The following is a 48,842-nucleotide window of genomic DNA, read 5'->3' as shown; positions in this document are numbered from 1 at the left end:
CCGGGCCGCCCGCGCGCTTCTCACCCGTGCTGGAGCGGCCCGGGGTCAAGGGTCGGCCGCAGGCCGATCGGCGCAGCCGACGCGGAGCGACAGCGCAGCGCCCTTGAGGCCGGGACGCGGAAGCACGACCCTGGCAAAGAAGCGGGCGGCCCCCACGGTGACCTGTAGGCCGGGGTCACTGTGCCAACCGGGCCCGTACCGTCGTCTTGCCGACGTCCTGGCGTAGGAACCAGTGCAGTTCCGTGGCGATGGAGGAGACGGCCAGGAGTCCTCTGCCGCCCTCCGCGTCCTCCGCCGGGTCCTTGTCCAACGTCGGGAACTGTCGGAGCGGGTCCGAGACGTCGACGATCAGGTCCCCGCCTCCGCCCTCCGTGCACAGACCAAGGCGCAGTTCGTGGCCGGGGAGGCGGCCGTGCCGTACGGCGTTGGCGACCAGTTCGGACGTGACCAGGACGGCGTCGTCGATGTCGCCGGTCCAACCCCCTCCATAGCCATCCGCGACTCCAAGTCCCCCACCAGTCCCGTCCTCCACCTCCCCTTCCCCACCTGGTCCGCGTTCCTCGCGCACATCAGGCAGGGTGAGGTGAGGTAGGGCGGAGGGCGCAGCTAACGCGACCCCCCGCAGAACTCCGCCTCCAGGATCGCCCCCGTCCCCCCGGTCCAGTCACCGTTGAGATTGAAGCTGACCGTGTGGCGGCCGTCCGCTGTCGTCGCCGACTCCGTGAGGGAGCCGTAGATGCCGCCGCCGTGGCCCCAGACGCGGAGGCCGCAGGTCAGGTCGCGGGACGCGAGGCCGAGGCCGTAGCCCTCGTTCCTGGCCGCGACCGTCGTCTTCATCTCCTTCAGTTGCTCGGGTGGGAGCAGTTCGCCGCGCAGGAGGGCCGTGTAGAAGCGGCTCAGGTCGGTCGAGTTGGAGATCATCTCGCCCGCCGCCCCGGCGATGGAGGGGTTGAAGCGGGTGACGTCGTACGTCCGGCCCGTCGGCGAGGTGGCCGCCAGTCTGCTGTACGCGCGGCTGCTCGGCTCCGGGACGTCCGGGCGGGTGCCCGGCACCGAGGTGGCCGTCAGGTGGAGGGGGCGGATGACGCGGGCGCGGATCTCGTCGCCGTAGGGGCGTCCCGTCACCGCCTCGATCACCTCACCGGCGAGGAGGTAGTTCGTGTTGCTGTAGCTCCAGCCGTCGCCCGGGGTGAAGTGCGGGGCGTGGCGGAGGGCGACCGCGATCAGGTCGGCCGGGGTGTGGGTGTCGTAGCGGTGTCCGAGGAAGCCGTCGGCGGTGAAGTGGGCGCGGGCGAAGTCGGGATCGCTGGTGTAGTCGTAGAGGCCGCTGGTGTGGTTGAGGAGCTGGCGGACGGTGATGCGGCTGCCGTCGTTGCCGTTGCCGTGGACGACGCCGGGGAGCCAGCTGTCCACGGTGTCGTCCAGGGACAGGCGGCCCTCCGCCTCCAGTTGGAGCAGGACCGTGGCGACGAAGGTCTTGGTGATGCTGCCGACGCGGTAGCGATCCGCGGGGGTGCGGGGCTGGCCGGTGCGGAGGTCGCCGACGCCGGCCGTGGTGGTCCAGCGGCCGTGGTGGTCGCGGGCCGTGAGGGTGATGCCGGGGACGCCGTCCTCGACGGCCGCCTCGACCGCTTCCCGGGTCGCCTGGTGGGTGCCGTGGCCGGCGAGGGCCGTGCCGGCGAGGGTGACGGCCAGAGCGGTGATCGTCGCCGCCACCGTCACGGTCGTCCGCCTCGGGGCGCGGCGCTGTGTCTGAGGGGTTCGGGTCATGTGGTGCGAGACCCGGAGCACGGGGTGAGGGTTGCCATGAGGTACGCCAGTTGAGTGAGGATCAGCCCTTTTTGAGGTGCGGGGCGGGGTTTCCTGTCCCGCCCCGCCAGAGTCCCAGACCCACGTCCACCAGACCAACCCGCCGCAGCGCCGGTACGGCGGTCAGGTCGTGCCAGGCGGCGAGGTCGGTGGAGCCGTCGGTCTCCGGGCGGAGTTCGCCGCCGGTGACGTGGGCCTCGTAGAGGAGGCGGACGCCGTGGTGGTCCAGGGCGGAGCGGAGGCGGCGCCGGGGGAGGGTGCGGCGCAGGGAGTGGACGCCGAGCAGGCCGGTCACCTCGATGGCGTAGCCGGTCTCCTCGGCGACCTCGCGGCGGACGGTGTCGTAGGGGTCCTCGCCGTGTTCCATGCCGCCACCCGGCAGGACCCACTCGTGGCCACCGCCGTCGGCCGGTGAGCGGGCGAGGAGGAGCCGGCCCTGGCGGACGCATATGGCGTAGGCCGCCACCCGCAACTTCTTGCGCACGACCTGGACGTTAGCGTCTGTCCGGCGGCTCGGCACCGCTCCGCACCGCACCGCGCCCGTGCCGGGTGGGGTGGCGGCGGTGACGTATGCGGGTGATTCCCGCCATTCCCCCTCTCTCCTGTCGAAGCGCACCGGGGGTTTTCCCCATAGATCTGTTTCGGTTCGGTCAACTCCTCCCATAATCCGATCCCTTGCGTAAGGGTGAGCGGTCATCCGGGGTCGCATTCCGGACGACCACACTCGCTCCTTTACCTCGAGGGATGCCGATGACCTCCACCCCCCAGCGGGAACCCATACCGGGCGCCAGACGCGTGGCCCGCGTCGCCGTCGCCGCAGGTCTGGTCGCCGCGCTCAGCGCGGCCGGGCCGATACCGATGGCCCTGGCCGCCGGAGCCGACGACGCGCCGCCCGCCGCCGCCGACCCGGCGCTCAAGTCGGCCCACGACAAGCTCGGCTCCGACGACGCCGACCTGCTTGCCCAGGCCAAGTCGGACGGCGACAAGACGGTCACGATGATGATCGCGACCGCGCCCGGCGAGACCGAGCAGGTCGCCGAGCAGCTCGACGCGGTCAAGGGCGGCCTGGTGGGCCGTACCTACGACAAGCTCGGCTACGTCCGGGTGACCGTCCCCACCGGCGGGGCGGACGCGGCCATCGCGGCGGCGGCCAAGCTGCGCTCGGTGCACGGCATCGACCTGCGGCAGGAGATCCCGCTCGACGACCCGACCCCGGCCGGTGACCGGGGCAAGGGCGCGCCGAAGGCGCCGACCGCGGGCAACTACCCCGGGCCGGGCGAGAAGACCCCGGCGAAGAACCCGTACAACCCGTCCTTCGAGACCGGCGCCGTCGACTTCGTCGAGGACCACCCGAAGGCGGACGGCCGCGGCGTCACCATCGGCATCCTCGACTCCGGCGTCGACCTGGGCCACCCCGCGCTCCAGAAGACGACGACCGGTGAGCGGAAGATCGTCGACTGGGTGACCGCCACCGACCCGGTCGCCGACGGTGACGGCACCTGGCGCCGGATGACCACCTCGGTCGCCGGGCCGACGTTCTCCATCACCACCTCCGCGTTCGGCACGGAGACGTTCAAGGCCCCCGAGGGCGCCTACAAGTTCCAGTACTTCGCGGAGTCCGCGACCGCCGGTGGCGACATGGCGGGCGACCTCAACCGCGACGGCGACACCAACGACGTCTGGGGCGTGCTCTACGACGCCGCCGCGGGCACCGTCCGCGTCGACCTCGACGACGACCTCGACTTCACCGACGACGAGGCGATGAAGCCGTACAAGGACGGCTTCCAGGTCGGGTACTTCGGGACCGACGACCCGGCCACGGCCGTCGCCGAGCGGATTCCGTTCGTCGTCGAGATCCGCAAGGACGTGGTCTACAACGCCGCGGGGGCCAAGGCCGACTACGTCAGCATCGGTGTCATCGAGTCCGAGCACGGCACCCACGTCGCCGGTATCACCGCCGCCAACGGGCTGTTCGGCGGCGAGATGAACGGTGCGGCGCCCGGCGCCAAGCTGGTCTCCTCGCGCGCCTGCACCTGGAGCGGCGGCTGCACCAACGTCGCGCTCACCGAGGGCATGATCGACCTCGTCGTCCACCGTGGCGTCGACATCGTCAACATGTCGATCGGCGGCCTGCCCGCGCTGAACGACGGCAACAACGCGCGCGCCGAGCTGTACACGCGGCTCATCGACGAGTACGGCGTCCAGCTCGTCATCTCCGCCGGCAACTCCGGTCCGGGTGCCAACACCATCGGCGACCCCGGTCTCGCGGACAAGGTGATCTCCGTCGGCGCCACCGTGTCCAGGGAGACCTGGGCCGCCAACTACGGCTCCGCGGTGAAGAAGAAGTACGCCATGATGCCGTTCTCCTCGCGCGGTCCGCGTGAGGACGGCGGCTTCACGCCGACGCTCTCCGCGCCCGGCGCCGCGATCAACACCACCCAGACCTGGCTGCCCGGCGGCCCGGTCGCGGAGGCGGGCTACAGCCTGCCGCCCGGCTACTCCATGCTCCAGGGCACGTCGATGGCCTCGCCCCAGGCGACCGGCGCCTCCGCGCTGCTGCTGTCGGCGGCCAAGCGCAAGGGCATCGAACTGACCCCGGCCGACCTGCGCACCGCCCTGACGTCGACCGCCGACCACATCCGCGGTGTGCAGGCGTACGAGGAGGGCGCGGGCCTCATCGACATCGAGGACGCCTGGCACGCCATCCGCCACGGCGCCACCGCCCACGAGTACACGGTCAAGGCGCCGGTGGACACCGCCATCGACGAGTTCCTGAAGACCCCGGGCCACGGCACGGGCGTCTACGACCGCGAGGGCGGCCTGAAGGCCGGGCAGAAGAAGACGTACGACGTCACGATCACCCGTACCACCGGCGCCGACCGCGCGGTCCGGCACGAGCTGAGCCTGGCGAACAACGCGGGCGGCACGTTCCGGATCGTCGGCTCCGACGAGGTGCGGCTGCCGCTGAACCAGCCGGTGACCGTCAAGGTGCAGGCCGCGCCGAGGTCGGCGGGCGTCAAGAGCGCGATCCTGGAGGTCGACGACCCCCGGACCGAGGGCGTCGACAAGCAGGTGCTCAACACCGTCGTGGTGTCCGAGCCGCTCGACTTCACGTACGCGACGTCCGGCTCGGTGCAGCGCAACAGCACCACGTCGTACTTCGTGACCGTCCCCGAGGGCGCCAAGACCCTCGAGGTCGCGATCGGCGGGCTGAGGGACAAGAGCCAGACCCGGTTCATCGCCATCCACCCGTACGGCGTCCCGGTCGACACCACCTCCACGCCGTACTGCTACAACAACTACCTCGACGGCAACGGCTGCAAGCCCGACGTGCGCTCGTACGCCGACCCGCAGCCCGGCGTCTGGGAGATCGAGGTCGAGGCACGCCGTACGTCGCCGCTGCTCGACAACCCGTACACCCTCGACGTCACCGTCCTCGGCGCGGTCTTCGACCCGGCGACGGTGACGGTGCCCGAGGTCGAGGTCGGCACCCCGGCCACCGCCACCTGGACGGTGACCAACCAGGCCGCCCCGATCGACGGCAGGCTGGCGGGCGGTCCGCTGGGCTCCGCCAAGTCCGAGCGGCCGGCCATCGCGCAGGGCGAGACCGTGACCACCACGGTCGAGGTGCCCGAGGGCGCCACCTCGCTGGACGTGGTCATCGGCAACGTCTCCGACGCCGCCGCCGACCTGGACCTGACGGTCTACGACGGCAACGGCGACACGGTCGGCCAGAGCGCCGACGGCGACTCCGAGGAGTCGGTGTCCATCGCCAACCCGGCCGCCGGTACCTACACCGTCGAGGTGTACGGCTACGGGGTGCCGTCCGGCTCCACCGACTACGACTACCGTGACGTCTTCTACTCCACCGCCCTCGGCGACGTCAGCGTCGACGCGTCGACGCCGGTGGAGCTGGCGACGGGCGCCACGGCGACGGTCACCGGCACGGTCACGGCCGCCGCGGAGGCCCCCGCCGGGCGGGAGTTCTTCGGGCAGGTCCAGCTGCTCACCGCGCGCGGCACGGTCGCGGGCGTGGGCAACGTGAGGATCGAGAAGGTCACGCCGTAGCACGTGGTGTACGGCCTTGGGGCGGGCGTCCGGTTCGGGCGCCCGCCCTTTTCCGTGCGCGTGCTCGTCAGCCGCAGTCGATCGTGCGGGACTCCGGGAGGGCGTCGCTGATCCAGGCGCGCTCGTGGGCGATCTCGTTCTCCTCCGCCGTCCAGATGTCGGGGTCGGCGGCGCCCTTCGGGATGCCGATGAGCGCGTGCTGCCCCTCCCGTAGGCGGGGGTCCACGGACTCGTCCATGGTGAAGACGGTCTCGGCCGGGCCCGCGTCCGGGACGTAGTACCTGGTCACGCGCAGGGTGACGCGTTCCTTGCCGGTGCCGGGGACCGGGGCCACGTCGGTGACCGTGCCCTCGGCGACCAGCCGGGCGCAGGCCAGGTAACCGGCGGCGGACTGGGAGGCGTCGGCCGCCGCCCCCTTGTCGGCGGCTTCGGCGCCGCTGTCGTCCGCGCCGCCCGGCGACGCCTGCGTCACCAGCCACGCCAGACCGGAGACGACGGTCGCGGCGCAGAGCACGGCGGCGGCGCGCAGGGCGAGGGTGAGGGGACGGCGGGGGCGGGGGCGGGGGCGTGCCACCGGTCGCGGCCGCTTCGCGGGCTCCGGTTCGGGCTCCGGTCCCGCCTCGCCGAGCGCCGTGCCGATGAGCCGCAGTTGCTCCCGCAGCGCCGTCACGTCGGCCGCCGCCGCCCGGTACTCGGCGCGTGCCGTGGTGTCGGCGTCGGCGGGCAGGGGCTCGTCGGTGAGGAGGGCGAGCAGCGGGTCCGGGGCCGCGTGGTCCGGGTGGTCCGCGTGGTCCGCGTGCGCCGCGTGCGCCGCGTGGCCGTCCTGACCTCGGTCGCCACGGTCGCCGCCGTCGCCGCCGTCGTAGCCGTCGTGTTCGACGGACACGTCACACCACCTCGTCCTCGTGCAGCCGGACGCGCAGGGCCCGGACCGCCGTGTGCAGCCTGCTCTTGACCGTGCCCTCCGGGATGCCGAGTTCCTCGGCGATGGAGCGCACCGGCAGGTCGGCGTAGAAGCGCAGGACCACGACCTGCCGCTGGGCGTCGGGCAGTTCGTCCAGGCCCTGCGCCACGGCGACGGAGAGCACGCTGGTGTCCTCGCCCGAGGGGTGCGCCGACTGGCGCAGGGAGGCGAGCCGTTCGCCGATCCGCTCCTGTCGCCGTTTGGCACGGTGCCAGTCGACGGCGAGGTTGGAGGCGACCACGGCCGCCCACGCGGAGACGTCGCGCGGCGCCTCCCTGCCGCTCGCGGCCCGCTCCAGCAGCCGCAGGCGGACCTGCTGCACCCCGTCCGGCAGGTCCGCCTGCGGCACCCCGCCCAGTGCGAGCACCGCCCGCACCCGGCGCTCCTGAGCCGCGTCCAGCGGGTCGTCCGCGGTACGGTCCGTCCCGTGCCCGCGCTGCGCCCCCTGGCCGCGTCGCGCCTTTCCGCGCAGCACCGCCACCCCTCTCCTCGCCGCGTTTCCCCTATGACGCCGGGGCGGGCGGGAACGTTCGGTCCGGGGGCGGGGAATCTCCGGCCGTGGGTCGGGCTTCGCCGCCGTCCCGCTGGTCCGGAGTCATGATCTCCACTTCTTCCGACCGTCGACTTCACGCGAGCTTCACTGACACCATGTGCCCCATGACGCACATCACCAAAGGCGCCAACGCCCCAGTCCCCACCGCTCCGTTGCGGGTCGTGGTCGGTCGGCGCGGTGTGCCGGGGGCTCCGGTCGTGGACGCCTCGGCGCTGCTGCTCGACGCCATGGGGAAGGTACGCGGCGACGCCGACCTGGTCTTCTACAACCAGCCCGCGCATCCGTCCGGCGCGGTACGGCACTCCGGCACCGGCGAGGACGGCGGTCAGCTCCTGGAGTGGCTGGAGGTCGACCTGCCGGGCGTCGAACCCGCCGTCCAGCGGGTGCTGATCGCCGGTTCGTGCGACGGCGGGGTGTTCGGGCAGGTGCCGGGGCTGTACGTGCGGGCGCTGGACGCCGCCGACGGCGCGGTGGTGGCGCACTACGACGTGACCGACGCGACGACCGAGACGGCGTTCGTGCTCGGGGAGTTCTACCGGCGCGACGGGCGGTGGAAGTTCCGCGCGGTGGGGCAGGGATACGCCTCCGGGCTCGCGGGTCTGGCGACGGACTACGGGATCGTGGTGGCGGAGCCCGCGGACACGCCGGTGCCGGTGCCCGCGCCGGTCCACGCGGTGGGGAAGGTGGACTCCGCGCCGCCGCCTCCCGCGCCTCCCGTCGCGCCCGCGCCCTCCATCACGGCCGCTCCCCCCGTCGCGCCCGCGGCCCCGGGGTTCACCGCGCCGCCCCCGCCGCCCCCCTCGCCGACCGCGCCGACCGCGCCCGTGGCCGCCGCCTTCGGTCCCGACTTCCAGCCGTACACCCAGCGCGGCCGGGGCAACGGCGTCGTCTCCGTCGCCGTACCGCTGCCGCCCGGGCCGGTGATCGTGGAGGCGTGGCACCAGGGCTCCGGCTACTTCGCCGCGCACACCCTCAACCGCCGCAACAAGGACGACGAGCTGCTGTTCAACAGCACCCTGCGCGACTTCCGCGGCCGTGCCCTCGCCTGGCCGCCGCAGGACCGCCCGCTGCGGCTGCGGGTCGAGGCCGACAACGACTGGACGGTGCTGGTGCAGCCGCTGTCGGTGGCGCGGCGGCTGGAGGCGGGAGGGCCGCTCCAGGGGTACGGCCCCGAGATCGTCGCCTACCACGGCACCGCGGCCGACCTGGACGTCGACGTCGCGGGCGACGAGGACGGCGGCGGCTACTTCGCCGTCCGCTCCCGGGAGGCGGCGCACCTGCACGACATGGACGAGTACGACCTGCTGGTCAACGACACCGACCGGTTCCGGCAGACGGTGCCGCTGCCGGACGGCCCGCTGCTCCTCGACATCGAGGCCGACGGCCACTGGCAGCTCGCGGCCCGCCCGCTGCCGGTCCTCGACCAGGCCGCCGCCCAGGCGTCCGGCGCGTACACCGGCCGGGGCGCGAAGACCGTCACCCTGGTCAACCCGGCGCCGGGCCGCCCCGCGCTCCTGGAGTACGCCATCCAGGACGACGGCGCGCTCTTCGGCCACCGGGTGAGCGTGCTGGACGAGTACGACGACGAGGAGGAGTTCCTCAAGGGCTCCCGGCACGGCGGCCACGGCCGCACCCTGGTCTTCCGCAAGGGCGAGGCCCAGGTGCGGCTGAGGCTGGCCGACGTCGGCGACTGGAGCCTGCGCCTGCTGCCCGTCGAGCAGGTGCCGCCGCTCACCGGACCGGCGGAGGGCCAGGGCAGCGCGGTGTTCCGCTACGACGGCCCGCCCGCGCTGCTCGGACTGGCCCGGACCAGCACCGACGAGGACGAGCTGGCCACCCACACCGTCCAGGCCGACGGCCGGGGGCGGATCTCCGCCGACACCTCGGGACGGCGGCGCCCGGTGACCGGCCCGCTGTGGGTGTCGCACGCCGGGTACTGCTACGTCCAGGTCACCGCCGGTGACCACACGGGCTGGCGGATCGAACCGGCGCACCTGTCCGGGGTGCCGGTGCTGGGGGCGCGGGCCGAGGGGCAGGGCTATGGAGTCGTACGTCACACCGGGCCGGAAACCGAGGTGATGCTCACCCACGAACCGCGCGGCACGATCGACCTGCCGGTGCTCTGGGAACTGGACGAACGCCTGGAACCGGTACGGCGGATCAGCACGGCTTCCGGTCTCCAGCGCGTTCCGAGCGGATATCTCCAGATCAGGACGGCGGGCCGGTGGTCGATATCCCCCCGCGCCTGAGGCGCGTAGCGTCTCGGATCCTGGGCAGGTCCGCCTGTGAGGTGCCTTAACGATTGGACACATCGGCCGGGGTCCCCCGCATGATGGAACGGTCTCGGCCACCCGGCCAGCGCGTCAGCGCGTCAGCGCGCCGGGGCTGGCCAGCGGGCACACGCACGTCACGAAGTCAGAAGTCGAAGGAGTCGCCGTGAGGGTCGGAATCGTCGGAGCCACCGGTCAGGTCGGCACGGTCATGCGCAGGATCCTGGCCGAGCGGGACTTCCCGGTCGACGAGCTGCGGCTGTTCGCCTCGGCCCGCTCGGCGGGCACGGTCCTGGACGGCGTGACGGTGGAGGACGCGTCGACGGCCGACTACACCGGCCTGGACATCGTGCTGTTCTCGGCGGGCGGCGCCACCTCCAGGGCGCTGGCCGAGAAGGTCGCCGCGCAGGGCCCCGTCGTGATCGACAACTCCTCGGCGTGGCGCCGGGACCCCGAGGTGCCGCTGGTGGTGGCCGAGGTCAACCCGCACGCGATCGCGAGCCGCCCCAAGGGCGTCATCGCCAACCCGAACTGCACCACGATGGCCGCGATGCCGGTGCTGAAGCCGCTGCACGCGGAGGCCGGCCTCGAAGCGCTCGTCGTCGCCACCTACCAGGCGGTGTCCGGGTCCGGGCTGGCCGGTGTGGACGAGCTGTTCGAGCAGGTGCGGAAGGTCGGCGAGGACGCGCCGAAGCTGACCCACGACGGGTCGGCGGCGGACTTCCCCGAGCCGCACAAGTACGTGGCACCGATCGCGTACAACGTGCTGCCGATGGCGGGCTCGATCGTCGACGACGGGCTGAACGAGACCGACGAGGAGCAGAAGCTCCGCCACGAATCCCGCAAGATCCTGGAGATCGACGGTCTGAAGGTCTCCGGCACCTGCGTCCGGGTACCGGTCTTCACCGGCCACTCCCTCCAGGTCAACGCCCGTTTCGCGCGTCCGCTGAGCGTGGAGCGCGCCAAGGAGCTGCTCGCGGGCGCGCCCGGCGTCGCGCTGACCGACGTGCCGACGCCGCTCCAGGCGGCTGGTCAGGACCCGTCCTACGTGGGCCGCATCCGCGTCGACGAGACGGTGGAGAACGGGCTCGCCCTGTTCGTCTCCAGCGACAACCTGCGCAAGGGCGCGGCCCTGAACGCGGTGCAGATCGCGGAGCTGGTCGCGGCCGAGCTGACGACGAAGGCGGCCGGGACGGCTGCCGCCGCCGAGTAAGGCGAGCAGGCCGAGCGGGCCGAGCGGGCCCGGCAAGCGGTCACTGGGGGGCGGTCACCGGAGGTCGGTGGCCGCCTCCCGCGCGTCCCACGAGCGGTGCCGCGCGGCCCGCCAGCGCGGCGCCCAGCCACAGCACCGCCGTCAGCCCCGGGCCGTCCGCGACCCGGCCGCCGAGGAAGGGAGGCCATGCCTCTCATTCTTCGAAGGGCGCGCCGCCCCGGGACACGCGCCCCCGCTCCTCCGGCCCCACGCCCGCGGCTCCTCGGCCCCACGGTCGCGGCTCCCTTTCCCCACGCCCGCGGCTTCTTGGCCCCACGGTCGCGACGCCATGGCCCCACGGTCGCGACGCCATGGCCCTACGGTCGCCGCACCTCGTACAGGAAGCACCCGTACTCCACCGCCCGGACGTGCACCAGCGCCACCTCCGGGTCGGTGAACGCCTCGTCGAGCGCGCCGGTGAACCCGTCCGTGACGAGTGTGCCGCCCAGGATGCGGCCGTCGGCGGAGTAGCGGCGCAGGACGCGGTGCGCGTGGGTGAAGGGCAGCGCGCCGTCGCCCGGCCCGGGACCCGGGCAGTCGTCGGCGTGGATGAAGACGGGACCCTGTTCGTCGTAGGCCCCGGGGGCGGCGCCCGTCTCGGCGGCCCAGCGGCGCAGCGGGGCGTAGGAGACGAGGGCGATCCGGTCGCCGGGCGCGCTGCGGCGCAGGCAGCAGCGCAGGGGGGCGCCGCCGCCGTCGTCGGTGACCGGGACGGCCCGGTGCCCGGCGTCGTCGGTGGCGCGGAGTTCCCTGAGGGTGACGGGGTCGACGGGACGTGCGGAGTAGGTGCTCATGCGCCCCAGCGTCGCGCGCCCGCGCCGCGTTCACCGGCGGGAATAGGACATCGCGTTCCGTGTGGGTGCCGTGGAAGGATGGCGCGACCGACACATGACGAGGAGATGACCGCGTGCCTGGCACAAACCTGACTCGCGAAGAGGCGCGGCAGCGGGCGAAGCTGCTCACCGTTGACTCGTACGAGATCGATCTCGACCTCTCCGGCGCGCAGGAGGGCGACACCTTCCGCTCCGTGACCACGGTCCGCTTCGACGTGGCCGAGAACGGCGGGGAGTCCTTCATCGACCTGGTGGCGCCGACGCTCCACGAGGTGACCCTCAACGGCGACACGCTCGACCCGGCCGAGCTGTTCGAGGACTCGCGGATCGCGCTGCCGGGCCTGCTGGAGGGCCGCAACATCCTGCGCGTGGTGGCCGACTGCGCGTACACGAACACCGGCGAGGGCCTGCACAAGTTCGTCGACCCGGTCGACCAGCAGGCGTACCTCTACACCCAGTTCGAGGTGCCGGACGCGCGCCGGGTCTTCGCCTCCTTCGAGCAGCCGGACCTGAAGGCGACGTTCCAGTTCACCGTGCGGGCGCCGGAGGGCTGGACGGTCATCTCCAACTCGCCGACGCCGGAGCCGGAGGACAACGTCTGGGAGTTCGAGCCGACGCCGCGGATCTCGTCGTACATCACGGCGCTGATCGTGGGCCCGTACCACAGTGTGCACAGCGTCTACGAGAAGGACGGCCGGACCGTCCCGCTGGGCATCTACTGCCGTCCGTCGCTGGCGGAGTACCTGGACTCGGACGCCGTCTTCGAGGTGACCCGGCAGGGCTTCGACTGGTTCGAGGCGAAGTTCGACTACGCGTACCCGTTCAAGAAGTACGACCAGCTGTTCGTGCCGGAGTTCAACGCGGGCGCGATGGAGAACGCGGGCGCGGTGACCATCCGCGACCAGTACGTCTTCCGGTCCAAGGTGACCGACGCGGCGTACGAGATGCGCGCGGAGACGATCCTGCACGAGCTGGCCCACATGTGGTTCGGCGACCTGGTCACCATGGAGTGGTGGAACGACCTGTGGCTGAACGAGTCGTTCGCCACCTACACCTCCATCGCCTGCCAGGCCGCCGCCCCGGGCTCCCGCTGGCCGCACGCGTGGACGACGTTCGCGAACTCCATGAAGACCTGGGCGTACCGGCAGGACCAGCTGCCGTCGACGCACCCGATCATGGCCGAGATCCGCGACCTCGACGACGTCCTCGTCAACTTCGACGGCATCACGTACGCCAAGGGCGCCTCCGTCCTCAAGCAGCTGGTGGCGTACGTCGGTGAGGACGAGTTCTTCCGGGGCGTGCAGGCGTACTTCAAGCGCCACGCGTACGCCAACACGCGCCTCGGCGACCTGCTCTCCGCACTGGAGGAGACCTCCGGCCGCGATCTGAAGACGTGGTCGCGCAAGTGGCTGGAGACGGCGGGCATCAACGTCCTGCGCCCGGAGATCGAGACGGACGACGACGGGGTCGTCACCTCCTTCGGCGTCCGCCAGGAGGCCCCGGCCCTGCCCGTCGGCGCCAAGGGCGAGCCGACGCTGCGGCCGCACCGCATCGCGGTCGGCTTCTACGACCGTGACGAGGCGACCGGCAAGCTGGTCCGCGTGGAGCGGGCCGAGCTGGACGTCGACGGCGAGCTGACGGCCGTACCGGCCCTGGTGGGCAAGCGCCGCCCGGCGGTCGTCCTCCTCAACGACGACGACCTGTCCTACGCGAAGGTCCGCCTGGACGCGGGCTCACTGGCGTACGTCACCGAGCACCTGGGGGACTTCGAGTCCTCGCTGCCGCGCGCCCTGTGCTGGGCGTCGGCGTGGGACATGACGCGGGACGCCGAGCTGGCCACCCGCGACTACCTCTCGCTGGTGCTGTCCGGCATCGGCAAGGAGTCCGACATCGGCGTCGTGCAGTCGCTCCAGCGGCAGGTGAAGCTGGCGATCGACCTGTACGCCGCGCCCGCCGCCCGCGAGGCGCTGCTCACCCGCTGGACCGACGCCACGCTGGCCCACCTGCGCGCCGCCGAGCCGGGCGGGGACCACCAGCTGGCGTGGGCGCGCGCGTTCGCGGCGACGGCCCGGACGCCGGAGCAGTTGGACCTCCTGGAGGCCCTGCTCGACGGCTCCCAGACGGTGGACGGCCTGGCGGTCGACACCGAGTTGCGGTGGGCGTTCGTGCAGCGGCTCGCGGCGGTCGGCCGGTTCGACGAGGCGGAGATCGCGGGCGAGTACGAGCGGGACAGGACGGCCGCCGGTGAGCGGCACGCCGCGACCGCCCGCGCCGCGCGTCCGACGCCGGGCGCGAAGGCGGAGGCGTGGGCGTCGGTCGTGGAGTCCGACAAGCTGCCGAACGCCCTGCAGGAGGCCGTGATCTCCGGCTTCGTCCAGACCGACCAGCGGGAGCTGCTGGCGCCGTACACGGAGAAGTTCTTCGACGCGGTGAAGGACGTGTGGGACTCCCGCTCCCACGAGATGGCCCAGCAGATCGCCGTGGGGCTGTACCCGTCGGTCCAGGTCTCCCAGGAGACGCTGGACCACACGGACGCCTGGCTGACCGCCGCGGAGCCGACCCCGGCGCTGCGGCGCCTGGTCTCGGAGTCCCGGGCGGGCGTGGAGCGCGCGCTGCGGGCGCAGGCGGCGGACACGGCGGCCGAGTAGCCGACCGGAGGGCGCCCGGGGTCCCGTCAGGGGGACACCGGGCGCCTTTCGCGTGCTTGGCGGGGGGCGGTCCCGGCCACCGGGGCCGCGGGTCCGGTCGTCCCGGTGGGCAGTTGTCCCACGACCGTCGCCCCGAACGCCACCGCCATCCCCGCCACCTGCACCGGCGTGAGCGCCTCGCCGAGGGCCGCCCAGCCGACGACGGTCGCGGTCAGCGGGGAGAGGGGGCCGAGGAAGGTGACCTGGGTGGCGGTGAGGCGGCCGATGCCGCGGAACCAGAGCCAGTAGGCGACGGCGGTGTTGGCCAGCGCGAGGTAGAGGTAGCCGCCGACCGCCCGCCCGTCGAGCGCAGGCGGCGCTCCCTCGGCGAGGAAGGCGACGGGGGCGATCAGCAGTCCGCCCGCCGTGAGCTGCCAGGAGGTGAGGGCGAGCGGACCGACGCCGTCGGGGCGGCCCCACCGCTTGGTCAGGACCGTCCCGGCCGACATCGACGCGGTGGAGGCGAACGCCGCGAGCACCCCGAGCGCGTCCAGCGCCCCGGCCGCCTTCAGGACGACCAGACTGACGCCGCACGCGGCCACGACCCCGGTGAGCAGGGCGCGGGCGGTGGGCCGCTGGCCGAGCAGTACGGCGGACAGGCCGACCACGAGCAGCGGACCGACCGAGCCGACGACCGCCGCCATGCCGCCGGGCAGCCGGTACGCCGCCAGGAACAGCAGTGGGAAGAACGCGCCGATGTTCAGCGCCCCGAGCACCGCCGACCGCCACCACCACGCCCCGCGCGGCAGCACCCGGGCGAGCGCGAGCAGCAGCAGCCCGGCGGGCAGGGCGCGCAGCAGCCCGGTGAACAGGGGGCGGTCGGGTGGGAGGAACTCGGTGGTGACGGCGTAGGTGGTGCCCCAGGAGACGGGGGCAAGGGCGGTGAGGAGGGTGGTGGCGAGGCGGTTGGCGGCCATGGGGTGTACACCCTTCAAAGTAGGTCAGCGATGATTAGCTTAGCTCTAAGCTAATCAAAGACAAGCCACTTTGCGCCTAGCTACTTACTTGCAAGGGACCGCCCGCCGTCGGGATACTCCGCCCATGAGCGAACAGGACCGGGACCCCGTCGACGCGATCATCGACCAGTGGGCCGTCGTGCGCCCCGACCTCGACACCCGCGGGATGGAGGTCTTCGGCCGCGTCTACCGGCTGGCGCGCGCGATGGGCGACCGGATGGAGAAGGCGTACGCCCGGTTCGGGATCTCCCGGGGCGAGTTCGACGTCCTGGCGACCCTGCGCCGCTCCGGGGAGCCGTACGCCCTCTCCCCGCGCCAGCTCTCCGCCACCCTGATGCTCACCACCGGCGGCATGACCGGCCGCCTCGACAAACTCGAACGCGCGGGCCTGCTGCGCCGCTCCCCCGACCCCCACGACCGCCGCGGCCTGCGGGTCACCCTGACCGGGCAGGGCCTCTCCGTCGTCGACGAGGCGGTGGGCGCGGGCCTCGCCCTCCAGACGGCCGCGCTGTCCGCCCTCCCACCCGAGAAGGCCGACCAACTGGCCGACCTGCTGCGGGAGCTGCTGGCCGCGACCGCCGCTGACTGAGGGGCCTCGGCGGCGGCCGGGCGTGCAGCCGACGTGGGTCGCCGGCAGCCCCTGATCACCCCGGAGACCCCTCGCACCCGGACACACCCCGATCTCACCCCGGACACACCCCGGACACGCGAAGGGCGCCGCCCCCACCGTCGTACGACGGCGAAGCGGCGCCCTCAGCGCAGAACGAGTACCCGGCGCGCCCGGATCAGGCCTTGGCCGCGCTCTTCGTCTTGATGTTCCTGGAGGTCACCCGGTGCTTCTCCTGGGACTTGTCCAGGACCATCACCAGACCCGCGATGACCGCGAAGATCGCGATCGGCAGGGCGACGTAGAGGCCCAGCGTCTCGATGACGCTCAGGCCCGTTCCGGGGTCGTCGCCGTCGTCGCGGGTGAGCGCGAGCGCGGGGGACGACATGAGCAGCATCATCAGCGTCGTACCGGCAGCCAGGGCGCCGGCGCGCAGGGCGTTCTTCTTGTCCACGGTGCAAAAGTAGCGAACGCCGGAACGGGCCGCGCGCCCGGGGTGCCGTACGGGGCCCGGCGACGCTAACGCCCCCGCTCCGCAGCCGAGGACTCCACGGCCCCCGACCCCCGCTCCACACCCGCGGACTCCGGGGACTCCGGGGACTCCGGGGACTCCGGGGACTCCGGGGACTCCGCGGCCCCCGCCACCCACTCCCCACCCCGCAGGTCCTCCATCAACGCCCGCAGCCGAGCCGACGCCACCAGTTCCTCCAGCGTCACCGGCCGCCCCGCCGCGTCGGCGATCGGCAGCCGCCAGTTCGGGTACTCGTCCCGGGTCCCCGGCAGGTTCTGCGGCCGACGGTCGCCCACCCCGTCGGGCAGCCAGACGCCGACGAGCCGGGCGGGCGTGCGCAGCAGGTACCGGTGGACGGCCCGCACCTCCGCCTCCTCCGACGAGGCGCCCACGCCCCCGCCGGTGCCCCGCAGCAGCCCGAGCCGGGCGAGGAGGGCGAGCCACTCCCCCGTGTCGGCGGCTGCCTCGGCGCGCTCGGCCTCCAGGGGGCGGCCGAGGAGGCCGAGCCGGTCGCGGAGTCCGACGTGCTCGCCGGTGAGGCGGGCGGCGGTGGGCGGCAGGTCGTGGGTGGTCGCGGTGGCGAGGCAGTCGGCGCGCCACCGGTCGGGCGGCAGTGGTCGGCCGTCGCCCTCCCAGTCCCGCTCGAACCACAGCACCGACGTCCCGAACACCCCGCGCTCCCGCAGCGCCTCCCGCACCCCGGACTCCACGGTGCCCAGGTCCTCACCGATGACCGTCGCACCCGCGCGGGAGGCTTCCAGCACCAGGACGGCGAGCATGGCCTCGGCGTCGTAACGGACGTAGGTGCCCTCGGTGGGCGGCAGCCCCTCGGGGATCCACCAGAGCCGGAACAGGCCCATGACGTGATCGATGCGCAGGGCGCCCGCGTACCGGAACAGGGCGCGCAGCAGGGCGCGGAAGGGGGCGTACCCGCTGGCGGCGAGCCGGTCGGGGCGCCAGGGCGGCAGGCCCCAGTCCTGACCGTGGGAGTTGAAGGCGTCCGGTGGGGCGCCGACGGACATCCCGGCGGCGAAGTGGTCCTGCTGCGCCCAGGCGTCGGCGCCCTCGGGATGGACGCCCACGGCGAGGTCGTGCACGATCCCGACCGGCATGTCCGCCTCGCGGGCGGTGCGCTGGGCGGCGGTGAGCTGGCTGTCGGTGAGCCAGGTGAGACGGCAGTGGAAGTCGACGCGGTCCATCAGCTCGGCGCGGGCCCGGGCCGTCTCGGGCGAGCGCGGGTCCCGCAGGCCGACCGGCCAGGTCCGCCACGCGGGGCCGTGCACCTCGGCGAGGGCGTACCAGGTGGCGTGGTCCTCCAGGGCCCGGCCCTCGCGGGCGAGGAAGTCGCAGTAGGCGGCGCGGCGGCCGGGCCCGAGGGGTACGGCCCGCAGCAGTTCCAGCGTTTCCCGCTTCAGCGCCCACACGGCGTCCCGGTCGATGAGGGCGCCCTTGTCGAGGACGGCGTCCCGCAGCCGCCCGGCCCGTTCGGCGAGGGCGCGCACGCGGTCCCGGTCGGCGTCGGTGAGGTAGGCGTACTCGGGCACGTCCTCGATCCGCAGGTGCACCGGGTCGGGGAAGCGGCGGGAGGAGGGCCGGTACGGGGAGGGGTCGGTGGGCGGGCCGGGGACGGCCGCGTGCAGGGGGTTGACCTGCACGAACCCGGCGCCGAGCGCCCGCCCCGCCCAACTCGCCAGCTCCCCGAGGTCGCCGAGGTCGCCCATGCCCCAGGAGCGCCGGGAGAGCAGGGAGTACAGCTGGACGAGCAGTCCGTACGCCCGTCCCGTGGGCGTGGGCAGCCGGGCCGGGGCGGCGATGAGGTGGGCCTCGGCGGTGCGTCCGTCGGGTGCCTGGGCGGTCAGCCGGTGGACGCCGGGCGGGAGCTGCCCGGCGTCGGCGCGGGTCTCGCCCTGCTCGGTCTCGATCAGCAGCCGGGTCCCGTCCGGCAGCCCGGCGAGGACGGCGCACTCGCCCTCGCCCTCCCAGCGGACGACCGTCGGCGGCAGCAGTCGCGCCGTGTCCTCCCGGTGCCGGGCGGCTAGGGCGGCGCGTACGGCGCGGGGGGTGTCGGCGTCGACGCCGAGGGCGCGCAGGGCGCGGGTGACGGCGGTGACGGAGGCGGCGACGGTGCGGTCCGGGGCGGGCCGGTAGGAGGTGGCCACGCCGTGCAGCTCGGCGAGCCGGGCCAGGTCGCCGTCGAGTGCCTCGTCGAGGGGTTCGACCGGGCGGGGCGCTGTCATCTACGGCCTCGTGGAGTCGGCGTCCGGGGCGGCGAGCGGCGGCTCGCTGGTGAGGGGCTCGGCGTCGGGCAGCGGGGGCTCGCTGGTCAGCGGGGCCTGGGAGCAGGGGCCCTCGGCGCTGAAGACACACACGTGTGGGGCTTCGGGCTGGGCGGGCAGGGCGGCGGACGGGTCCGCCGGGCGTTTGGAGAGGGCGTCCAGAAGCAGGTGTGCGGATGCGGCCACGGGTTCTCCTCGTCGAGCGAATGGGGTATTCGCAGCCCTACCCAGCGGACGCGCCCCCAGACGCCCCGATCCGGGAGAACACACTTCTCGTCACATTCCACCCCGCCCTCGGCGCTGATCGCGGACAGCGCAGCGGCACGCACAGGTGAAGCGGCACGCCACCCACCCCACCACTATTCGCTCAGTGCACACACTCAGCGCGTACTGATCGGCAGGAGCACCCGCCACCTCCTGCTCGGCCTGCTCGCCACCGGTCACCGTCACGGCTGCGACCTCAGGCGAGGGCACGCCGAACGCTTCCCGCAGGCCCGCCCGCCGGCCTACGGGCAGGTCCATACGACCCCGCAGGCCTACGGGCAGGTCCACACGACCCCGCGGCGCCTGGTCCGCGGCCACCTGGCCGAGGTCGACGACACCGACTCCGGCGGCGGCCCCGAACGGCTCACCACCCTGACCGCGGAGGTCGACCCGGCGTGACCGACGAAGTGCCGCTGCCCGCGGCCCGCGACCTCAGCGAGGCGCACGGCAGGACCCCGGCCCTGCGCGGCGTCTCCGCCGCCACCACGGCCCTGCCCCTCGTCCGCCGCTCGGTGCGCCCGGGAGAGCTGAGGTAGGCGCAGCCGGGGGCCGGGACGGAGGGGGGACGTCCCGGCCCCGCGCGGGGCATGTGAAAGCCCGGATCCTCAGGCGGAGATGCCGTCGATCCGGGCCAAGGCGTCGTCCGCGCCGTACGGCTGGAGGTAGGGCAGCCAGCGCGGGTCCCTGTGGCCGGTCCCGATGATGCGCCAGGCCAGGCCGGTGGGCGGAGCGGGTTTGTGACGGAGCCGCCAGCCGATCTCACCGAGGTGCCGGTCGGCCTTGACGTGGTTGCAGCGGCGGCACGAGGCCACCACGTTGTCCCAGACGTGCTTGCCCCCGCGTGAGCGCGGGATGACGTGGTCGACGCTGGTTGCGACGCCACCGCAGTACATGCACCGGCCCCCGTCCCGCGCGAACAGCGCCCGACGGGTGAGTGGAACGGGCCCCCGGTAGGGAACCCGCACGAATCGCTTGAGCCGGACCACGCTGGGTGCGGGGACTGTGACGGTCGCGCTGTGCAGGAAGGCGCCGGACTCCTCAAGGCAGACGGCCTTGTTCTCCAGGACGAGGACGAGCGCGCGGCGGAGCGGTACGACGCCGAGTGGCTCGTACGACGCGTTGAGGACCAGGACATGCGGCACGGATGCCTCCTTGTACGCCGGCGGCGCGTGGCTCGCGCCGGGACGATCTGACGTCAGTCTCCCCTCATGCCTGGTCGAAGCGCCACCATGTCCCGGTAACGGGCTGGGAGTGTTTTCGACCACACGGAAATGCATCCCCCGGACGGGTAACGGTTCATCCCCCTGAACATCCCCGGATGAGCACGCCTTCTCCCTCGAACAACGCGCCGATCCCCCCACGACACCCCGCTAATGTGGTGGACCCGCCCTCCGGTGACCTTCTCGTGACCTTGACCGCCGTACCGGTGGCGCGGACCCGCACCTGGAGGTACCCCCGTGTCGTCGCCCCTGTCCGGCCTACCGGCCGCCGCCACGCCGTCGCCGTCCCCCTCGGAGACGACGACCCCGGCGGTCCCCTCGATCGGGGACGCCCAGGAGCACGCCACCCAGGCGGCGAGCTGGGTCGAGGAGAACTGGTCGACATGGCTGGCGATCAGCCTGCGGGTGCTGCTGATCCTCGTCATAGCGGTGGTCCTGCGCGTGGTGGTCCGGCGCGCGATCACCAAGCTCATAGACCGCATGAGCCGCACCGCGGACGCCGTCGACGGCACGGGGATAGGCGGCCTGCTGGTCAACGTGGAGCGCCGCCGCCAGCGCTCCCAGGCGATCGGCTCGGTCCTCCGCTCGGTGGCCAGCTTCCTGATCATGGGCACCGCCGCCCTGATGATCCTCGCCACCTTCCAGATCAACCTGGCCCCGCTGCTGGCGTCCGCCGGTGTCGCCGGCGTGGCCATCGGCTTCGGCGCGCGCAACCTCGTCACCGACTTCCTGTCCGGCGTGTTCATGATCCTTGAGGACCAGTACGGCGTCGGCGACTCCATCGACGTGGGCGTGGCCTCCGGCGAGGTCATCGAGGTCGGCCTGCGGGTGACCAAGCTGCGCGGCGACAACGGCGCCATCTGGTACGTCCGCAACGGCGAGGTCAAGCGGGTCGGCAACCTCTCCCAGGGCTGGGCCACGGCGGGCGTCGACGTCACCGTCCGCCCGTCGGAGGACCTCGACCGGGTGAAGGCCGTCCTCACCGAGGTCGGCGCGAAGCTCAGCAAGGAAGAGCCCTGGAACGAGATGCTGTGGGGACCGGTCGAGGTCCTGGGCCTGGACAGCGTGCTGCTCGACTCGATGGTCGTGCGGGTCTCGGCCAAGACGATGCCGGGCAAGTCCCTGACCGTCGAACGCGAACTGCGCTGGCGCATCAAGCGGACCCTGGACGCGGAGGGCATCCGCATCGTCGGAGGCCTCCCCGCCCAGCCGACGGAGGACACCCCTACCGACCCCACGGCGGGCATGGCGGCCCCCTCGGCCTACGCGAGCGCGTCGTCTCCCCAGTCCATCGCGGCGTCCCCCTTGGCCCCACCGACGACGAAGTAGCCACCGGTCGCTGGTGGGGCGCCCGGCGTGGCTGCTCGCGCGAGGGCGGGTCCCACGCCCGGCGCCACGGGGTGCCTCCCCCGAGGTCTTCGAGCAGGGGGCACCCCCAGCGCCCACCCTCCCCCACCGCCCCAGCGGCACGACTGCCCGCAGCTGGGGCGGCAGGCGACGACCCGCAGCCGGGCCGGCAGGCGACTGCCCACGGTCGGGGCGTCAGCCGACGACGGCCCGCGGTCGCCGTACGACGGAAGGGGACGGGTCCGGGGGGTCCGCCCGCAGTGGTTCGCGCGCACAACCCCGCACACCCCGCACCCCACAGCCCGCGCGGTTCCGAGGACGGACACCCCCCGGCGCGGCCCCGCACCACCCCCCGGCAGACAGCGCTACCCCAGCCACCCACCAAACAGCCACAGGCCGCCGCAGGCACCCCCAACCCCCGGGAACCGAACCGATTCCACCGACGTATTCATGGGCAGGGGTGGTCCAGCGCAAGCACCCCGCTGCGATCCGATCAAGATCCAGTCAAGCCCGGTGCCATTGTCAGTCCCGGCGGAGATACTTGCGGCAACGGGGGATGACCACGGGGGAGGTCAGCAGTGACACACACGCCGACAGGCAGCGCGGCACCACCAAGCCAGACGCAGTCCACACCTGCCCCCGACCCCACCCGCCGCCGCACCGCCTTCGCCGAGGGCGCCGACCGCCTCCGCGCAGCCGCCACCACCGAACCCGGCCGCCTCCGCATCATCGGCGCGGTCCTCGCCCTCCTCGTCGTCACCTTCGGCACCGTCACCGCCTGGCAGACCACCCTCCGGTCGTCCGCCGCCGACGACGTCCTGCACAAGAGCCAGCCCCTCAGCTCCGCCGCCGCCGACATCTACCGCTCCCTCGCCGACGCCAACACGGCCGCCTCCAGCGGCTTCCTGGCCGGCGGCCAGGAGACCAAGGCGTCCAGGGACCGCTACGAGGAAGACATCCGCACGGCCGCCGCCAAACTCATCACGGCCGCCAACAACAGCGACCCGGCCTCCCCCGCCGCCAAGACGATCGCGAAGCTCAACCGCCTCCTCCCGGAGTACAAGGGCCTGATCGAACGCGCCCGCGCCAACAACCGCCAGGGCTACCCCCTGGGCGGCGCCTACCTGCGCTACGCGAACGACAAGATGCAGAACGACATGCTCCCGGCCGCGGAGGACCTCTACACCTCCGAGAACGAACGCCTGCGCGGGGACTACGACAACGCCACCCCCTACCCCTGGGCGGCGATCGCCCTCGGCGTCCTCGCCCTCGCCGCCCTCGCCTGGGCCCAGCACCGCAACTACCAGCGGACGAACCGCGTCCTGAACCACGGCCTGGTCGCCGCGACGGCCACCACCACGGTCGTCCTGCTCTGGCTGGTGATCGGCCACACGGTCGCCCGCCAGGGCCTGAACGCGTCCTACGACCACGGCGTGCGCTCCCTCAACGTCCTGCACGACGCCCGCATCGCCTCCCTCAAGGCCCGGGGCAACGAGAACCTGACCCTGGTCAGCCGCGGCGCCGAGACGGTCGAGGTCAAGACGGGCCAGTTCGAGGACAAGTTCGACGTCGCCTTCAGAGCCTCGATGGACGACCTCGCCGACCGCCTCGACGACGCGCGGGAACTCGCCGACGACGCGACGGGCGAGGAGCCCGTCCAGGCCGCCACGGGCAACATGGAGGAGTGGCGGTCCCGCCACGCGGAGGCCCGCGGCGCCGACGACGCGGGCGACTACCAGGCGGCTCTGGACAAGATCATCGGCTCGAAGGACGACAAGCCGACGCGCGAGTGCTTCGACAGCGTCGACAGCAACCTGCGCGCGGCCCTCGCCCACGAGGAGAACGAGTTCAAGGAGTCCGCGGGCGACGGCCTGGACGCGATGACGGGCCTGTCCGTCGGCGCGGCCGTCCTCGCGGTACTCGGCGCGGCGGGCGCGGTCCTCGGCATCGGCCGCAGGCTTTCGGAGTACCGGTGAAAGGGGGCGTGAGGATGCACGCACGACGCTGGCGGACCAGCCTCCGGGGCTGGGGCGGGGTGGGCGCGATGGCGGTCGTCTGCGCCCTGGCGACCGCCATGATCCTGCTGCTGCCGCTCACCCAGCCCGCCGTGGACGGCAGTACGGGCATCGGCGGCCAGGGCGTGGCCGAGGGCAGGCAGACCAGGGCCGAGGCGTGCGAGGACAACCCGCAGGACCTCAGCCTCCCCCCGTCGGCGGCGGAGGGCCCGGCGATCGAGGCCATCAAGAAGCGCGGCCACCTCTCGGTCGGCGTGGACCAGAACAGCTACCGCTGGGGCTACCGCGACCCGAACAACACCGACACGGACGTCCGGTTGGAGGGCTTCGACATCGACCTGGCCCGCCGTATCGCGCGGGAGCTGCTGGGCGACCCGGACAAGATCAGGTTCAAGGCGATCCCGACCAACCAGCGCGTCCCGGCGATCCAGAGCGGCCAGGTCGACATGGTGGTCCGCACCATGACGATCACCTGCTCACGCCTGGAGCAGGTGGACTTCTCCGCGCCGTACTTCGTGACGGGTCAGCAGGTCCTCGCCCCCAAGTCCTCCCCGGTCAAGGGCTACGACGAGTCGCTCGCCAACCAGCGGATCTGCTCGGCGGACGGCTCGACGGCATACGAGAAGCTCGACGCGGACAGGAAGTCCGGTGAGCTGCCCGCCTCCGCGGACATCTCCCTCACCGTCCCGAACCAGCTCGACTGCCTGGTCCGGCTCCAACTGGGCGAGGCGGACGCGGTGGTGACGGACGGCGCGCTGGCGGCGAGCCAGGCGGCGCAGGACCCGGCCGTGATGCTGAAGGGGGACACGTTCACGACGGAGTACTACGGCGTGGCGATGAAGAAGGGCGCCGACGATCTGGTACGCCGGGTCAACCGAATACTGGAGGACTACCGCCAGGACGGCGGCTGGAAGAGGTCGTACGACAACTGGCTGTCGGCGACGCTGGGTTCGGACTCGGACTCGGCGACGCCACCGGTACCGAAGTACACATAGAGCAACCCGGCACACACCGGCACACACACCGGCACCACAACAGCGACGAGAGGTGATCGATGGGCGCGGGACCCACCGGGCCGGTACTGGACCGGGACGAGGTGGACCGTGCGCTGGCGCGGCTCGGCGCGGAGCACGAGGCGATCGAGACCTCACTCCTCGCCCTCCAGGACCACGCGGGCCGCAGACTCCTGGAAGGCGCCGACCTGACCGGCACCACCAAGGAGCGCTGGGCCGCCACGGAGGCGGCGATCACGCTGCTGTGGACGTACTTCGACGCGTACACGGACGCGCTGCGCACGGCCCGCGACATCCGTTCCCGCCGCCGCTGGTCGAGCCGCGAGGACCTGTCGGAGCTGACGGAACTGCTGCGCGGCGAGTCGGTCACGGTGGCGGGCAGCGCCACGGCGACCGTGACGGCGAACGCGCCCACTCCGCACGGCGGCACGGGAAAGCTCAGCCACAGCTACTCCCTCACCACCCTCGTCGACCGGATGAACGAGCTGTACGCGACATCGCTGGACATGGTCGTCGCGGCCGACGCGGTCTGGTCGGCGCTGCCCGCCAGGATCGATTTACTGGCCGCGGAGCTCCAGCGCACCCGGCAACTGGCGCACTCGGTGGGCGTACGCCCGGGCGAGCACCCGGCGGGCGACGACCTGGAGCGCATCACGCGCACGCTCACCTCGCTGCGTGAGCAGGTGGTGTCGGACCCGCTGGCGTACTGGGTGCCCGCGCAGGGCAGTTCGGCGCCGGGCGGGGGCAGGCCGGACACCACGGTGTACGACAGGGAGGCACGGGCGCTGGAGGAGGTCCGCCGGGAGATCGACGCGGTACTGGAGGTCCGTAAGGACGCGGAACAGCGGCTGATCAAACTGCGGGACGTGCTCTCGCGGGCGGACCGCACGCTCGCGGAGGCCCGTACCGCGCGCGGCGAGGTGCTGGCGAAGATCGCGGCGACGGAGGTCCCGGTGGTCAGCGGCCCGCCCACGGCGCTCCAGGAACAGCTGGCGACGGCGGCGGAGTACCGCCGCCAGGGCCAGTGGCACCGCCTGTCGCCGCTCCTGGAGTCGCTGGAGCAGAAGGCGGAGGACGAACTGCTGCGCGCCCGCGAGTCGTTGACCGAGGTCACCGCGCCGCTGGCGGTCCGCGCCGAGCTGCGCGGGCGGCTGGACGCGTACAAGGCGAAGGTGGCCCGGCACGGCCTGGCGGAGGACCCGCTGCTGATGGAGCGGTACGAGAAGGCGCGTCGCATGTTGTGGAGCGCGCCCTGCGACCTGCGGGTGGCCGAGCAGGCGGTGCTGCGCTTCCAGCAGGCGGCGGCGGACCTGCTCAGCGGCCCGCGGGACCGCCGGGGACCGGGCGCGTGAGCGAGAAGGGGGACACAGCGTCATGAGTCAGGCACCCACGGGCGGCCCCCACACGGGCCAGCCCCTCCCGGACCAGCCCCGGCAACCCTGCCAGCGCCCCGGCTGCGACGGCGCGTACGAGGACATGGGCGGCGGCGAGCTGTACTGCGACACCTGCGGTCTGGCCCCGGTGGTCTCCCCGACCGGCGCGGTCGGCTCACCCCCCACGGGCATCACCGCTGGCGGCGGAAGCTCCGGTTCCCGAAGCTCCACGAGTTCCCGCCCGTCGTCGCGCCCGTCGTCCCGTACGTCGTCACAGTCGTCGAAGTCCCGCCGCTCGGTGTCGGGCAGACTGTCGCGCTCGCTGTCGGGCAGGTCGACCGGCCGCTCGGTCTCGGTCCGCAGTTCCGGCTCGACGGCCGCCTCGTCGGCGCGGGGCCGACTGGGCGCGGGCCTGGTGCAGGTCCCGCAGGTGCCGCGCCCCGACCCGCGGGCGATGGTGCTGGAGAACCCGGAGGTGCCGGAGCGCAAACGGTACTGCTCACGCTCGGACTGCGGGGCGCCGGTGGGTCGCGCCCGCGGCGACCGGCCCGGCCGTACGGAGGGCTTCTGCACGAAGTGCGGCCACCCGTACTCCTTCATCCCGAAGCTGAGGGCGGGCGACATCGTCCGCGGCCAGTACGAGGTCGCGGGCTGTCTGGCGCACGGCGGCCTCGGCTGGATCTACCTCGCCGTGGACCGCGCGGTGTCCGACCGCTGGGTGGTCCTCAAGGGCCTGCTGGACACCGGCGACCAGGACGCGATGGCCGCGGCGATCTCCGAGCGGCGGTTCCTCGCGGAGATCGAGCACGCGAACATCGTACGGATCTACAACTTCGTCGAGCACCTCGACCAGCGCACGGGCTCCCTGGACGGCTACATCGTCATGGAGTACGTGGGCGGCAAGTCGCTCAAGGAGATCGCCAACGCCCGCCGCGGTCCCGACGGCCGCCGCGATCCGCTGCCGGTGGAGCAGGCGTGCGCGTACGGCATCGAGGCGCTGGAGGCGCTGGACCACCTGCACAGCCGCAACCTCCTGTACTGCGACTTCAAGGTCGACAACGCCATCCAGACGGAGGACCAGCTCAAGCTGATCGACATGGGCGCGGTGCGCCGCATGGACGACGACGAGTCGGCGATCTACGGCACGGTCGGCTACCAGGCGCCGGAGGTCGCCGAGGTGGGCCCGTCGGTGGCGTCGGACCTGTACACGGTGGCGCGCACGCTGGCCGTCCTGGCCTTCGACTTCCAGGGCTACACCACGGTCTTCGCGGACTCCCTGCCCGACCCGGACAGCATCGAGGTCTTCCGCCGGTACGAGTCGTTCTACCGCCTCCTGGTCCGCGCGACGGACCCGGATCCGGCGCGCAGGTTCGCCTCGGCGCAGGAGATGGCGGAGCAGCTGACGGGCGTACTGCGGGAGGTGGTGTCCCTGCAGACGGGCCGGGCGCGCCCGGCGCTGTCGACGCTGTTCGGCCCGGAACTTCGCGTGCCGGACACGGAGTTGTTCCCGCCTCTGGAGGGCGAGGTCTCACGCCTGGGGGCTCGCGCCCCGCGTGCCCGCCGCACGCCCCGCGCGCTTCCCCAGGGGGCCGCGGTCACCACCACCCCGCCGCCGCCCACCGCCGCGCTCTCCCCCCTGGTCAGACCCGTCCACACCCCCACCGCCGCCCTGGCCCTCCCGGTCCCCCGGGTCGATCCCACCGACCCCAACGCGGGGTTCCTCGCGGGCCTGCTGGCAACGGCCCCCTCGGAGTTGCTGAGCGCACTCGCCGCGGCCCCGGCGGCGTCGGTGGAGACCCGGCTCCGGCAGGTCCGCGCCTGGCTGGAGAACGGCGACTCGGCGCCCGCGCTGACCGTCCTGGGACAGCTGGAGACCGAACACCCGGACGACTGGCGGGTGGTCTGGTACCGGGGCGTGGCCGCGTTGGTGACCGGCGACCGGGAGAGCGCCGCGCTCGCCTTCGACGCGATCTACGACGCCTTCCCCGGCGAGATCGCGCCCAAGCTGGCGCTCGGCGTGTGCGCGGAGGTGCTGGGCCAACTGGACAACGCCGCCGAGTACTACCGTCTGGCGTGGACGACCGACCCGAGCCAGGTGAGCGCCGCCTTCGGGCTGGCGCGGGTGCAGTTGGCGAGCGGCGACCGGCGTGGGGCCGTCACCACCCTGGAGTCCGTGCCGGAGAGCTCCATCCACTACATCCCCGCTAGAGTCGCGGCAGTGCGGGCCCGGCTGCGGCAGCGCACGGAGGTGACCGGTGCCGTACCTTTCCTGGACGATCTGACCGCGGCAGCGCGGCAGGTCGAGGCGCTGGAGGGGTACGGTCTGGACGCGACGCGGCGGGAGCGGTTGGCCACGGAGGTGCTCGGTTGCGCGCTGGACTGGATACTCTCCGGTAGCCAGGGTTCCGTCCCGCCCCAGGCCGCCGGGGGACGGACGCTGCTCGGCAGCGGCCTGGACGAACGGGGCCTCAGGTTGGGCCTGGAGCGTTCGTACCGCACGCTGGCCCGGCTGGCCCGGGGCGGCGAGGAGAGGATCGACCTGGTGGAACGTGCCAATCGTTACCGCCCCCGGACATGGGTGTAGTTGATGTCGCAGATGCCCCAGCAGGCCGCCCTGTCGAGGTGTCCGAGCTGCGCCGAGCCGCTTGAGTCGGGTGACCGTTTCTGCGGTGCGTGCGGATACGACCTGTCCGCCGTACCGCCGCCGCCGGACGACAACCCGACGCTCACCATGACCAACGGCTCGGCGCCCCCGGCCCCCGGGCACCTGCCGACGGCCGCCGTCGTGGCCGTACCCCCGGCAGCGGGCACCGAGATGCGCTTCGACCACCGCCACCAGCCCTCCCCGCAGCCGGAACCGGCACCGGCACCGGCACCGGGAGCAGCGCCGGGAGCGGTGCCGGAACCAGCACCGGGAGCAGCGCCGGGAGCAGCGTCAGGACCGGCGCCGGAACCGTCGCCGGAACCGGAGGAGTACCCCCTCCAGGCCCCGGACCCCCGGATCGCCGCGGACATGGCCGCGCCGCCGGGGCCCACCGCCAAGGTGTGCGTCGCCTGCCGCGCGGGCCGGGTCGACGACGACGGCTACTGCGAGACCTGCGGCCACGCCCAGCCGCGCGAACGCGACCACATGGAGCAGGAGTCGGGCCCGATCGCCGCGGTGAGCGACCGCGGCCTGCGGCACCACCGCAACGAGGACGCGTTCGCCATCGGCCGCACCACGCTGCCCGACGGCGCCCCCGCGACGCTGGCGATCGTCTGCGACGGCGTCTCCTCGGCGACCCGCCCGGACGACGCCTCGCTGGCCGCGTCGAAGGCGGCGAGCGAGTCCCTGCTCGCCGCGCTGCCGCTGGGCACGCATCCGCAGCAGGCGATGCACGAGGCGATCGTCGCGGCCTCGCACGCGGTCAACTCCCTGGCGCGGGAGCCGCAGACGGCCCGCGAGCACGCCCCGCACCAGAACGCCCCGGCGTGCACGCTCGTCGGCGCGGTAGTGACGGCGGGCCTGCTGGTGGTCGGCTGGGTCGGCGACAGCCGCGCCTACTGGGTGCCGGTGGACCGCGGCGCGCCCCCCGCCCGGCTCACCGAGGACGACTCGTGGGCCGCGCAGATGGTCGCCGCGGGCCTGATGAACGAGGCGGAGGCGTACGCCGACGAGCGCGCCCACGCCATCACCGGCTGGCTCGGCGCGGACGCCTACGAACTGGAGCCGCACACCGCTTCCTTCAAACCGGACCGGCCGGGTGTGGTGGTGGTGTGCACGGACGGCCTGTGGAACTACGCCGAGGCGGCCGAGGAGATGGCGCGGGTGGTGCCCGCCGACGCCGCCGTCCGGCCGCTGCACGGCGCCCGGGTCCTCGTCGGCCACGCCCTGGACGGCGGGGGCCACGACAACGTAACAGTGGCCCTCGTGCCGTTCCCGACCCCGCCGCAGGGGGCAGGATCGGCCTGAGGCCACGGGTCATACGTGGGCAACACGGACTGCGACGGACCGCGATCGACCACGACGGACCACAGAGAACCACGCACGACGGACCACAGAGAACCACGACGGACCATGACGGGCCGCAGAGAACCACTGCGACCCACAACGACCCACAACGAGCCACAACGGACCGCAGCTGACCGCAAGGGACCACGACGGACCGGAGGGGACCGGTCCGCACACCGTCGTCGCCTTGGTGCGCGCCCGGCGGCGTCGACCAGGGCAACAAGGGGGATTTGAGTAGGCATGGCCATTTTCTCGAAGTCGAACGTGCCGCAGTTCTCGGTGGACGTGTACCAGAACGAGTACCTCCCCGAGGGTGGCCGCGAGGTCAACGCGATCGTCACGGTGACCGCCACCGGCGGGGGCACGGTCGGGAGCGCCGTGGCGGCGCCCCACCTCTACTCGCCGGGGCAGGGCCCGTCCGCAGCCGTGGCGATCATGGTCGACTGCTCCGGCTCGATGGACTACCCGCCGACCAAGATGCGCAACGCCCGGGACGCGACCGCCGCGGCCGTCGACACCCTGCGCGACGGGGTGCACTTCGCGGTGGTCGGCGGCACCCACGTGGCGAAGGAGGTCTACCCGGGCGGCGGCCGGCTCGCGGTCGCCGACGCCACCACCCGGAACCAGGCCAAGCAGGCGCTGCGCAAGCTCAGCGCGGGCGGCGGCACGGCGATCGGGACCTGGCTGCGGCTGGCGGACCGGCTGCTGTCGTCGGCGGACGTCGCGATCCGGCACGGCATCCTGCTCACCGACGGCCGCAACGAGCACGAGTCGCCGGAGGACCTGAAGGCGGCACTGGACGCCTGCGCCGGACGGTTCACCTGCGACGCGCGGGGCGTGGGCACCGACTGGGAAGTGAAAGAAGTCACAGGGATCGCCTCGGCCCTGCTCGGCACCGCCGACATCGTCGCCGACCCGTCCGGACTCGCCGCCGACTTCACGCGGATGATGGAGACGGCGATGGGCAAGGAGGTCGCGGACGTCGCCCTGCGGCTGTGGACCCCTGTCGGTACGACGATCAGGTTCGTCAAACAAGTGGCGCCCACGGTCGAGGAACTGACCGACCGGCGCACGGAAGCGGGCCCCCGGGCCGGGGACTACCCCACCGGTTCCTGGGGCGACGAGTCCCGTGACTACCACGTCTGCGTGGAGGTCCCGGTGGCCGGGATCGGCCAGGAGATGCTGGCGGCGCGGGTCTCGCTGGTCATTCCACAACCGGACGGCACGGTGCAGAACCTGGGCGCCCAGGGCCTCGTACGGGCCGTGTGGACGGACGACATGGCCGCCTCCACCTCGATCAACCCCCAGGTCGCCCACTACACCGGGCAGGCCGAACTGGCACAGGCCATCCAACAAGGGCTCGATCTACGCAAAGCGGGAGACTTCGACGGAGCAACGGCCAAACTGGGCCGCGCCGTTCAGCTCGCCAGCGTCTCCGGCAACGCCGATACCGCGAAACTGCTCGCGAAGGTGGTGGACGTGGTCGATGCCCCGACAGGTACTGTGCGACTGAAGGCGAAGGTCGAGGACGCCGACGAGATGACGCTCGAAACTCGGTCGACAAAGACTGTTCGTGTAAAGAAGTGACTGGGCCTGACCCCTCGGGGTGGGGAGAAATCCGGCCGGAGCGGCCGGAAAGGAGAGGGGGAAGCGCCGACATGCCGACCTGCCCGAACGGACACCAGTCGGGTTCCGACGACTGGTGCGAGGTCTGCGGTCACCGCATGGCCGGTGCCGTGCCTCCGCCCCCGCCGCCACCGCCCCCGGGCGGCGGCTACGGCTTCCCGCCGCCCGGCGGTGGCCGGGGGAACCCCGAACCGGAACTCTGCCCGCAGTGCCGTACGCCCCGCGAGGGCGGCGCGCCGTTCTGCGAGGAGTGCCGGTGGAACTTCCTCACCAACACCGCGACCTCGTACACCCCGGCCGCGCCGCGCCCCTCGTCGCCGGGCACCGGGGGCCCGAACTTCCAGCGGCCGTCCGGCCCGCCGCCGTCCTTCGGGGGCGGTGACTCGTACGAGTACCAGGGCTCACGCCCGTCCCAGATGAACCGCCCGGCGGAGCCGATCCCACCGGGCCCGCCCGGTTCGCCGTTCGGCGGCGACCCGGGACCGTCCGGACCTCCCGGCCCGCCCGGTGGGCCTGGCGGCCCTGGGCACCCCGGCCCGTCCGCCTTCGGCGGCGACCCCTCCCGACCGGTACCGCCCCCGCCCGGCCCGACGCCGCACGCGGGGCCGGGTGGGCCGGGTGGGCCCGGTGGACCAAGCGGCTTCGGCGGCCCCGGTGGCCCGGGGGGTCCCGGCGCGGGCGGCGGCGCCCCGCAGGCCTTCCAGCAGCCCCCCGGCCAGGGCGGCCCGGGCGGCCCCGGTCCACAGGGCCCGCCCCCGCCCCCCGGCTTCCCGCAGGACCCGAACCGCCCCCAGCCGGGCGGCGCACCCGGCGCCTCCCCCTTCGGCGACGACGACTGGGTCCTCTCCCCGCCCTCCGGAACCAACCCGGGCGGACCGGGCGGCCCCGGCGGCCCCGGCGCCCCCGGCGGCTACGGCTATCCGCAGCCCGGCGCCACCCAGGCCCCGCCCGGCCCGGCCGCCCCGCAGCGACCGGCGACCTGGCTGGCGACCATCGGCCCGGACCGCGACTACTTCATGTCGATGATGCAGCGCTCCGGCCCCGAGGCGGCGGGCCTCAACCTGCCCGCGTACTCCCCGGAGCAGCAGCGCACGCTCTCCGGCAACCAGGTCACCATCGGCCGCCGCCGCCACTCCACCGGCGAGACCCCCGACATCGACCTGTCGGTGCCGCCGGAGGACCCGGGCGTCTCGCACCAGCACGCGGTGCTGGTGCAGCAGCCGGACGGCACCTGGGCGATCGTCGACCAGAACTCGACGAACGGTACGACGGTCAACGGCTCGGAGGAGCCGATCCAGCCGTTCGTGCCGGTGCCGCTCCAGGACGGCGACCGCGTGCACGTGGGCGCCTGGACGACGATCACGATCCGCCGGGGCTGAAGCCGGGGTCCGGACCGCCCGAGAGGGGCCAGGAGTACGGCCCCTCCGGGTCGTCCAGCCACGCCCACTCACGGTCGCCGACGACGGTGATGCCGTACCGCGCGCGTCCCGGCCGGTCCTCGCGCTCCCACAGGGCGTACGCCTCCTGCGGGTCGAGGCGGCCCCGGGTGAGGGCGAGCAGGAAGCGGAACAGTTCGTGCTCCCGGCCCCGGCGCGGCACCCCGCCCAGCGGCACGGCGTCCGGCCCGGGCCCCTCCGTACCCCCGCCCCGCAGCGGCACGAAGTAGGCGGCGGTGTCCAGGAAACGGCCCTCGGCGTGTCCGGCGTCGTGCACGGTCAGCGCGACCAGGCCGGTGGCGAGCGGGGTCAGCACGCGCCCGCCGGGGCGGCACTGGGCGATCCAGGCGCCGGGCACGGACGGCAGGGCGCAGGTGGCGATGATCCGGTCGTAGGGGGCGCGTTCGGGTACCCCGCGCGCCCCGTCCCCGGTGCTGACGGCCGGGTGGTACCCGGCGGCGGCGAGATGCCGTCGGGCGGAGTCGGTGATCTCGGGTTCCAGGTCGACGGTGGTGACGAGGTCGTCGTCGCCGAGCCGGTGGGCGAGCAGGGCGGCGTTGTACCCGGTGCCGGTGCCGATCTCCAGGACGTGGTCGCCGTCCGTCACGCCCAGCTCGACCAGCATGGTCGCCATCAGGGACGGCTGGCTGCTGGAGGAGAGCAGCTCACCGTCGCGCAGCCGGGTGGCGAGCGGGGTGTCGGCGTACGCCCCGCGCACCCAGCGCTCCCGCGCGCCTTCCTCCGGACTGTCGCACCAGCGGCGCTCGAAGCCGCCGACGACACCGACGTAGTAGTACGGCACGAACAGATGGCGTGGGACGGCCTCGAACGCCGCCCGCCAGACGGGGTCCGCGTCGAAGGTGCCGTCGGCGGCGATCTCCCGCACCAGCGCGGCCCGTGCCGACGCGGCGAGGTCGTCCAGGTCGTTGCCGCCCGCGTGCGCGCCCATGGGTCCACTGTGCGGCGCACGGGCGCCGGAGGCGAGTACCCGGAGCGAAGACAGCGCTCCGGTCTGACGTGGTCCTAGGGCTTGAGTCCTGGTCCACCCGGTCTGAGACCATGGGGAGCGTGAAAGAGATCCGGCGTGGCACGCTTCAGGAGCAGACCTTCTACGAGCAGGTCGGCGGGGAGGAGACCTTCCGTCGGCTCGTCCACCGTTTCTACGAGGGAGTCGCCGAGGACCCGGTCCTGCGGCCGATGTACCCCGAGGAGGACCTGGGGCCCGCCGAGGAGCGGCTGACCCTCTTCCTGATCCAGTACTGGGGCGGCCCGACGACGTACAGCGACAACCGCGGCCACCCGCGGCTGCGGATGCGGCACGCGCCGTTCACCGTGGACCGCGCCGCGCACGACGCGTGGCTGAGGCACATGCGGGTCGCGGTCGACGAGCTGGGCCTGTCCGAGGAGCACGAGGAACAGCTGTGGCGCTACATGACGTACGCGGCGGCGTCGATGGTGAACGCGCCGGACTGACGCCGCGGCGCCCGCGCCCGGAGGGGCCGCTCAGCGCCGGACGCTGAGCGGCAGCGCCCCTGCCCCCACCGGCCCCCGTACGGCGACGGACCCGTACGGCGTACGCAGCCGCAGCCAGGCCCCGGACGAGAACAGCCCCGCGCCCGCCGTGCCCGGCCCGCGCAGGAAGCCCAGCGACTGCGCGGCGTGCACGGCCCGCACGGGCAACCCGGTCTCCCCGACCGTCCGGGACCAGATCTCCCGCCCGATGCGGTCCAGCTCGGCCCGGGTGCGCCGCTCGTCGGTGAGTTCGCCGGTCCGGGCGCGGAACTCGGCGACCCCGGCGGCGACCATCGCCCGCAGGTCGTCGGGGCCGGGCAGTCCCGGCTCCGCCCGCCAGCCGCCGCGCGGCGGCAGCACGCCCGCCCAGGGCGGCCCGGTCACCGCGGCGGGTACGACGGCGGTGGCGGCCTGCTCGTCGACGGCCTCCAGAAACTCCCCCGCGGAGACGGTGGTGTCGAGGACGGCGTCGATGCCGTCCTCGTAGGGTTTCGCCAGCCGCGCGGTGCGGACGGCCAGCACCTCGAAGGACGGCGGCCGTCCGAAGACGGCGAGCGCCTTGCCCGCCGCCTGGAGACGGACGGCGGCTCCACGGTCGTAGTGGAGCAGCCGGGAGAGGAAGGCGGCGAGGTCCGTGGCCTCCCCCTCGTCGACGAGGTCCAGCACCGTCATGCGGCGACGGCCTCCTCCGCGTCGTCCATGTACTCCCGCAGGAACTCGCGTTCCTCGGAGGTGATCCGGCGCGGGCGCTGGGCCTCGAAGTCGAACGGCACGATGACGGTCGAGGCCCGTACGTAGAGGACGTCCCCGTCCTTCACCTCGTAGGTGAGGGTGAAGGACGCGGCGCGTATCTCGGTGACCCACAGCTCGATGTCGACCGGGTGGTGCCGGTGGACGAGCTGCCGCTTGTAGTCGATCTCGTGGCGCGCCACCACCGACCCCTGCTGGAACTCCTTGTCCGGGCGGAACAGGAAGTCGATACGGGCCTCCTCCAGGTAGCGGAGGAAGACCACGTTGTTCACGTGCCCGTACGCGTCCATGTCCGCCCAGCGCAGTGGGCAGCGGTAGATGTGCCGCAAGGTCAGCCCCGAGTCAGCTTCTTGTACGTCGCGCGGTGCGGACGGGCGGCGTCCGGCCCGAGCCGCTCGATCTTGTTCTTCTCGTACGACTCGAAGTTGCCCTCGAACCAGAACCACTTGGAGTCGCCCTCGTAGGCGAGGATGTGGGTGGCCACGCGGTCCAGGAACCACCGGTCGTGGGAGACGACCACCGCGCACCCGGGGAAGTCCAGCAGCGCGTTCTCCAGGCTGCTGAGCGTCTCCACGTCGAGGTCGTTGGTCGGCTCGTCGAGGAGGAGCAGGTTGCCGCCCTGCTTGAGGGTGAGCGCGAGGTTCAGCCGGTTGCGCTCACCACCGGAGAGCACTCCGGCGGGCTTCTGCTGGTCCGGCCCCTTGAACCCGAAGGCGGAGACGTACGCCCGCGAGGGCATCTCCACCTGGCCGACGTTGATGTAGTCCAGCTCGTCGGAGACGACGGCCCAGAGGGTCTTCTTCGGGTCGATGTTCTCGCGGCTCTGGTCGACGTACGAGATCTTGACGGTCTCGCCGACCTTGATCGAGCCGGAGTCGGGCGTCTCCAGCCCCTGGATCATCTTGAACAGCGTGGTCTTGCCGGCGCCGTTGGGGCCGATGACGCCGACGATGCCGTTGCGCGGCAGCGTGAAGGAGAGGTCGTCGATCAGGACCTTGTCCCCGAACGCCTTGCCGAGGTTGTTGACCTCGACGACGATGCTGCCGAGCCGCGGCCCCGGCGGGATCTGGATCTCCTCGAAGTCCAGCTTCCGCATCTTCTCGGCCTCGGCGGCCATCTCCTCGTACCGCGCGAGGCGGGCCTTGGACTTGGCCTGCCGCCCCTTGGCGTTGGAGCGGACCCATTCGAGCTCTTCCTTGAGCCGCTTCGCCCGCTTGGCGTCCTTCTGCCCCTCGACCTTGAGACGCGTCTGCTTGGTCTCCAGGTACGTGGAGTAGTTGCCCTCGTACGGGTAGGCGCGCCCGCGGTCCAGTTCGAGGATCCACTCGGCCACGTTGTCGAGGAAGTACCGGTCGTGGGTGATGGCCACGACGGTGCCCTCGTACTTGGCGAGGTGCTGCTCCAGCCAGTTCACCGACTCGGCGTCGAGGTGGTTGGTGGGCTCGTCGAGGAGCAGCAGGTCGGGCGCCTCAAGCAGCAGCTTGCAGAGCGCGACGCGGCGCCGCTCACCACCGGAGAGGGTGGTGACGGGCCAGTCCCCGGGCGGGCACCCGAGCGCGTCCATGGCCTGCTCCAGCTGGGCGTCGAGGTCCCAGGCGTTGGCGTGGTCCAGCTCCTCCTGGAGCTTGCCCATCTCGTCGAGCAGCGCGTCGGAGTAGTCGGTCGCCATCAGCTCGGCGATCTCGTTGAACCGGTCGAGCTTGCCCTTGATCTCGGCGACGCCCTCCTGGACGTTCTCCAGGACCGTCTTGTCCTCGCTCAGCGGCGGCTCCTGGAGCAGGATGCCGACGCTGTACCCGGGCGACAGGAACGCGTCCCCGTTCGACGGCTGCTCCAGCCCCGCCATGATCTTGAGCACGGTCGACTTGCCGGCACCGTTCGGACCGACGACGCCGATCTTCGCCCCCGGCAGGAAGTTCAGGGTGACATCGTCGAGGATCACCTTGTCGCCGTGCGCTTTACGCGCCTTGCGCATGGTGTAAATGAACTCAGCCAAGAGAAACCGTCCGGCAACTTGAATCTGGCAGTGGGCAGATACACCCCATCTTGCCGTACGGCTAGCCCTGGGCGGAAACGCGCATCGGGTGGGGGGTGTGACCTGGGGTTTTGTGGTCGGTCGCTGGTGCTGAGCCGTTGCTGGTGGGGGACTGGCCAGCACGTGGCGTGAGGTGGGGAGGGTGTGGGGGATGCGGGGGCGCGTCGTCCGGGTGGTTCGGGGTGTGGGTTCCTTCTTCAGGTGGCTGTGGGAGGAAGTCGTCGGGGAGGCCGTGCTGACGGTGGTCGCCTGCGGTGCGCTCGTGGGGCTGGCGCTGGCCTTCGTCTGGGGGTGGGAGCGCAGTCCGGGTGTCACCGGGAGTGCCGGTGGCGTTGTGCTGGCTTTTCTGGGCTTCGCCGGGTGGGAGGTGCTGCGTCCCGGCAGGGCGGGACGGCGGGGGCGACTGGTCGGGGTGGCGGCCCTTGCGTTCTGCTGGGCCGCCGCCTTCCTTGCCTACGCCTTCTGGTCCTGCGGCTGCCTGTGAGGGAGCTGAGGTGTTACGGCGTGTTCCTGCGGCGTACGAGGATCAGGGACGCGCCGCCGATCAGCACCAGGCCGATCGCCGTGCCCGCGATCAGAGGGGTCGCGTTGGAGGAGCCCGTCGCGGCCAGGTTGAGGTCGTCCGAGGGGGCGCTGACCGTGGGGGTGGGCTCGGTGCCGGTCTGGGTGGTGATGCCGGTGTCCATGCCCTGGGTCTTGCAGTCCAGGACCCCGGTGAAGCGCTTCTCGAAGCCGGTGGGGCTGGTGATGGTGAGGTCGTAGGGCTGGTCTTCCCGCAACGGGACCGTCACCGTGCTGGTCGCGCCCGCGGCGATGCTGTGCTCGGCGCCGAGCAGCTCGAAGGTGAAGGGTGCGTCGCCGACGTTGGACGCCGTGATGTCCAGGCCGCCCTCGGCGCAGTTCTTGCGGGCGGACACCGCGGGTATGGCGCCCGTCGAGGCCCAGGTCGCGGTCGCCGTCACCGAGACCGTGGACCCGCTGGAACCGGCCAGGATCTGGGTCTGGCTGCGGCTCTCGGAGGCGAAGGCGCGGCCGACCGGGACGGTGGTCGTGGCGTTCAGCGTCAGTTCCGCCGTGCCGTCCGCCGCGTCCTCGGGGACGTCGAAGAACAGGCGGTCTCCGTCGGCCGCCGACGTGACCGGCTCGCCGTCCGCGTCGACGATGCGGACGCCGCTGGTGACGGCGTTCGCCGGCGGGGTGACCGTCACCGTCTCGGCGTCGGTGCGCACCGTCACCGGGCCGAGCTTCTCGCCGGGGCGGCCGGAGACCGCGGGCGGGTCGAGGGTGAGGGACGCCTTCGGCTCCTCCGCGTCCCGCGCGTTCTTCTCCAGGTAGTCCGCGAGCTTCTCGGCCTCGGCGTCCACGGCGTCGACGTCCGCGCCGTCGGAGTAGCGCCAGATGGCCACCTGCGTGCCGGCCGCCGCGTCCTGCTCGGTGAGGCCGCCGCTGATGCCCGCCTCGCGGGCGAGTGCCGCGAGGTCGTTCACCTGCGGGTAGGAGTTCTGGAGGATCCAGCGGATCCGGCCCGCGTCCTCGTTGGCGCCCAGGGACGTGCCGCTCCACGGCGTCTCGTAGTACCTGGCGTCCTCCTGCGTGGGGTTGTGCAGGTCGACGCAGTAGGTCTGGAGGGTGCCGCCGCCCTCGACGGACATCTCGAACAGGCCCGCCGACACCTCCAGGTCCCCGCTCTCCGCGTGGACCACCGCGGCGCCGTACGTCTTCAGACCGCTGATGGTCGCCGTCGCCCCGCCCCGGGGTGCCGTCCCGCTGTCCGCGACGGCCGTGCCCGCACCGGCTGCCACGCTGGTGGCGACCAGTCCGGCGGCCAGCGCCGCGCCCGCGGCACGACGGGCCACCCGCCGTCTGCGCTCCGGCTGCCGAAGCAGTGCGAGCGGTGCGGACAGCGTCGACAGCACGGACGGCGCGGAGAGCGAAGAAAGCACGAAATTCCCCTTCGAGTGGCACCCGTTGACGCGGAGAGCAGGTCCCACCAGCAGAAATCAGCAGCCCCAGTAACCCCAAGAGCTATTTCTGGCATCCTAGGTACGGGCCCGCGCCGCTTTTCCCGGAGATCCCGTCGGCCAACCGATCCGAATCGGAATCGTTATCGCCGAGACCGGTCGCGAGCAGGGCTTATCGACAAATCCACCCCGTTGGGCGGCGTTCAACCGCCGATAAGACGCGGTTTGGCTGGCCGTCACGGTTACGTCACCAATGCCGGTTCCGGGGTCTGGTGGCCGTGCCTGGTCTCCGCGGGCCGCTCCGGTCCCCCGGGGTCGGAACTTCCGGTCGGCGTCTCCCAGTTGGGCTCCGGCTGCTGTGCCGTCGTCTGGGTGGCGGGCGCTGTGCCCGCTCCCGCGGGCTCCCCCCTGCCGGGCGGGCGGCGGAAGGCGGTCGTGCCGCGGGCCAGGTCGTGGCCGATCGCCACCGCGTCGATGTCGGCCGACGTCCGGTTCTGCCCCTCGCGCACATCCGTGCGCACCTTCAACCTGCCCTGCACGATCACGGGTTCGCCCACCGACAGGCAGGCCATCGCGTTGGTGGCGAGCTGCCGGTTGGCCCACACGGTGAAGAAGTTGGTGTGCCCGTCCGTCCACGCGCTCTTCTCCCGGTCCCAGTACCGCGCGGTCACCGCCAGCCGGAACCGGGTCGACGGACCCGACGCCAGCTCCCGGTACACCGGCTGCGTCGCGACGTTGCCCACCACGCAGATCACCGTCTCGTTCATGGCTGTCCCCTCCCTGCCCGCCCCGGGACGATCACGCCGGGCGCGGACGGATACGCCGACGGGTCCGTCCCGTACGGCTGCGTCTGCCGGGCGACCGCCTCCGTCGCGATCGCCGCACCGCCAGACTGCCTCCGCCGGGCCGGACCCGCTGAGCGCTGTGGACCAACCCCCGCCTGTGGACAACTCCGCCACCCAGGCGAGTGACCACCCCACCTCGGTCTCCCCCACCAGGGCCCCGGGCCATCACCTCCCCGCGGGCACCCCCACCGCCTCCCCCGCCCCGATCACCCGCGCGTACTGCTCCCGTACCTCCCGGTACCGCAGCAGCTCCGCCGCCACCGGGTCGAGCACCCGCGCCCGCCCGCACCCGGCCGCCGCGTCCCGCAACCGGCGTTCCGCCTCCAGGCCGTAGCGTCGGGCCGGTCCCCGGGCGGCCATCCTGCAACTCCACTCGACGAGCGGTCCGCCGACGATCCCGGCCACCATCAGCAGCACCGGCACCCCCAGGTTCGGCGACATCACCCCCACGATCTGTCCCACCAGCCACAGGCCGCCGACCACCTGAAGCAGCGTCATGGACGCCTGGGCGAGGACGGCCGCGGGCCACCAGCCCGGCCGCGGCGGACGCCCCGGCGGCAGTCCGGCCCGCGCGGCCAGCTCGTCCAGCGCCTCCGGCAACCCCTGCGACCCGCGTACGGCGGCCTCCCGCACGGCCTGCGCCCAGGGCGCGGGCAGCCCGGCCGACGCCCGGTCGGCCACCGTACGCACCGCCTGCTCGACGCGCTGCCGCGCGGTGGCCTCCTCCTCCGGCTGCGGGCGGACCGGGAACCGCCCGGTCAACGGATCACGCCGCCCCTCGAACCAGCGCCACAGCCGCAGCCACGGCGTCCCACACGCCCGGTTGGCGTTGCGCAGCCACGCCCGTTCGGCGGCCTCCCCGGCGGCGGTGGCGCCGACGGCGTCCGCGAGCCGCGCGGAGAACTCGTCCCGCGCACGTTCGCTGAGCCCGCTGCGCCTCCCGGTGGCGTACACCGGCCACAGCCGTACGGCGGCGGCGTCCAGGTCGGCGGAGATGCGGCGGGCCGCCGCGCCGCGCTCCGCCACGAACTGGCCGAGCGACTCCCGCAGTTCGCCGAGGCCGTCCCCGGTGAGCGCCGACACCGCGAGCACGGACGCGCCCGGTTCGCCGTACTCCCCCAGGGCGATGCCGTCCTCGTCGAGGAGACGCCGCAGATCGTCGAGGACCTGCTCGGCGGCCTCTCCGGGCAGCCGGTCGATCTGGTTCAGGACGACGAACATGACCTCCGCGTGACCGGCCATGGGCCGCAGATAGCGCTCGTGGAGGACGGCGTCGGCGTACTTCTCCGGATCGACGACCCAGATCACCGCGTCGACGAGCGCCAGCACCCGGTCCGCCTGCTCCCGGTGCTGTACGGCCGCCGAGTCCAGGTCGGGCAGGTCCACCAGGACCAGTCCGCGCAGTTGCTCCTCCGCCTCGGGGCTCTGCACGGGGCGGCGGCGCAACCGTCCCGGGATGCCCAGCCGGTCGATCAGGCTCGCGGCGCCGTCGCTCCAACTGCACGCGATGGGCGAGGCGGTGGTGGGCCGTCGTACCCCCGTCTCGGAGATGGTCACGCCGGCGAGCGCGTTGAACAGCTGGGACTTGCCGCTGCCGGTCGCGCCCGCGATGGCGACGACGGTGTGCTGCCCCGAGAGCCTGCGCCGCGCGGCGGCCTCGTCCAGGACCCGGCCCGCCTCGCCGAGCGTCCGGCCGTCGAGCCGCGCGCGCGAGAGCCCGACCAGCTCCCGCATGGCGTCCAGCCGCGACCGCAACGGCCCGTCGTACGCCAGCTGCGGCACGCTCCGCGGTCCCGGCGTCCGGGTCTCCACGACGGCGACGGCGGCGGCAGCGGCTGCCTGCCGGGCCGCGGCCTCCTCGCTCACCCGCCGCGCGATCAGCCCGTCGTCCCAGCCGCCCCCCGGGTCCGCGTCGTCGTCCCCCGTACGGCGCCCGGTGGCCTCCGTACGGCGGTTCCTACGGCGGTCAGCAGGGCGCTCACCGGGAGGCGCGGGAGCGGGGGCGGCACCGGAGGGGCGCGCGGTCTGCCGCTGCTCCGAGGCAGCGCCGGTCTTGGAGCCGGTTTGGGGGGAGTCCGCCTGGGAGACCGGCTGAGGGACCGCTTTGGAGTCCCCCTCGGGTCGCACCTCGGGCACCGCCTCGGAGTCCCCCTCGGATCGCACCTCGGGCACCGCCTCGGGCACCGCCTTGGAGTCCTCCTCGGGTCGCACCTCGGGCTCCTCCTTGGAGTCCTCCTCGGAGCCCGCCTCCTGGGCGTCATCCCGGTCGTTCCGGTCGGCCCCCTGCTCCGCCGCGCGGGGTGCCGAAGGCTTCGCGGGGGGATCGTCCGGCTCGTCGCCGTCCTCTTCCGAGTCGGCCTCCTCACGCCCCTCGGACGCGCCCTCCGCGGAAGCGTCATCGGCCTCGGCCTCGGCGGCACCCTCGGTGCGCTCCGCGTGCTCGATGTGCTCGATGTGCTCGATGTGCTCGGCCTGTTCCGTGTGGTCCTGGTCAGTGACGGCGGTCACCGGTCACCTCTCCTTCTGAAGTACGGACAGCGCGGCGATGAGTTCGGCCTGTGGCTCCGGGTGGACCTCCATGGCGTCCAGCGGGGCGAGACGGCGTTCGCGCTCGGTGTTCATCACCCGGTCCAGACAGTCGATGAGCAGACGCCCGCCCCGGTCGCGCAGCCGCAGCGCGCCGTGGGCGCCGATCCGCTCGGCGAGGCCCTCCCCCGCGGAGCGCGCCCGTCGGCCGCCCAGCAGCGCCGTGGCGACGAGCGCGGCGATCACCTCGGGGTCGGGCGCGACGCTCCGGTCGAGTTCGCGCACCTCCTCCTCGGCGTACTCCTCCACCTCGCGCCGCCACCGCCGTACCGCCAGCCCGATGCGGTGCTCGACGGTCTCGGTGGACGGCTCCTGGGCGGCGGTGAGTTCCGGCGCGCCCGCCGCGGGTTCGCGCCGCCAGGCGTCGTCGACGCGTTCGTCGGCGGCGGTGACGGCGCACAGCAGCAGCTCGCACAGGCTCTCCACCAGGGCGTCGAGGAGTTCGGCCGCGGTGCAGTCGAGGGGGAAGGCGCGCCAGCGTTTCAGCGCGTCCCCGGCGAGTACGGCCCCCAGCTGCAACCGCCCCCGTACGCGCGAGTGTTCGCTGTCGTAGGCGGTGTCGACGGCGCCGGTGAGCCGCAGGGCGGCGGCGTACTGCGCGGCGGCGGCACCGGCGAGTTCGGGCAGCCGGGCCTTGAGGGAGTCGAGGAGGCCGTACGCCGTGCGGGCCATGGTGTGCTGGCGGGCGCTGGGGTCCTGGGCCTGCTGGACGAGCCAGGTGCGCAGCGACGCCACGGCGGTGGCGGGCAGTAGTCCGCCGCCCCAGGCCGACTCGGGCAGCTCGGGCACGGTGAAGCGGGGTACGTCGCCGAGCCCGGCCTTGGTGAGCAGCGCCCCGTACTGCCGGGAGACCTCGGAGACGACCTGGTGGGGTACCCGGTCCAGGACGGTCACGAGGGTGGCCCGGTACTCCTTGGCGGTGCGCAGCAGGTGCCAGGGCACGGCGTCGGCGTAGCGGGCGGCCGTCGTGACCATGACCCAGATGTCGGCGGCGCAGATCAGCTCGGCGGCGAGGACGCGGTTGTCGGCCACCAGGGAGTCGACGTCGGGGGCGTCGAGGAGGGCGAGGCCGGGCGGCAGGGTGTCGGCGGTCTCGATCCTGAGGACGCGCGCGGGGTCCTCCCCGGGGAGGAGGAGATCGTCCGCCGACTCGCGCTGGGGCACCCACACACGCGTGAGGTCGGGCAGTACGCGCATCCCGCTGAACCAGTGGTGGTCCTCCGGATGGCAGACGAGCACCGGCGTCCGGGTCGTGGGCCGCAGCACCCCCGCCTCGCTGACCCGTCTCCCCACGAGGGAGTTGACGAGGGTCGACTTGCCCGCGCCGGTGGAGCCGCCCACGACGGCCAGCAGGGGTGCTTCGGGTTCTCTCAACCGGGGCACCAGGTAGTCGTCGAGCTGCGCGAGGAGTTCGTCGCGGTTCGCACGCGCGCGTGCGGCCCCCGCCAGGGGCAGCGGGAAGCGTGCGGCGGCGACACGGTCGCGCAGGGCGGAGAGTGCGTCGAGCAGCTGAGGCCGTACGTCCAAGGTCACCACATGCGAAGAATGCCCAATTTTAGGGGAATTCTGAAGCATATAGACATGTCTGCGCGCCGATGGAACACAAGGGACGGAAGGGATGAGCGGGACATGGGCACAGCCGAGGCATAACGAGTACACAACACCCGGGACGCGGGGCGCCAAAAGCGATGCACGATTCGTACCTGCCTGCGATTATCGGGACCGCTTCACCGAACCTCCACACCGAGCCACGGAGGAGGAGCGACAGGGACACGGATCCGGGAGCCCTATCCTTGTCCCCGGCAACGTCAGGGAACAGCCCGTACCCGGGCACCGCGACAGAGGCCACACCAGGCCCCCGTAGCTCAGTGGATAGAGCAGGCGCCTTCTAAGCGCTTGGCCGCAGGTTCGAGTCCTGCCGGGGGCGCCCAGTCTCCACCCTCCCATCGGGAGGGCATTTTTGCTGGTCAGATGCCGTTTAATCGGGCTCGACAGAGCAGTTTCAGGGGTGCGGGTGGGCCCCGGGCGGAGTCGGCAGGTGTCCGGCTGGAGACGATTTCGTCCGGCCCTCGACGGGTGTCCTTCCCGAAAACTTCCCGAAGTTCCGAAGCGATCTTTCTGCAACCCCTCGGCGGTCGAGGCGCGACGATCACCCGGCCACACCCCTCAGATGGGGGCAAATCGCCATACAGGTTGAAGGAGCTCTGAATGTCAGATCATCCCTGCCGCCATGAGTCTCGTCTCCACCTCCTTCGACGTGCCCGACACGGGCGACTACGCACACGACTGGGCCCTGGTTGATGTGGAGACGTCGGGCCTCATAGCCCGGCGAGACCGCGTGCTGTCCGTCGCGGTGATCACGATCGGCCCGGACGGCGAGCAGACCGGGGAGTTCTCGACCCTGCTCAATCCGGCCTGCGACCCGGGACCGGTGGAGGTGCACGGGCTGACCGTCGAGCGGTTGCAGGGTGCGCCGAGCTTCGACCAGGTCGCCGGGCGGATCGGCGCGATGCTCCAGGACCGGGTCCTGGTCGCCCACAACGCCCAGTTCGACTACGACTTCCTGGCTCACGAGTTCGCCCGCGCGCGGATGTGGCTGCCGGTGTCGCAGCGGCTGTGCACCCTGGCTCTGAACCGCCAGGTGGACCCGCCGACGAACGACATGAAGCTCGGCACCCTCGCCGCCCATTACGGCGTCCCTCAGCAGCGTGCGCACGATGCGCTGGACGACACCCGTGTGCTGGCCGGGATCCTGCGGGCGTCTCTGCGTGAGGCGGCGCGGCTCGATCTGCCCTTGCCACTGGTGGCCTGCCCGCCCCGGGCGGAGTCGCAGTTCACACCGAAGCCGCCAAAGACTCCCTGCGCCTACCGCAACCCGGGACGCATGACTCCCGGCGGGCCTCTCCAGCAGGGGATGAAGGTCGCGATCACCGGTGAGACCGCCCATGCCCGTGCGGAGCTGGTGGGGCGGGCGGTCGCCGCCGGGCTGAACATGATGACCTCCGTCAGCCGACACACCAGCGTGCTGGTCACCAATGAACCGGCGTCTGGTTCGGCGAAGGCCCGACGCGCAGTCGCCGAAGGCGTGCCGGTCATCGACGAGCACACCTTCCTGCGGCTGCTGGCCGACGTACGGCCGGGAACAGCACATGAGACGACGGCCGCGGCTGTCACCCCAGTGGCCGAGCCGGAACCAGTACCAGTCGTCGGACCCGTGGAGTCAGCGCGCACCCCAACCGGTGCCGTACCCGTCCCGCAAGCCGCAGCCCTCCCCCGGGCCGCATCCGGTACGGGGGTACCCGCTCCGCGCCGACCGGTGCCCTCCGTCGGCACGTCGGACAAGCCTCTGGCCGGGCGTCGCGTACTAGTGCTCGGCGGTGTCCATGCCGATGCCGCGGCGGCCCGTACCCGCATCGTCGAACTCGGAGGGTCCGCGGCCATCAACCTCTCCGCCAGCGTCACCGACGTCGTACTCCTGAAGGGAGGGGAGGGTGACCGGCGCATGAGCCGCATCACCGCCCTCGAACTCCCCGTGCACGACCTCCACTGGCTCAGTGCTCCGGCCGTCACCGCTCCGACCTCGGCGACGTTCCGGACTCAGGAGCCGCACGTGATGCCGAGAGGCGGCGTCATCGACCTGCCCATGCCGCAGGGCAGAGCCGCGCCGGAGTGGTACGTCACCGCCGGCTGGGCCCCGCAGTCCGACCACGGGATCGACGTCGTCGCCTTCCTCCTCGACGAGGACGAGCAGGTCACCTTCGACGAGGACTTCATCTTCTACGGCGCCCCGGAGAACCCGTCCGGAACCGCGCGGCTGCTGACCGGCGGCCCCGCCGAACAGACCATCGCCCTCAACCTGGCCTCCCTGCCGCCCGCGACGCGCAAGGTCGTCGTCGCCGCCGCCATCGACGGCGCCGCCACCTTCGGGACGGTCGGTGCGATCCAGATCGGTGCCGCCCCCGGCAGCAGCGGCGCACCGCTCGCCCGGGCAACCCTGGACGCCGCCACCACCGAACGCACCATGCTGCTCGCGGAGGTCTACCGCCGTGGCCCGGTGTGGCGCCTTCGAGCCGTCGGCCAGGGCTACGACCACGGCCTCGACACCCTCGCACGCGGATACGGCGTCAACATCGCCGACTGAACGGCGGTGCCGGAGGTGGAGGTCGCCGCGCCCTCCGGCGCCTGGGTCAGGCCCGGCGACGCGGTGCGGGGGTAGTCCCAGGCTTGGGAACGGGCGTGCTCGGGGCCGACCCGGCGGGCAGTCGCTGGGGGCCTTCGATGCGCTGCTGGAGTTCGGCGAGCTGACCCGTGATGCACCGGGCGTAGGTGGCGAGTAGGACGGGGACGCTGTTGCCGGCCCACTCGGCGACCTGGGCGGGTGGGATGCCGTTGTTGAGCCAGGTGGTCAGGCAGGTGTGGCGTAGGTCGTAGACGCGCTTGCCCACGGGTGACTCGTATTCGTGCTCCGGCAGGACGGCCTCGCGGGCCTTGTTCCAGGCTCGGCGGAAGACCGATCCGGCCAGCAGCCCGCCCTTCTCGCCGGGGAAGAAGAGGTCGCCCGGCTGGAGGCCGTCCCTCTTGATCAGGTCGCGGAGGACAGCGACGAGTGCGGGGTGGGCGGGGACGGGGCGGGTGTCGCCCTCGGCGCGACCCTTGAGGTCTCGGGTCTCGTGGACGCGGCCGTCGTCGGTCCACTGGCTGCCGACCTCGGGCTCGGCGGTGTGGACGAGCAGCTCGCCCCAGCCCTCGGCGGGCAGTGTAGTGGCGCTGACGCGGAGGGCTACGGCCTCCTCCGGCCGCAGACCGGCGTAGTACAGGGTGGCGAAGAAGGCGTGGAGGCGGTGTCCGGTGCGGGGGCGGTCGGCGATCCAGGCCAGAAGGCGGGCGACCTGCACCGGGTTGAGCAGCGACCGCTTGTCGACGGCCTCGGCCACCTTGGGGGCAGCGCCTTCCTCCTTGCCCTTGGGGAGCGGGTTGGCGGTGAGGATCTTCTGCCGGACGGCGTACTTCATCGCCACGTTGAGGATTCGCTGCTCGCGCTTGACGGAGCTGGCGGCGGCCGGGCTGCCGTCCAGAAGCGTGTCGAGCGCGTGCAGGACGGCGTCGACGCGTTTGGTGTCCTCCCAGGCCGTCATGGGCAGGGAGTTGCGGGCTATCCACGACAGGATGGTGCGGACCTCGGGCGGCGCCTCGGCGCGTCGGATCTTGTTGAAGGCGTACTCGCGCAGTGCCCGGCGTACGTCGATCGGGTCGAACCGGTCCGGGAGTTCGGTACGCAGCAACGCGAGAGTGACCTTGGTGAGGGCCTTGGCGGTGTTCTTACGGTTGTTGGCCGAGATGCGCGGCCATTTCATGTCGACGTACTGGAGGGCGAATTCGTAGGTGGTGACCTCGGCAGCCGAGGTGGCGTGTGAGACCGGCAGGCCGGTGTCCATGTCGAACGGTTCGCCGTTGTTCGCGGCTACGCGTAGCGTTGCACGGAAGGATTCGGCGAGCGCACTCGTGGCATAACTCTGGCCGTGACGCCTTCCGTTGACGGACCACCGCACGGTGTAGCTGGTCTTGCGCTTCCCCCGATATATCTCCGTGTCATAGAAGCGGACCTTGAAGGACCGGTTGCTCAAGCGTGGTCCTCGCAGTCGGTCAGCCAGTTCTCGTAGTCACTGCGGCGGATGCGCAAAGCACCGTTGGGTATGCGTATGCAGCGCGGGGCTGTGCCCTTCTTGCGCCAGTCGTAGAAGGTGGAGCGCGAGATGCGGAGGTCGTCGCAGAACTCGTCGACCGTGAGTTTGTCGGTGGGGCGGCGGGGCGGAGACGTCAAGCGGTGCTCCTTGGGCAGGGGGCGGGGCTGTCCTTCTTTTGCACCGGATCGGTGCGAAAGGCAGGCGGACGCGGAGTTGCCAGTCGGTAGCGGCGTAGACCCGTGGGCTGGGTCAGCACCTCGATCGGCACCACAACTATCCATAGAATCGCCGGTTTGGATAACCGGCGATCGTCGTCTATGTTGCGCTCGCGCGGTTCGCCGCGAAGCGGCTTCCCAGGAGCGGGAAGTACCGAAAACCGGCACATCAATCGACTATTT

Annotated in this window: 39 protein-coding genes, 1 tRNA gene and 1 pseudogene; 20 read left to right on the top strand and 21 right to left on the bottom strand. The window is 72.7% G+C overall.

The window, feature by feature from the left end; translation table 11 throughout:
- Positions 1-175: 175 nt before the first annotated feature.
- Positions 176-532 carry an ATP-binding protein gene (locus ABZ659_RS04650; RefSeq protein WP_360213356.1) on the bottom strand — a complete coding sequence of 119 codons (357 nt, stop codon included), beginning with the start codon at positions 530-532 and terminating at the stop codon, positions 176-178.
- On the opposite strand from ABZ659_RS04650, the gene ABZ659_RS04645 reads away from it, so the two are divergent.
- Positions 488-592, top strand: a complete 105-nt coding sequence (locus tag ABZ659_RS04645; RefSeq protein WP_360213414.1) for a DUF397 domain-containing protein — start codon at positions 488-490, stop codon at positions 590-592. The two genes, ABZ659_RS04650 and ABZ659_RS04645, sit on opposite strands and share 45 nt — an antisense overlap.
- 14 nt (positions 593-606) lie before the next feature.
- Here the strand turns inward: ABZ659_RS04645 and ABZ659_RS04640 are convergent, their stop codons facing one another.
- Positions 607-1,770, bottom strand: a complete 1,164-nt coding sequence (locus ABZ659_RS04640) for a serine hydrolase domain-containing protein (protein WP_360213354.1) — start codon at positions 1,768-1,770, stop codon at positions 607-609.
- 61 nt (positions 1,771-1,831) lie between these two features.
- The gene (locus ABZ659_RS04635; RefSeq protein ID WP_360213352.1) at positions 1,832-2,293 is read right to left on the bottom strand and encodes an NUDIX hydrolase; all 462 of its coding nucleotides are present in this window, start codon (positions 2,291-2,293) and stop codon (positions 1,832-1,834) included.
- Positions 2,294-2,559: 266 nt separating this feature from the next.
- Here ABZ659_RS04635 and ABZ659_RS04630 point away from each other — a divergent pair, with 266 nt between their 5' ends.
- Positions 2,560-5,877, top strand: a complete 3,318-nt coding sequence (locus ABZ659_RS04630; RefSeq protein WP_360213350.1) for a S8 family serine peptidase — start codon at positions 2,560-2,562, stop codon at positions 5,875-5,877.
- 67 nt (positions 5,878-5,944) lie between these two features.
- Here ABZ659_RS04630 and ABZ659_RS04625 read toward each other — a convergent pair whose 3' ends face one another.
- Together ABZ659_RS04625 and ABZ659_RS04620 are read right to left on the bottom strand one after the other, a co-directional pair.
- On the bottom strand, positions 5,945-6,763 hold the full coding sequence (locus ABZ659_RS04625; protein WP_360213348.1) for a hypothetical protein: 819 nt from the start codon (positions 6,761-6,763) through the stop codon (positions 5,945-5,947).
- A gap of 1 nt (position 6,764) precedes the next feature.
- The gene (locus tag ABZ659_RS04620) at positions 6,765-7,322 is read right to left on the bottom strand and encodes a sigma-70 family RNA polymerase sigma factor (RefSeq protein ID WP_360213346.1); all 558 of its coding nucleotides are present in this window, start codon (positions 7,320-7,322) and stop codon (positions 6,765-6,767) included.
- A gap of 176 nt (positions 7,323-7,498) precedes the next feature.
- Between ABZ659_RS04620 and ABZ659_RS04615 the strand changes: the two genes are divergently transcribed.
- Complete coding sequence (locus ABZ659_RS04615; protein ID WP_360213344.1) at positions 7,499-9,643, top strand: TerD family protein; 2,145 nt, start codon at positions 7,499-7,501, stop codon at positions 9,641-9,643.
- Positions 9,644-9,830: 187 nt separating this feature from the next.
- Positions 9,831-10,877, top strand: coding sequence for an aspartate-semialdehyde dehydrogenase (locus ABZ659_RS04610; RefSeq protein ID WP_360213342.1), 1,047 nt, complete (start codon positions 9,831-9,833; stop codon positions 10,875-10,877).
- 356 nt (positions 10,878-11,233) lie between these two features.
- On the opposite strand, the gene ABZ659_RS04605 is transcribed toward ABZ659_RS04610, so the two are convergent.
- The gene (locus tag ABZ659_RS04605; protein ID WP_360213340.1) at positions 11,234-11,710 is read right to left on the bottom strand and encodes a DUF1203 domain-containing protein; all 477 of its coding nucleotides are present in this window, start codon (positions 11,708-11,710) and stop codon (positions 11,234-11,236) included.
- 113 nt (positions 11,711-11,823) lie between these two features.
- On the opposite strand from ABZ659_RS04605, the gene pepN reads away from it, so the two are divergent.
- The gene (pepN, locus tag ABZ659_RS04600; RefSeq protein ID WP_360213338.1) at positions 11,824-14,397 is read left to right on the top strand and encodes an aminopeptidase N; all 2,574 of its coding nucleotides are present in this window, start codon (positions 11,824-11,826) and stop codon (positions 14,395-14,397) included.
- 26 nt (positions 14,398-14,423) lie between these two features.
- Here the strand turns inward: pepN and ABZ659_RS04595 are convergent, their stop codons facing one another.
- Complete coding sequence (locus tag ABZ659_RS04595; protein ID WP_360213336.1) at positions 14,424-15,353, bottom strand: EamA family transporter; 930 nt, start codon at positions 15,351-15,353, stop codon at positions 14,424-14,426.
- Between the two features lie 124 nt (positions 15,354-15,477).
- Here ABZ659_RS04595 and ABZ659_RS04590 point away from each other — a divergent pair, with 124 nt between their 5' ends.
- Positions 15,478-15,981 carry a MarR family transcriptional regulator gene (locus tag ABZ659_RS04590; protein ID WP_360213334.1) on the top strand — a complete coding sequence of 168 codons (504 nt, stop codon included), beginning with the start codon at positions 15,478-15,480 and terminating at the stop codon, positions 15,979-15,981.
- 196 nt (positions 15,982-16,177) lie between these two features.
- Here the strand turns inward: ABZ659_RS04590 and ABZ659_RS04585 are convergent, their stop codons facing one another.
- The 3 genes from ABZ659_RS04585 to ABZ659_RS04575 form a co-directional block, all read right to left on the bottom strand.
- Positions 16,178-16,453 carry a hypothetical protein gene (locus ABZ659_RS04585; protein ID WP_360213332.1) on the bottom strand — a complete coding sequence of 92 codons (276 nt, stop codon included), beginning with the start codon at positions 16,451-16,453 and terminating at the stop codon, positions 16,178-16,180.
- Positions 16,454-16,518: 65 nt separating this feature from the next.
- The gene (gene malQ / locus ABZ659_RS04580; protein ID WP_360213330.1) at positions 16,519-18,747 is read right to left on the bottom strand and encodes a 4-alpha-glucanotransferase; all 2,229 of its coding nucleotides are present in this window, start codon (positions 18,745-18,747) and stop codon (positions 16,519-16,521) included.
- Positions 18,748-18,972 carry a hypothetical protein gene (locus tag ABZ659_RS04575; RefSeq protein WP_360213328.1) on the bottom strand — a complete coding sequence of 75 codons (225 nt, stop codon included), beginning with the start codon at positions 18,970-18,972 and terminating at the stop codon, positions 18,748-18,750. It abuts the gene before it with no gap.
- 204 nt (positions 18,973-19,176) lie between these two features.
- On the opposite strand from ABZ659_RS04575, the pseudogene ABZ659_RS04570 reads away from it, so the two are divergent.
- Positions 19,177-19,413, top strand: a pseudogene (locus ABZ659_RS04570) (hypothetical protein); the annotation flags it as partial.
- A 32-nt stretch (positions 19,414-19,445) separates the two neighbouring features.
- A complete protein-coding gene (locus ABZ659_RS04565; RefSeq protein ID WP_360213326.1) occupies positions 19,446-19,586 on the top strand; it encodes a hypothetical protein in 141 nt (46 codons plus the stop codon).
- Positions 19,587-19,655: 69 nt separating this feature from the next.
- Here ABZ659_RS04565 and ABZ659_RS04560 read toward each other — a convergent pair whose 3' ends face one another.
- Positions 19,656-20,192, bottom strand: a complete 537-nt coding sequence (locus ABZ659_RS04560; RefSeq protein WP_360213324.1) for an HNH endonuclease — start codon at positions 20,190-20,192, stop codon at positions 19,656-19,658.
- Between the two features lie 315 nt (positions 20,193-20,507).
- On the opposite strand from ABZ659_RS04560, the gene ABZ659_RS04555 reads away from it, so the two are divergent.
- The 8 genes from ABZ659_RS04555 (at position 20,508) to ABZ659_RS04520 (ending at position 33,014) form a co-directional block, all read left to right on the top strand.
- Positions 20,508-21,599, top strand: a complete 1,092-nt coding sequence (locus tag ABZ659_RS04555; protein ID WP_360213322.1) for a mechanosensitive ion channel family protein — start codon at positions 20,508-20,510, stop codon at positions 21,597-21,599.
- 596 nt (positions 21,600-22,195) lie between these two features.
- Entirely contained in the window at positions 22,196-23,593 is a 1,398-nt protein-coding gene (locus ABZ659_RS04550) for a hypothetical protein (protein WP_360213320.1), read from the top strand.
- A 14-nt stretch (positions 23,594-23,607) separates the two neighbouring features.
- Positions 23,608-24,627 (top strand): glutamate ABC transporter substrate-binding protein, encoded by a 1,020-nt coding sequence (locus tag ABZ659_RS04545; protein WP_360213318.1) that lies wholly within the window; start codon positions 23,608-23,610, stop codon positions 24,625-24,627.
- 59 nt (positions 24,628-24,686) lie between these two features.
- Positions 24,687-25,997 carry a hypothetical protein gene (locus tag ABZ659_RS04540; RefSeq protein WP_360213316.1) on the top strand — a complete coding sequence of 437 codons (1,311 nt, stop codon included), beginning with the start codon at positions 24,687-24,689 and terminating at the stop codon, positions 25,995-25,997.
- 22 nt (positions 25,998-26,019) lie between these two features.
- On the top strand, positions 26,020-28,602 hold the full coding sequence (locus ABZ659_RS04535) for a tetratricopeptide repeat protein (protein WP_360213314.1): 2,583 nt from the start codon (positions 26,020-26,022) through the stop codon (positions 28,600-28,602).
- Between the two features lie 3 nt (positions 28,603-28,605).
- A complete protein-coding gene (locus tag ABZ659_RS04530) occupies positions 28,606-29,970 on the top strand; it encodes a PP2C family serine/threonine-protein phosphatase (RefSeq protein WP_360213312.1) in 1,365 nt (454 codons plus the stop codon).
- 279 nt (positions 29,971-30,249) lie between these two features.
- The gene (locus tag ABZ659_RS04525) at positions 30,250-31,596 is read left to right on the top strand and encodes a VWA domain-containing protein (RefSeq protein WP_360213310.1); all 1,347 of its coding nucleotides are present in this window, start codon (positions 30,250-30,252) and stop codon (positions 31,594-31,596) included.
- A gap of 71 nt (positions 31,597-31,667) precedes the next feature.
- Positions 31,668-33,014 carry an FHA domain-containing protein gene (locus ABZ659_RS04520; protein WP_360213308.1) on the top strand — a complete coding sequence of 449 codons (1,347 nt, stop codon included), beginning with the start codon at positions 31,668-31,670 and terminating at the stop codon, positions 33,012-33,014.
- On the opposite strand, the gene ABZ659_RS04515 is transcribed toward ABZ659_RS04520, so the two are convergent.
- Entirely contained in the window at positions 32,995-34,020 is a 1,026-nt protein-coding gene (locus ABZ659_RS04515; RefSeq protein WP_360213306.1) for a methyltransferase domain-containing protein, read from the bottom strand. The two genes, ABZ659_RS04520 and ABZ659_RS04515, sit on opposite strands and share 20 nt — an antisense overlap.
- Positions 34,021-34,130: 110 nt before the next feature.
- On the opposite strand from ABZ659_RS04515, the gene ABZ659_RS04510 reads away from it, so the two are divergent.
- Entirely contained in the window at positions 34,131-34,544 is a 414-nt protein-coding gene (locus ABZ659_RS04510; RefSeq protein WP_360213304.1) for a globin, read from the top strand.
- Positions 34,545-34,574: 30 nt separating this feature from the next.
- Here the strand turns inward: ABZ659_RS04510 and ABZ659_RS04505 are convergent, their stop codons facing one another.
- From ABZ659_RS04505 to ettA, 3 genes are read right to left on the bottom strand one after another with little or no spacing between them, the layout of a single operon-like run.
- A complete protein-coding gene (locus ABZ659_RS04505; RefSeq protein ID WP_360213302.1) occupies positions 34,575-35,255 on the bottom strand; it encodes a hypothetical protein in 681 nt (226 codons plus the stop codon).
- Positions 35,252-35,662: a thioesterase family protein gene (locus ABZ659_RS04500; RefSeq protein ID WP_360213300.1), complete on the bottom strand. Its 411-nt coding sequence runs from the start codon at positions 35,660-35,662 to the stop codon at positions 35,252-35,254. Before ABZ659_RS04500 ends, ABZ659_RS04505 begins: the two co-directional genes overlap by 4 nt.
- Positions 35,663-35,664: 2 nt before the next feature.
- Positions 35,665-37,329, bottom strand: a complete 1,665-nt coding sequence (ettA, locus tag ABZ659_RS04495; RefSeq protein WP_360213298.1) for an energy-dependent translational throttle protein EttA — start codon at positions 37,327-37,329, stop codon at positions 35,665-35,667.
- A gap of 223 nt (positions 37,330-37,552) precedes the next feature.
- On the opposite strand from ettA, the gene ABZ659_RS04490 reads away from it, so the two are divergent.
- The gene (locus ABZ659_RS04490; RefSeq protein ID WP_360213296.1) at positions 37,553-37,852 is read left to right on the top strand and encodes a hypothetical protein; all 300 of its coding nucleotides are present in this window, start codon (positions 37,553-37,555) and stop codon (positions 37,850-37,852) included.
- 13 nt (positions 37,853-37,865) lie between these two features.
- On the opposite strand, the gene ABZ659_RS04485 is transcribed toward ABZ659_RS04490, so the two are convergent.
- The 4 genes from ABZ659_RS04485 to ABZ659_RS04470 all read right to left on the bottom strand — a co-directional run bounded on the left by ABZ659_RS04485 (position 37,866) and on the right by ABZ659_RS04470 (position 44,296).
- Positions 37,866-39,197 carry a TQXA domain-containing protein gene (locus ABZ659_RS04485; RefSeq protein ID WP_360213412.1) on the bottom strand — a complete coding sequence of 444 codons (1,332 nt, stop codon included), beginning with the start codon at positions 39,195-39,197 and terminating at the stop codon, positions 37,866-37,868.
- Positions 39,198-39,571: 374 nt separating this feature from the next.
- Complete coding sequence (locus ABZ659_RS04480; RefSeq protein WP_360213294.1) at positions 39,572-40,096, bottom strand: single-stranded DNA-binding protein; 525 nt, start codon at positions 40,094-40,096, stop codon at positions 39,572-39,574.
- A 243-nt stretch (positions 40,097-40,339) separates the two neighbouring features.
- Entirely contained in the window at positions 40,340-42,682 is a 2,343-nt protein-coding gene (locus ABZ659_RS04475; RefSeq protein ID WP_360213292.1) for a GTPase, read from the bottom strand.
- Between the two features lie 3 nt (positions 42,683-42,685).
- The gene (locus ABZ659_RS04470) at positions 42,686-44,296 is read right to left on the bottom strand and encodes a dynamin family protein (protein ID WP_360213290.1); all 1,611 of its coding nucleotides are present in this window, start codon (positions 44,294-44,296) and stop codon (positions 42,686-42,688) included.
- A 318-nt stretch (positions 44,297-44,614) separates the two neighbouring features.
- On the opposite strand from ABZ659_RS04470, the gene ABZ659_RS04465 reads away from it, so the two are divergent.
- Both ABZ659_RS04465 and ABZ659_RS04460 read left to right on the top strand, forming a co-directional pair.
- Positions 44,615-44,687 (top strand) — tRNA-Arg (locus ABZ659_RS04465).
- A 303-nt stretch (positions 44,688-44,990) separates the two neighbouring features.
- Positions 44,991-46,901, top strand: a complete 1,911-nt coding sequence (locus ABZ659_RS04460; RefSeq protein ID WP_360213288.1) for a TerD family protein — start codon at positions 44,991-44,993, stop codon at positions 46,899-46,901.
- 46 nt (positions 46,902-46,947) lie between these two features.
- Here the strand turns inward: ABZ659_RS04460 and ABZ659_RS04455 are convergent, their stop codons facing one another.
- Together ABZ659_RS04455 and ABZ659_RS04450 are read right to left on the bottom strand one after the other, a co-directional pair.
- A complete protein-coding gene (locus tag ABZ659_RS04455; RefSeq protein ID WP_360213286.1) occupies positions 46,948-48,195 on the bottom strand; it encodes a tyrosine-type recombinase/integrase in 1,248 nt (415 codons plus the stop codon).
- 185 nt (positions 48,196-48,380) lie between these two features.
- Positions 48,381-48,581 (bottom strand): helix-turn-helix domain-containing protein, encoded by a 201-nt coding sequence (locus ABZ659_RS04450; protein ID WP_124442202.1) that lies wholly within the window; start codon positions 48,579-48,581, stop codon positions 48,381-48,383.
- Between the last annotated feature and the right edge of the window lie 261 nt (positions 48,582-48,842).

The sequence above is a fragment of the Streptomyces sp. NPDC006997 genome, from assembly GCF_040635175.1.
Taxonomy (GTDB): Bacteria; Actinomycetota; Actinomycetes; order Streptomycetales; family Streptomycetaceae; genus Streptomyces.
Note: the sequence above shows the minus strand (reverse complement) of the source record. Positions and strands in the feature narration are given on the sequence as shown.

Bases quoted from the DNA above. Each gene is read 5' to 3' on its own strand.
- ABZ659_RS04480 (WP_360213294.1), bottom strand. From the start codon at position 40,096: ATGAACGAGACGGTGATCTGCGTGGTGGGCAACGTCGCGACGCAGCCG.
- ABZ659_RS04530 (WP_360213312.1), top strand. From the start codon at position 28,606: ATGTCGCAGATGCCCCAGCAGGCCGCCCTGTCGAGGTGTCCGAGCTGC.
- ABZ659_RS04515 (WP_360213306.1), bottom strand. From the start codon at position 34,020: ATGGGCGCGCACGCGGGCGGCAACGACCTGGACGACCTCGCCGCGTCG.
- ABZ659_RS04590 (WP_360213334.1), top strand. From the start codon at position 15,478: ATGAGCGAACAGGACCGGGACCCCGTCGACGCGATCATCGACCAGTGG.
- ABZ659_RS04535 (WP_360213314.1), top strand. From the start codon at position 26,020: ATGAGTCAGGCACCCACGGGCGGCCCCCACACGGGCCAGCCCCTCCCG.
- ABZ659_RS04525 (WP_360213310.1), top strand. From the start codon at position 30,250: ATGGCCATTTTCTCGAAGTCGAACGTGCCGCAGTTCTCGGTGGACGTG.
- ABZ659_RS04640 (WP_360213354.1), bottom strand. From the start codon at position 1,770: ATGACCCGAACCCCTCAGACACAGCGCCGCGCCCCGAGGCGGACGACC.
- malQ (WP_360213330.1), bottom strand. From the start codon at position 18,747: ATGACAGCGCCCCGCCCGGTCGAACCCCTCGACGAGGCACTCGACGGC.
- ABZ659_RS04460 (WP_360213288.1), top strand. From the start codon at position 44,991: ATGAGTCTCGTCTCCACCTCCTTCGACGTGCCCGACACGGGCGACTAC.
- ABZ659_RS04605 (WP_360213340.1), bottom strand. From the start codon at position 11,710: ATGAGCACCTACTCCGCACGTCCCGTCGACCCCGTCACCCTCAGGGAA.
- ABZ659_RS04505 (WP_360213302.1), bottom strand. From the start codon at position 35,255: ATGACGGTGCTGGACCTCGTCGACGAGGGGGAGGCCACGGACCTCGCC.
- ABZ659_RS04510 (WP_360213304.1), top strand. From the start codon at position 34,131: ATGGGGAGCGTGAAAGAGATCCGGCGTGGCACGCTTCAGGAGCAGACC.
- ABZ659_RS04540 (WP_360213316.1), top strand. From the start codon at position 24,687: ATGGGCGCGGGACCCACCGGGCCGGTACTGGACCGGGACGAGGTGGAC.
- ABZ659_RS04615 (WP_360213344.1), top strand. From the start codon at position 7,499: ATGACGCACATCACCAAAGGCGCCAACGCCCCAGTCCCCACCGCTCCG.
- ABZ659_RS04455 (WP_360213286.1), bottom strand. From the start codon at position 48,195: ATGGACACCGGCCTGCCGGTCTCACACGCCACCTCGGCTGCCGAGGTC.
- ABZ659_RS04520 (WP_360213308.1), top strand. From the start codon at position 31,668: ATGCCGACCTGCCCGAACGGACACCAGTCGGGTTCCGACGACTGGTGC.
- ABZ659_RS04595 (WP_360213336.1), bottom strand. From the start codon at position 15,353: ATGGCCGCCAACCGCCTCGCCACCACCCTCCTCACCGCCCTTGCCCCC.
- ABZ659_RS04630 (WP_360213350.1), top strand. From the start codon at position 2,560: ATGACCTCCACCCCCCAGCGGGAACCCATACCGGGCGCCAGACGCGTG.
- ABZ659_RS04545 (WP_360213318.1), top strand. From the start codon at position 23,608: ATGCACGCACGACGCTGGCGGACCAGCCTCCGGGGCTGGGGCGGGGTG.